Origin of the sequence: Gelidibacter algens (genome assembly GCF_001678675.1) — a bacterium.
GTDB classification, from domain to species: domain Bacteria; phylum Bacteroidota; class Bacteroidia; order Flavobacteriales; family Flavobacteriaceae; genus Gelidibacter; species Gelidibacter algens.
Genome location: NZ_LZRN01000032.1, coordinates 1 through 47,804 on the forward strand (window position 1 = coordinate 1; position 47,804 = coordinate 47,804).

Below are 47,804 nucleotides of genomic sequence, written 5' to 3' on the forward strand. Positions count from 1 at the left end.
CTAATCTTAAGTAATTTAAATTGGATTTTCACTATCCAAGTAAGTATTTATTATGCTCTCTTTATCCGATAAACTCAAACTTTTTGGAAAATAGTATTTATGAGATTTTCTGTCGGTTTTTTTTCTTCAAATTGGGATAATAAAATTTTTGTCGAATCTTTATATGTCAGCAGAAATCCCCTAATTTCTTTATGTAAATTTTTCAACAATATTTTTTTGAGAAAGTATATAATTTACTTGATAAGAATAATCATTAAGAATAGTCTTGAATTTTGAATGCGAAATATTCTTGTAAATAGCTAGTTTATTTATTAACTCCCAAAAATTATTTGTGTAGTTATATCCTAATTCTCCTAATGCTTTTTCGACGTTTTGATCAGTGATCTTCAGCAACCTTTCTTTTAATATTATCCAATTTCTTTCTATTATCTCTAAATAGTTTTCTTTGTCAGATGTGCTCCATTTTGATAATAAAAGTTCATTATCAAAGTATAACTTTATATTGTAGAATTCAAATAGATCATTAAATGTGAAATTTTGTCTAGAGTTGAAATTGTTTAATAATTTCTCAGCTTTAATCAGATTAGGAATTGTAGTCGCATCGTCTTTCGAATAAAAAACTATTCTATTTATATCTCTTTTTGTACTCATATTATTTTATTAATAACTCTTTAAAAAATCTTAACCCCTAGAAGACATAATTGTTATAAAGAGTTTAATTAGTTGAAGAAATAATACCCTATTGACACTGTTCAAAATATGTGTTTATTTCAATTTTCAGGAGTGATTAATCGTTTATAATATAGTATGTTCTCTAAAAGTTCAATGCCAGAATAAGGCGTACCATTAAAAATATTTTGGTGCGTTACGGCCATCCACCAGATTTAGCCAAACTACAGTCCGATAAAGCTTTAGCTCAAAGTGAGAACTTGGCGGCGTCTTTTTGCTGGGAAGTGAATTTGGGGTGTGAAGCTTTAGGACTAGAAAAGTTATGAATAAAAACGTAGTTTTTACCTCAGTTCATTATTAGCAACTGGATTTTAAGAAAATCAGCTTCTTTCCTCAATGCTTTCAACCTTAAACACAACATCTTTTTTAACTAATTCGTTAACATTTAATGTTGGAAGTAAAAAACTATTAAATGGCGTGTTCTCTGTTTTGCTATGTAAAACACCTCGTGTAGTTCCAATAGTCAACATTACTAGATGACCAATAAACCCTTTAGGCACTACTAATTCAGCTTTAGATTCGTTATAGAAACTATCCCAAGCTTCCGGTGTTATGTTGAAGTGGCAACCAACCTCTATAACTAAAAAAGGTGATTTTTCTTGAATTAGATTGGCTGAAAACATTACAGAGATTATCCTGTTATCTAAATTCATCCCAAATCGTAATCCAGCCTTTAAATCTACTAAATCACCTTCTTTATAAGAAGATTCAATAATAGCAAACTGTTCTGTAGTTATTTTTTTTAAAGCAAAACCGATCTTATTTTTTTCCTCAGACATTATGCAACTAATTTAAGACAGTTATCAGGCTCGTTTTCATAAGAAAATGAACTAAACAATTCCTCATAATTTAAAAAACTAGATTCAACGCTTACTAATTCATCAGATTTAATGTACTTTCTATATTGCTCAACTTGAACTTGGATTGTTGTTTGAAATTCAGGCACTTCAATTAAAGTAATATTTAAGATCTGTTCAATTTTAACAATGGTTTCTAATTGAAGGTTTTCAGTTCCTTTCAAGAGTTTATTAACATATTGTGGTGAGCAATTCATTGCTTCCGCTAGTTCTTTTTGAGTTTTTGGAAAAACATTAGCAGCTTTGTTTGCTTTAATAGCAGACATTATTTTTACAGCAATAGCAAAAGAAATATCAAGCCAAGCCTTATTTTCTTTGCGATATTTAGCTCTTTCAATCCAAGTATTATCTTGTTTTGAAGATTCTTTAAGTCTGTTTTTTATGTTGTTAATACTCATTGGTATTTTTTAGGTTTTTTAATTTAATTCCACAAATTCTAAATTCTCGTCATCTTCATCCTGTAGGTAATCCCGTGTGATTTGTAATTTGCTTAATTGAGTTAATCATTTAAGTTCTGTATCTTGCGCCCAATAAATATAATGATTATGGATGTGTTTAAGGGTCAAAATATACTGAACTTTGTAAAAGAATTGCCGGATGATGATTCCTGCAAGGCTTATTTGGCTAAAATAAAATGGCAGGATGGTTTTAAATGTATGAAATGTGGACACACCAAAGGATGTGCAAAAGCGGGATACACCTATCAATGTTATAACTGTCAGCATGTGGAGAGCTCCACGGCAAATACATTGTTCCACAAAGTTAAGTTCGGGCTCCATAAGGCATTCTGCATCGTGTTCGAGATGGCCACCAGCACGAAGAGCGTGTCAAGTGTCCAGATGGGGAAGCGCTTCGATGTCCGACAGGGAACTGCCTGGTATTTTATGCAGAAGGTGAGGATAGCCATGCAGAGCAGCCAGCAATATCCATTGTCGGAAATTGTCCATGTGGATGAATTCACGGTTGGTGGAAAAGAAGAGGGCAAACAGGGCCGGAGCTATGACTCCAAGAAGAAAAAGGCAGTGATAGCGGTGGAGCTAGACAAAAAGCACAAAATCAAAAGGGTCTACGTAAGATCGATCGAGGATTATTCAGCGAGATCCCTGACGCCAATCTTCGAAGAGCATATCAGTACGACCGCCAAAGTGGTAACAGATAAATGGCGAGGGTATGCACCGTTGATGAAAGACTATAATATTGAACAGAAATACAGTGCAGGCGGCAAGAACTTCAAGGAAATGCATATTGTTATAATGCAGCTGAAATCTTGGTTGAGGGCAATTCCAACACATGTAAGCAAATGGCATGTACAGAGATATTTCGATGAGTTCTGTTTTAGGATAAACAGGTCACAGTTCAAAGAAACCATTTTTCACAAAACCATTGAAAGAATGGTCGCCAAAAAACCGATATATCAACAAGTAATAAAACAGCACGTAAGTGTGTAACTCAATTAAAATAAAACACAACTTTTTGAAAATATTGATGATAATTACAATTTAGCTAATAACAAGTGAGAATTGTATTTTCAGACTAATTCTCATTCAATTTTCTAAGATAGTAAGACGGATAAATCCCAGTTTCATGATAAAAGGCCTTTGAGAAAGATTGAGTGGTTCCAAAACCGATTCCTTCTCCAATGGCTTTTATTGTAAATGCTCTTAATTTTGAATCTGACTTCAACTTCTCTACGATATAGAGAATTCTTAATTTATTGACATATTGACTAAAGTTGCTTCCGGTATGGATATTTATGAATTTTGACAAATAAGTTGAGTTGGTATCAAGTCTTTTGGCCAATTCAACCAAAGTAACAGGTTGGAGAAACTGATTTTGGGACTCAAATTTTTCTAAATCCATTGCAATATTATTATAAATATCTAGCGGAATCATATCTGAAACCCGGCGATTCTTGAGTTTCTGAGAATTTATGTCGTTATCATTTTCAATCAGAATTTTAAATTTCTCCAAATATTTCCTCTGTCTAATCCTATACCAAACAACCATTGAAATCAGGACTACAGTTGCTGTCCCAAGTAGTAAATTGATAATTTTTGCAAATTTATTTTTATCCCGTAATGCGTTTATTACTGTTTCTTTCTTTTGAATTAATAAAGGACGGTTATATTTTTTTTCAATCTGTAATTGCAAGTCCTTGGAACGATATAATGTACTGTCCAATTTTAACAATTTATTTATGTAAAGCAGTTGGCTCTGCAAATCAAGATTTTTTTCATAATAATCTATCTTAAACTCGTAAATAGATCTTAACTCTGGAAATGTATAGTTCAATTGTCCAGCTATCGAATCACTAATCCTAAAAAATTGATGGGCATCACTTTCTGACTGGTTATGAATAGCTATTTTACCCTTATAATAATTAGCCATTGCCTGGGAGTAATCGTCCAAATAAGGTATGGCCGTATCAATATTTATCAAGGCTTGATTTTCATTTCCCAATAAATATTCAATTACTCCTAGGTTATACATAAATTCAAAATAGACGATACTATCTTTCTTGACTAAGCTCTCATTCAGACCTTTTACAGAATATAATTTTGCGGAATCAAGTTGTTTTAAACGCATGTAGGTCAATGAAGTATTGTAAAGTATATTTAAGTAATTTGAATAATTGGCTGAGCTTTTGCTTTTGACCAGGTTCAATGAATCAATTTCCTTTAAATAAATTTTTAGTGCTCCCCTATGGTCGCCCGCCCTATTTTTCAATAGTGCTATCATTCTTTTATATCCTGCAGACTGAGATGTGTTGCCTCTTTTTTTTGCAATCGAGTCGCCAATGAGATAGCTATCCAACGCTTCTTGGTACTGACTTAATTCATAGCACCAATATCCTTTTAGGAAATAACCGGCTGCTGGATAAGAAAAATCATTACTGTTTTTAGTAAACAATATAATACTATCAGCATATCGCTTTGCTTTCAAAGGCCCATCCATTAAAACTGAATGTAAATAATAACCTCTTCCGATATTAATTGTATCATTATCCTCTTTTGCTCTCTGCAAGTAAATTTTGGCTATAAATCTTTTTGTGTACAATGAATCAGTAGGTAGTTCATTGAACAATTGACGAAGACCATCAAAACTATTGGTCTGCGATATTTCATTAGGTTTATTTTGTGCTATAATACTGTTGAAAGCTAAGGCAATTAAAAAAAAGATAAATCCATCTCTCCAACAGAAGATTTTAAGATCATATATATTCTTAAGCTCAAACATCTTACAAATTATATTTAATGTTCAAATAATATGTTGAAATTTATAAATTTCAGCAAACAATTCATAAATCTCACCTACAACGTGTTGCAAAAGATAAATTAAGATTAAATCTTTGTTATTAATCTTTGGTTGGTCATCAGACAACATTGACACAATAAATGCCAAATTAATTGTTACTCTCTAATTTACTGAATTGTCAATTTAATTCAGCTATTAGCAATATGATTTGTCAAAATCGTATTTATTTTACCCATTGTGGAATATTTTCAAAACAAAGACTTGGAAATTATGGATTCGACCTCACTATGCGAAAATTTTGAAAGGGAATTTGCTACTATCAAAATAACTTCTTCTAATATTATCGAGAAGTCCACCGTGGTCATTGAATTGTGCCATGGTTTCCTGAAAGATTTGAGAGCTTTATTATTAAGGGAAGGGTTTGAAAATACGTTAGATGAAATTAATTTCTTTAAAAATGTCAAACCCAAGGCAATAACACCTTTGATTTATTTTTCAGAGATTCGCTCATTTGAAATACAATTTCCCAAAGCAAATATCGATTGTCAAAAAAAATACCTCAGACATAAAATCAATAAACTAAACCGATTCTTCAACCGTAATTTGGAGTTTGAACACTATGTAAATGGTAGATATTCACATTTTGACACGCAATATTACACTAGGGATAGTTTGGAAACGAATCATCTGATTTGCAGTGATTTTTATTTCCAGGAAAAAGATTTTTCGACTTCCAGAGATATGCTCTTAAGCAAAATCAAAGCGTATACCCAATTGGCCACTTATCTGGATGGTCGTTTACACAATTTAAAATTCCAGTCTGTTGCTACTGAGATTCCTTTACTCAAAATGGACAAATTGATCTGGCCTTTTACAAACACCGACTGGGTCGAACTTGTCTATGCGCTTTCTTATGCTGGAGTTGCAAAGCAAAACAGGCTAAGTATTACTGACATATCCAAAAATATGCAGGAAGTTTTCGATTTTACACCCAAGGATATTTACAAAACCTATCAGGATATTAAAAATCGAAAGAACAGCAGAACCATGTTTCTTGATGAGCTCAGTATATGCTTGTTATCAGAGATGGGCAAGAGTGAAGAGTAGGTATATTATCTCAATTTTCTCAACGTAAAAAGACCGTACTACGGTCTACCTACGCTCATCCCATTTTACGCTAATTTCCATTTTATTTCTATTCATTTGATGTCATAATCTGAAAAAACAGACATCAATTTGACGCAAAACACATCAAATTTCAAAATGTTAAATTTTAACCGTACTACGGTCGAGATGGGGAATAAAATCCAATAATACCTTTCAAATTTGTAGAACGAAAGTCAAATCAAGTCAGGGGCTATCAAAATGATTGACAGCAATGCGATAGTCCCTTTCTACAAAACCATGTTATTATGCCGACAAGTATTATTACCACCGACGATCTTCGAGATTTCAAAATGGAACTGCTCGATGACATTAAAAACCTCTTAACAAAACAATCCAAGGGGAAATTGAAAAGATATCTCAAATCCACTGAGGTAATGGACCTCCTTCAAGTGAGTCCAGGCACGCTACAAAATCTTCGCATCAATGGCACCCTACCCTATACCAAAGTTGGCGGAATCATTTACTACGATGCTGAGGAAATCCAAGAGATCTTGACCAATAACCGTGTTCAGCACTCTCTAAAATCCTAGGTCATGAACTACATCAAGCTACTCAATGCTGCATTTGAAAAGTTCTTTTGTGATGCCCGCTTAAACCCCAACCACATCAGTCTGTATATGGCCCTTTTTCTGGATTGGAATAGCAGCCGGTTTGCGGATGAGTTCACGGTGAGCCGAAAAGATTTGATGACAGCCTCTAAAATTGGCTCAAAATCAACTTACCACAGATGCATGAAAGATCTGGACTGTTGGGAATATTTGTCCTATGCCCCTTCAAAAAGCCCTTACAAGGGAAGCAAAATTAAGATGTTTATTTTCGGGACGGATGAAGAAACTGTTGTGGAACAATACAGTCCCATATTGAAACAGGTTGCGGAACAGTACAATCCCAAAATTGAACCTTCTATAGGACACTACAGTCCCACAATTGAAAGGTACAGTCCCACAACGGAAAGATACAGTCCCAAAAACGATACCTCCTTGGGACACTACAGTCCCACTAATGAACCAACAATGGGACACTACAGTCCCACCACAGGACTTAAAATGGGATCTAATATAAACAATACCAAACAAGAAAACATTATAAAACAACCAAAGGGCTGGCAGGCAGTTATTAATTTTTTTTTAGTAAAAAAGTTTTACTGCTGATGAAGGAAAAAAATTCTTCGAGTATTATGAATCTAGACATTGGAAAACGAGCGACGGAAAATCCATTCGAGATTGGCGTGCCTTGGCTGCAAATTGGATGGACAGATCGGAGCTGTATTCCCAAGAAAACAAACCAAACGTAAATCAACTGTCCCAAATCACGGACAACTTGCGTACCACTAAATCTAAAAATTATGGAAAACCCCTCTAAAATTATCGAAGATGACATTGAATATTCGCTTGGCGACTTTGATGGCAACAGAGTTCTCTATGACTTTGACAAAATTCTGATTTATTTGAATGCCAAGGGCAAGCTCCTCTTTGGAGACCAATTCAGAATATATGATGAAGACAAAGATATCATTCATAAACTTTGCTATTATTTTATCAAAGACCAAAAAAATTGTCAAAAGCATGATATAGATCCAAGGAAGGGCATTCTTCTTTCGGGACCGGTAGGATGTGGAAAAACTACTTTAATGACATTAGTGCGTTATATTATTCCAACCCAACGACCCTACGAGATCATACCTTGCAGAAACATTGTCTTCAGCTTTAACCATCTTGGTTTTAAAACGGTCGAAGATTACGGAAATACAAAATCATTCTGTTTCGATGATCTTGGGATTGAGCCTATGGGAAGATTCTACGGCAAGGATCTCAATGTGATGGGTGAAGTTCTGCTTTCCCGATATGAGCTTTTCATACAGTCAAAACAACGGATTAAAACCCACGCGACTACAAATCTTGATGCTGACGAATTGGAACAATACTATGGCCATCGTGTTCGCAGCAGAATGCGAAAATTATTTAATATCATTGATTTTGATGAGTCTGCCGGCGACAAGAGAAAGTGATTCACCTTCGGAAAGATCTGAGCAAATCAATCAACTCAGAAAAAAGTTGTGCTGTGATTTCCTTCAAATTCCTAGTTAATTCTAAAAATATTTCTTTCATCGCTTTAGTCTTTTTTTAGGGTTTTTAAAATTGTTTCCGCAGTTAATTGGATATTTTGAAGGTTTGAAAAATAGCCACTCTCATCCCAATTACTCAAAAAACCTAATTCCACAAGCACCGAAAGACAAGAGCCAACCGTTTCTCGTAACACCTGAAAATTTGAGAACTTTACTCCCCGACTCTCAAAACCCAATTGCTTTTTGAATTGCGCTTGAAATTGATAGGCCAACCAGGTGGAATGATCGGAATTCTGTGAAGTCCTGTTGGCTACATAAACCTCAATCCCTCTTGCGTTTGGATTGTTTGAATGATTACAGTGCAAGGAAATAAAGACATCCGTTTTCAAAGCTTTGGCCAGCTGCGTTCTGTGTGGTAAGGAAATAAATGTATCGCTATATCTTGTCAAATAGATATCAAGTGGCATTTCTGAATTTTCGTTTAGCTTCAAAATTTCAAGAGCGATATCTAGTACAACATCTTTTTCTTGAATCCCATTTATTCCGATCGCACCCGAATCTTTTCCACCGTGTCCAACATCAATTACAATTCGTTTTTGGGTTGTCGTTTCTTGTCCAAAAATGAAGCACATTTTTAGAAGCAAAAAGACAAAACTGACGTTTTTGAGTGCTTTTTTCATTTCCAATTTTCTGGTTGTCAATAACTCTGCTCCAAAATCTCATAGAATTTGATGCCAAATAACAGCAACTGAATTCAAACTAAATCAAACATTATTTTTTTCACAAATATTTGATTTTCAATGTTTTATAAACAAATATATGTAAATTTCCAATAACGAAAATGAATCAAAAATCTAAACTTTTCCGTTATGAAAAAATCACTTTATTTAGCAACGTTTGTGTCACTGTTATCCACTTCGCTATTTGCTCAAATCGGGGGCATCGAAGATTCGGTCAGTGACGTTTCTGATACTATCAGAACTATTTTCCCAATCATTTTGGGCGTCATCTTCCTTGTAGGTTTCCTTTTTAACGCCGGGCACTTCTTTGGAGAAAACGCAGATATGAAAAAAGGAATCACAAGGGTTCTCATATTCGTTCTGATTGCCGGTGCAGTCGTGGGAATCTTCACTTATCTCATAGGAATCGTGGTCTAACCCTCTAAGAGGGATTTAAATACCAAGCTGTATGAAGAAATTCGAGGTCTATAAAAACATCAGAAAACGGGCAGTTATTTTTGGACTGCCCATTTCCCTGTTTGCGCTAATGATGGTTGCCATACTTGGTTCGTTATTGGTCATCATCTTCTCATTTAGCTTCGCGCTGATTATAAGCATCTTAATTTTTAATGCAGCCCTTTACATTGGCTTGATTCGGATTACGAACAATCCACAACTATTTCAGTTGGCCAAGGCCTTCCCTAGCATCATCAGTAACAAAAGAAATTCAGGCTTTGATTATGGACAAGATTAACCTTTCAGCATATCAACCCATTGCGGATATTCAGGACAACCTCGTGTTTGCCAATAATGGTAACATAGTCCTATGTTATGAGGGAGATCTACCAGAAATCTATTCCCTTTCTGAAAAAGACTTTGAGGACATGCACGGCGCTTGGTTCCAGGCTTTGAAATCCCTTCCCGTTGGCACTGTGGTCCACAAACAGGATGTCTACCTAAAAAAATCTTATTCGTCTGAAAAACTTCCGAACAGCACTTTTTTGGAAAAGGCTACGCACGAGCATTTTAAAGGTCGTGAACATATTGAGCACAACTGTTATCTCTTCTTCATCTTGACCAAAAATAAAGCCCTCAATAATGAAAAATATGTCAATCCCTTTCGGAAAATTGAAAAAGGCATAGTACAGGAACTGGATGATACCATTAAAAGGTTTGCCAACACCGTAAGCGATTCTGTTTCTTTCATTAACAATAGCCGAAAAATGACATTCCTTCCACTTAGGCCAGAAGAGATTATACGACTTACAAGTGCCTATTTTAATGGCTTTAATGAGGGTTTTGATACCGATATTTTATTGGATAAGAAAAGCGTCACTATTGGCGAAAACCATTTTGATGCCCTGGCCATCAATAGCGAACTGTGCTTTGGCGAAAGTGTACAGAGTAGCAAAACCAATGAGAGATTCACTTCTGACGATTTTGTGTTTCATCAAGGGTTTATTGATGGTTTAGGGCTTACGCTTAATGAGAATCGCATCGTTAACCAAATCCTATATTTGGATGACAAGCAAAAATGGCGCAAGCTGCTCGATAAAAAAATTGAGGAACTGAACAAAAGTTCCAATTTTGGATCACAGAACAAGCTGGTTCTTGGAAAAATACAGCACATCCTTGACCAAATCAATGCAGATGACAGCTCACGTATCATCCGTGGTCATCTCAATATTGTCTATTGGTCAAAAGATCCCAAAGAGCTGGATAGAATAACCTCGAAGATCAAAACAGAGTTCAAAGAGTTGGACATCATTCCATACTATCCCCAAGGCGAAGAACGCAAGAATTATATATTGAACAGTTACTGCTGCTTCTCTTCCAACTTTTCAAATAACGATTTATACGTTACCGATTTGAAACATGCCCTGTGTTTGTTCATCAACAACACCAATTACAAATCGGATGCAACAGGAATCATCTTTAACGACCGTGAATATAATATTCCTATTCTAAAAGATGTTTGGGACGAAGACAAAGAACGCATTAAAGCACGAAACTTTGCCATCTTTGCTCCTACAGGTGAAGGCAAGTCCTTTCTGGCCAATAATATTCTTCGTCAATATTTTGAAAGTGGCGTGCGTCTGGTAATAATCGACCTCGGCGGCTCCTACACCAAATTTGCAAAACTTTATCCTGAACAGTATACCGTACTACGCTATGAGAGCGGAAAGAACTTGGGTATCAATCCATTTTATATAAGCAACATATCTGACTTAGCTCCTGAACGTCTTGAAGATTTATCAATATTTCTTTTTGAATTGTTTGCTTCAGACCTTAAAGTGACCAAGGCACAATCGGTTTCCGTCAAAAAGATCCTGCGTCACTATTATGATAGCACTTCAGTGAACTATTCTTTGGAAGGCTTCTATAATTTTATAGAAAGGAACCAAGAAGATCTTTTGGACACCCTTAAAATCCATCCCGACTATTTTAACGTCACGAGCTTCTTGCATGTCATGTCTGAATACGTTGGAGATGGTCTATATAGTTTTCTTTTTGAGGTAAGTGAAGACCAGACTTATAAAATCGAGGACAAAAGACTGATTGTTTTTGAACTGGATGAAGTCAAGGACAACAAGGAAATCTTGTCTGTAATGTTGAAGCTGATAAAGTCAGCGATCCAAAGAACCATATGGAAAAACCGTGCCGAGAAAGGCATCATCCTTTTTGACGAGTTTGCCAAACAACTGAAGTTTGAAAACGTACTGGAAAGTGTAGAGTTCTACTATCAAGCAATCCGTAAACAAAACGGTGCCATTGGCATTATTCTGCAATCCATCAATCAGCTTCCGAATAATTCCACTTCTGCAAGCATACTTGAAAATACGCAGGTCATTTATAGCCTCAACAATGAAAAGGGCTATGATGAACTGGTTAAAAGACTAAACCTCTCAACCCACGATTTGAACCAATTAAAGTCTATTAAAAACAATCTTTCCGGTCCACGGAAGTATACCGAAATGTTTATCAAAATTGGAAAGGAAAGCAACATTTTCAGGCTGGAAGTTCCGAAGGAAGTTTATGCCGCCTATCTAACCGATGGTCAAGAAAATGCAGAAATAATGAAGCTCTACGAGAAACATCACGATATGAAAAAAGCAATCATCGAATTCACTTCTAAATCCTAATACTATGAAAAACGTAATGAAAATTCAAAACCAGTTTAACGAGATGAAGTCCGTGAGTATAATAAAAATATTAATCCTAGTAATGGCACTTCTGTTTAGCTTGGCTGGTGAAGCCCAGGGAATGCCTACCTATGACAACACCAATTTTATCAGCTTGGTAAAACAACTGATAGAATCTGGAAAGCAGACCGCAAACATTATCAAGACCGTTCAGTTCTTAAAAACCCAAAAGGAGAACATTGAAAAGGTCAACGATGTGGTCAAGCAATTAAAAGCTGTTCGTGAAATTGGAAGGAACAACCAACGTCTGATTAATGTGGTGCAAAATGACCTGAGGGACATTTTAGACAGTCCTTACATTAAACCTGATGAAGTATCAAGGGTGTCACAATCATTCACTGCGATCGTTGAAAACTCGTTGGATACGCTGGATTTTATAGATGAGATTCTGTCGAGCGACTATTTAAAAATGACCGATGCGGAGCGTGCAGCTATTCTAAAAGAGAAAGAACTGGAATCTAGGGAAATGGTGTCCAATATTACAACTAGAATAAAGCGTTACAAGGATATCATTTCATTTAGAAAAATGCAGGACAAAATCAATAACCGCGAAACCGAATATTAAAGATGACCGCAACTTTCATTTTAGGAATAGGATTGGAATATATCGATACGGTTTTCCAAACGATAAAGAACAGTAGTTTCTCGCAATACACCATTGCAGGAATGAAGACGCTTGCTGTTTTATTTTTTCTGGTCAATATTCTCAAAAAATATAATGAAGGTGTTGCCGATAAAGATGGCTACACATGGGGATTAACTCCGAGTGAACTTGCTAAAAACTTTGCAATAGTCCTATTGGTAATATTCTCAACGCAAGTATTAGGATTCTTTGATGGCATCCTGGTCGCAATTGAAGGGCAATATCGTGCCACCGCTCCTGCTCTACTTCCATTGCAAATGCAAGACCTCCCTATAGAAGAAGATGTCAATTTCATAGAAGCCGCACAAGCCGCTATGACACTTCTATATGAAGCCTTAATAACGCCATTATATGGCTTCAAGATATTGGCTTTTATAATAAGCTTTTTTCTTTGGATTTTGGATTTATTTATTTACCCGCTGTTTCTAGCAGAACGTTATTTTCTATTGGGCATTATGCAAGCATTTTTCCCATTGGTAATAAGCTTGGCGGTATTTGAAAAGTTCCGATCACTTGCATACTCGTTTTTCAAGTTATACGCTGCGGTTTATATGCTCGTGCCAGCCTTCTTTCTGGTCAACATATTTATCAATGCAATCTATACCGAAATAAATACAAATTTCTGGATAAACCTTTTTGGAACAGATGTAGGTCAAGGCTTTTTTGCTCCTGTTGTACAGCTTGGATCTGTTGGCTTCATTGTATTTCTGAAATTCAAATTATACAGACGCGCCACGTCCTTCACCCTCAGATTATTTACTAGCTAATTTAAGAAATAATGAAAACACCATATAAGAATATTTATAACGTCTTGAAATTGAATAGATTTATCGTTTTGGCAGTTGTTATCTGTGCCTTACTATCCAGCACCTTGTCAATCTGGATGGCATTTAGCACGAATAGAAAAGCACTGAATAGTGCGTTTGCAATCAATACCGATGGCAGTATCATTCCGCTGAAGCTTGTTACCCAAAAAGAAAATTTCAGGGTTGAAGCTTTATCACATTTAGAGCTTTTCCACAGTTACTTCTATAACATAGATGCTAGCAACTATGAAAGTAATTTAAAAAAAGCACTTTGGCTAGGTAATAGTTCCGTTGACAACCTGTACCGCCAGAAAAAGGCTAATGGAGTTTATAATCGATTATTGCAGTATTCCTTGGTCCAAAAAGTACTTAGCATCGATTCCAAATTAAGCGAAAATAATGGTTCATATAGTTTTACTACAACAACGGTTTTTGAAATCAACAGAGGGTCAATAGTCGACACCTATGAATTGATTTCTACCGGGAATCTTATTATGGTTGACCGAAACTTCCCAAACAATCCGCACGGATTATTGATTACCAATTACTTTGAAAACACTTTAAAAAAACTGAATAATGAAAGTTAAAAAAAATAAAATTGTCTTCGTAGCGGTATTGGCCGTGATTTTCATATTTCTGATTTCCTATTCTGTTATGTTAATGGGTGGTGATGAAAGTGATAGTAAAAACCTCGAGCAAACCTTGATACCCGATCTGGAAGAAAACCAAAAGGAGTACAACTCAAAATTGGATGCCATCAATGATTTGAAGGAAGTTCGCGAAACCAACGCTCCGAGTATTTATAATGAGAAACTGATCGACTCTTTAGGATTTTATGATCCGGATATTCCGAAACGTGAAAAAGAACGCATTGTAGATAGCATTTACGATTCAGGAAGAATCCAATATTCAGAAAAGCGGTATCAAAATATTGGAGAAAAAAGAGCCACTCGAAACAAGGTACAGCAAATTGATTCAGCTGAAATAAAGAGAGAGCAAAAAATTGAAGCCAAGGAACTTGGTTTGGAACATCAACTCTTTTTCGCTGCTTCACCAAGACCTAATGAGATTTCAATAATCGGTAATACAGACGAAACTATTTATGTGGTGGTCGATGGCGACCAAGTAGTACAGGCGAATACTAGATTGAGAATGCGACTAACCAAAGCTGCAACAATCAACAGTAAAATGATGCCAAAGAATACTCTTGTTTTTGGATTCATAAGATTTCAGCCTAATCGTGCTTTGATTGAAATTGAAAATATCAATCATCATCCCACAAAGCTTAAAGCATTCGATTTGCAAGATGGCAGTGAAGGAATTTATGTTGAAAACAATTTTCGCGCTGAGGCAACCAACGAGGTTCTGAGTGATATTATTGATGATATCAACATCCCAACTGTCCCGCAAGTTGGCGGGATAACTAAGGTTCTTAAACGTAGAAATCGCAAAATAAAAGTGACCATATTGAACAACTACAAACTAATTCTAAAACCAAAGCTATGAGAACATTTATTTTAATATCAGCTATACTAATTTGCAGTTTTGCATCTCGACCTTGCACTGCACAAGCTACAGCGCAAACAACTAAAAATATGGACACTATCTATGCCAATGACACCAAAAACGTCGCCCTCTTTTTCCCTGAACCCATTCGACAAGGAATAACAGGTTCAGATAATTTTGTGTTTACTTACAACCGTGAAAAAGAACAGTATTTCGGACTGCTACAAGCAAAGCCGGGAAAAGAAAGTAATCTTCTGGTAGTCAATAGAAATGGTTCGATTTTTTCGTATATTGTAAGGTATAAAAAACAGCTTTCAAAGCTTAATTATTTCATTCCAACATCCAGTAGTATTGGGAATGAAAAACCAAAAGTGAAGGATTCAATTCAGACTGAAACTCCTGAGAAAAGTGTTGATTATGGAGAATATTACTATGAGAAATTCTGTACTTATCTCCTTGACAGAAAACAACACGTCGGGCGGATTAAGAAACAGAAAGAAAACATCATTTTAAGTGTTGAAAATGTTGTTTTTGATAAGTCAGCTCTCTACTTCGTTATCCAAATCGAGAATAATTCTACTTTAGATTATGATTTGAATTTCTTGAAGCTCTCGGTTGAAACAAGACAAAAAGGAAAAAGGAAATCGTTACAGCGGCTGAATCAAGAACCTCTTTTTAAGTATAATTTGCCTAATAAAATTGTAGAAAATGAAATGGTACGATTCGTTTATGTTATGCCCAAGTTTTCATTATCCAATGACCGCAGGGCAATTTTGGAACTGAACGAAAAAGATGGCGAACGTAATATTGAATTGAAAATATCACATAGATATATTAATAATCCAAACTGATACTGTTATGAAAAGAATATTCATTTTTTCAGTCATACTTCTATTTATTTCCTGTTCTCAGAATAAGAACCTTTCACCTGCTGATACCGCAAGAATGGTTCTAAAAAGCTTCTACGAAAAGGATAATAGCACTATGAAAAAGTACACTACTACCGATGGTTATAGCGGGCTTTTGATGATTCAAGATATGGTACCGGAAAATAACAAAGAAGTCACCGTAGAAATCTTAGATGAAAACGTCGATGGCGATACAGCCTGGGTTAAATACAATACTTCCTATGACGAGAAGCCTGGTGTTTTTAAATTGATTAAAGAAAATGCCCAATGGAAGGTTTCTAGTAAAGGACCTAGAGAAAGAGGACCTTTTTAAGAGCGGACTTCTATTTCAAGCTTTGTCAATTATTTTGTAGGTTAATTTGCCAATATTCTAGTGTACAGCCGTGGCGTATTAAAAACCCTTTATTCTCAATAGCCGTAGTTCGTTTTATAAAGCAATTGTAGGACTGAATGAATTGCAATGCAACGGAAATGAATGAAAAATTTCTCTTGCTGCGCGTTGCTGGAAGTGGGTGATTGTAGTGAGTGAGACACGAGCGAACGAAAAGAACCTACTGGAGGCAAATAGCTGCGCGATGGAGAATATAATTAAAATTCGTTAGATTTATTCGAAAATACATTATTTTAAACACTAAAATTAAAATGGCATCGGATTTATAAAGATTGTTTCAGAAGATTCTTTCCATTGTATGGAAATTCTGGTGTATTTATGGACGCTATCATAAAAATTTATTGTGTACAAATCTTTATCCTCCAGCCATTCCTTTTGTTCGATTTTGGGACGAAGTGGACCAACAGAACTATTCTGGGCGCAATTAACCAACATTTTTAAATAACGGTAACACCGCATTTTGTTTGGAAACTCTGTAATAACATTTTGTAATAATAGGAAAGGAATGAAATCTTTTGGCTTGTATTCTATACAAGATCCTATTAATGCTTCCTTAATCTCGATTGCGGTATAATTACGGGGTTTCTTCACTGGGAAATGAATGTTAATTTTATCTTTAAATTTTAAATGTTTTTAATTTAATTAATTTCAAACCCTCCACCTGATATAAAATATTTTGACTATGCTTGGCGTTGCCATCTGGAACTGTTAGAATCTGTTTATTAACTTTATTTATTTCTTGAATTTTTAAATAAGCCCACTCTTTCTGATGTTCAAATTTTTCAGTTTGGGGATTGAATAAATAATAGGCATCATAACACGATTTACTGCAATCGATTGGGATTGAAAAATCTATATATCCGTCCATATTGTAATCGTAAAAGGTAATGTTAATCTCGCCAATTGCTATGCCATCCTCAATGTTCTTTATGGTTTGAAGTAGCTTATTATTTTTAAGAACCTTTAGCTCTGAAATCCCGCCGTAATATCCTAAATTATCTGAATAACTTAGCTTATTGTCCCAAGTAGCTTGGAATGAAAATTCGTTTACACTTAATGTTTCCGATTTTGAGAAGGATAGGGTAGTAATTGGTTCCTTATCCATTAAAAGCCAAGACTCACTTTTCTGTGAAAATAGGAGAGTGAACGTAAAAAGTGCGATTATTAGGAATACTTGTTTTATCATTGGTTAGGAGTTATGGAATAGGAAACCAGTTTAATTCTTTTTCTATGAGTTGGCGGTATTTCGTGTTTATTTGAATCGGGGCTTTTCGGATGTATTCTTCTGCTATTCTTTTTGTAGAATCATCTAAGTTTTTCAGATATTCTACTCGTTTGTCTTTATGAATTGTAATGTTATTTTTTGTTGTCCATTTTTCACCGAGATCTGTCCATATTACCGCATCTATATCGACTTTATCATTAAGCCAAAGTTGAATTGCCTTTGCACCTTCTGTATTTCTAGTTTTTAATAATTTAGTCACTTTTGAATATGAACCAATAGGTGTTTTTTGATTTCCTTCTCTCAACTTCAAGTTTAAAACTGCGTCTTCTAGGTCAGTTAGAGTTGATATACTATATAGGGTCTTCACTTTAGTCCCTTCTGAAGTAATAACAATAGTAAGATGTTGATCACTGGATATACGTGCAAATTCTAAAGGTAAAATAGGTCCATCTTTTTGCCAACCTATTTCTTTATTGTACTGAAGTGTTTTAGGGTTCCAGACTAAGGAGCCCCAGCCTAAGATTGCGATTTTCATAATAAATTTATTGGGTACATAAGTGGTTAAATTTTGCCTTAAAGTTTTCTCTTAAATCTTTTGTTGAAATCTTCTTATCAAATTCTGCCCCTTCAATTATAGCTTTTTTATGGTATGAAATAACCTTTTTTAAATCCTTCTGGAACTGGTCGCGGTAGATTATTTTTTCGCCATTTTCACACGCATAAGATGAAATTTTTGAAAAATCTTTCCGTATAACCCAACCGTTCTTAGTCTGGGTTTCGTGGAGCAATCCGCATCTTACATCTTTGAAGAAATCCTTTCCGCAAATAAGCTTCTCTTTAAAAGGCCTTCGCTTAGAAAAAAATAGAAATAAAAATAATCGACATTATTCAAGTAATTATTTTGAGAATTGCGAACGACGTTTTTTTTATGATGCCACTTGTACTTAATCAATCCATTTTTAGTTTCATTGCTATAAACCCAACCATTAATAAAGCTTTCAATAGTCTCAATAAGTGAGCATTGGAGGTTGACTACAGCAAAACCTTCCCCTTCATACTTTTCCATATCCAGAATTGACTGTATAGGTTCTAAATATCTTGTTCGGATGCGTTCTTCAAAAAAATGGAAGGCATTGCCCCAATTTTCGTTTTCTTCGGGTTTTAAAGTACAAGCTAACTCTTTCCAGTCTTTATCCGTTAATGTTCCTGCTACTATCATTGTTTGATTTTTTTTATAATTTGCTCTATTAAAGCATCAGCCAAATATGGTGTAAAGCAGTTCCAAATTTCTTCACTAGCCTCCCATTTAGAAGCATATTTGTGTATTAAAGGAATGCTATGATGGAGACCTTTATTATTACTTAGATTTCTAAAACTGTTTTTCCAAATTAAACTATGTTCGTATTTGGAAAGCATTTCTTCTGTCCAATTAATTGCTGGATTACCACTTAGTGTTTCCCAATCCCATTTATCTATATATTTGTCAATTAGCTTTATGGACCAAGGAAGTTCTGTGTTGTAAGATAAATTTTCCCAACAGAAATAATTTGAATATTTATTAATAAAGTTTTCACTCCAAGGCAAAAAATCCCTAGTACTTAATATTGTCCAGTTAAACTTATCCTTAAATTCTTCAATAAACTCCTCTGACCACGGCAGATTGGGATTATCACTTAGGCCGCCAGAAAATCCATATTCATCACCTTCCCAATCGAATTTATCGGCATTATCTCTAATAAAGTCAATAGGTAGTTTTAAGTACGTTTTATGAGATAAAGAATAAAAAGATAACCTATCTTTCCATCTATAAACCATTTCAAGCGACCAGCTAATAGCGCTATTACTTGATAAAACTTCCCAGTTCCATCTTTCATAAAAATGTTCAATGAGTTCTTCAGACCACGGTAATGATTTGATGCTGCTAAGATTTCTCCAGTTAAGTTGTTCTTTAAATTTATCAATAAGATTAAGTGACCAAGGTATAGCTTCATTAAAGCATAAACCGTTAAAATATTGTTTTTCAAAATTGTGCTCAACTCCATTTGACCATTTCCATTTAGTTTTGAAAGTGTCAATTAACTCTTCAGACCAAGGCAAAGATGTATTTGAACTTAAAAAACCCCACGCCCATTTTTCTTCAAATTCTTGAATTATCTCTATAGACCACGGGATGCCTTTATTACAGCTTAGATCAACCCAGTCCCATTCATCAACAAATTCACTAATTAATTCTATGCTCCAAGGAAGGTGTGGATTTTTGCTTAGAGTTTTATCTAATTGTGATTTAGGACTTGACTTCCATATTAACAGGTCCTTATAACGCTTTATAAAGGTTGTTGACCAATCAACATCTTTATAGCTGCTAATTACATCCCAATTCACATAACCTCTATTTATTTCAATATAGTCAGTATCAATCTTTATTTCTTTTGATGGTGGTTTTGTTTTAATCTGATAAGTTTTTGTAGGCTCCAAAAAAGGATATTTTTGAAATAGCTCCCTACTATTAGGATACCATCTCCATAATAGATCAATAATCAATTGAGGATTCTCTCTTGCGATGTCTATAATTAGTTTTTTATAGTAGACTTCAAGATTTTCTGAATTATGCTCAAAATCCAACACATTTTGGCTAACCAATATATCCCAAATTGCCAACGGTCGCCTTAAATATAACCCTTGTAAACTTTTTACCCGGCTTAGGGCCACATAAGCCTGACCGCTGGCAAAGGTGCCGTTGTGGAAATCAATAATGAGTTTTTCAAAGGTGAGTCCCTGACTTTTATGGATGGTTATTGCCCAAGCTAATTTTAAGGGAAACTGTGTAAAAATCCCTTCTATTTTTTGTTCTATTTTACCCTTATGGCGGTCATAAGTATAGCTTAGGTTTTCCCAACTAACCTGTTGGACTGTCTCAATTCTATTGTTTTCCAGTTCAATTTTTATTTCATCATCTTTTAGGCTGTGTATTTTAGCAATAGTACCATTGTACCATCGTTTTTCTGAATCATTCCTAACACATACTACTTGGGCACCCACCTTTAATTCTAAAGTTTTGTCAGTGGGAAATTTACTTTCTTCAAATGAATTGATAATTTGTGCTTCGTAAAAAAAACTTTGTGCAGAAAGTTTATTTAGTTTATTTCTATTGTGAAGATTTGCAGCATCGTTTCTTGTAGTTAGTGTTATTACAAATTCTTCATTAATTAAATTCTGGTTTGCCTCAACTTGCTTATTAAAATCATCAATCTCTTCAGGAGTAATGGAAGCATCGCGAACTTTTTGTAAAAATTGGGTAAACTCTCTATCCTTTTGCCTGAATATTTTAGATAGTTCCACCACTGGAAGTTCTATTTCATTAAAAATATGCGCACTGAAAAAATATGGAGAATCATAGAGTTCGGCCATAATTTCCTTTTCTTTCTTTCCGGCAACTACTGGTTCGAGTTGAAATATGTCCCCAATGAATATCACTTGTTTTCCACCAAAAGGGATGGAAGGATTGTTTGTGTTTTTCCGCAAGGAAAAATCGATAGCATCAATCACGTCTGCACGCACCATTGAAACTTCATCAATGATAAGTGTATCCATTTTATTTAGCAATTCGCTTTTGACAGAATCTTTAGAATAAATAGTTATGTCAGCATCGCGGTGGAGCATTGGTCTAAAGGGAAAACCGAATAAAGAATGAATTGTTACGCCATTGGCGTTTATTGCGGCTATTCCTGTAGGTGCAACAACCACAAATTCTTTTTTACAAGTTTTTACAATATGTTTCAAAAAGGAAGATTTCCCCGTTCCTGCTTTACCAGTTAAGAAAAAAGATTGGTTTGTATTTTCTATTAGATGGAGTGCTTGGTTAAAATCTGTTGTGGTGAATTTCATATTTTATATTTTACAAAAATCATAGTTTCCTTTTTGTTTCATTCTTAATGTTGTTTTGAAAGCGGGATACTGTTTGTTATTTTATCCAATCCGATTTTTCACCAATTCCCGTAATAATGAGTGTTTGAATTGCTCTTGAAAACACTACGTAGTAAAGTGATTTTTCTTGTTTCAAATATGCTCTTTTTTGAATATCCGAATAAGTGTCAAAATCTGGATGCTTAAACGGCACAAGGTCTTTACTAAAGCCTCTTACCAATAAATGCTTAAACTCGTGTCCTTTCAAATTATGAAACGTTGACACTACCACAGCTTCGCTTGGTCTTTTACTTGCTTTAATATCTGTATACTTCTGTTGAAATTCGTTTAGAAGAGTTTTGGTATCATCAACGAGTTTATTGGTTCTACCGGCAATGCAAATATCACTAGGACTTACATTGTCGTTTATTAATAGCTTTTGAATTTCTCCAATGATATAGGCATCTTCTTCTTCTGGATTAGAAAATGTTTGATATAAAGGGTCTGCACCGTGCATTAAACTTACGTAGCCTGCATTTGTCTCAGCTTCTCCATCAAAATCATCATATACTTCATCAAAGAGAACACTTACAGCTTTCTTTTTTATTTCTTCTGTCGTACGATAATTGACTTTTAACTTCCTAGACCGTCTTCCTCTTATGTGTATTCCCGATTTAGAAAAGTTAATTCTCCTACCATAAATGTTTTGAAATGGATCACCTACTAAAAATAAATCGTTTGCTTTTTCTATCACCAATAACCTTAAGAGGGTCAGTTCAAGATTAGAAAAATCTTGAATTTCATCACAGATAATATAGGAATATGGTTTATCCACTTCTTCTCTGTAATGAGCTATAAGTAAATTACAGAGTTCAAATTTAGTGTAATTGGCTTCTTTGGCTTTTTTAAACTCCTCACATAATTCCCATATCTGAGTTTTATCTTGACGACCTATTCTAACAGAACGACCTATTCTAGATGTTTTATAATATTCACTTAATGTACCAACTGAATTCGATAAAATAACATCGTTATATTCTTCTTGCAAAAATCTTTCATCAAATGTAGATGGGTTATATTCAATAATCTCTTTCCATAGTTCCAATTCTTGGGAACTATTTATCATTCCCGATGAAGATTCAATTACGTTAGAACTTTTGGCAACATCCAATATCAATTTATCAATGTTATTAATTACGATTTCGCTTTCTGGAATGTTGAATTTTTCAGTTACTGAACTTAAGTACTGCGTTAAACTTTTTGTGTAAGTTGTAAATAATATTGGCTTATCAAAAGTCTCCAATTTTTGACTTAAAAACTTAGCTCTGTGCAATGCGCATACGGTTTTACCTGTTCCTGCACTTCCAGTGACCTTTAATGGCCCTTTAAATTCTCCATAAGCTATTGATCGTTGAGATGGGTGAAGAAAGAGTTTCCATTTTTCGAAATCTCCTGAAAGTATATTTTCTAAATCACTATCATCAGTAAGCACATAAACATTCTTCTGAGCATTAGGACTTAGCTCTTCCGTATCTTGAACTTTACCAGCTTCTATCTCTTGTAATATATCTTCAATTGAAATACCTTCAGATAAATAATAGAGGTATTCATATACATCTGTTGGAATGTTTGAAGCATAGCTTTCTAAGTGTTCAACACGTTCAATACTTCTTACGAGTTGTAATAAGTCACTAGGTACTCCAATTTGAGTTAGCTCAGAATCTGTATAGGTTTCAAATAATACTGGTGTGCTTTCAGTCTTATCTTTCGTAACTACTTTACGTTCTTCCGCAGCAGGCTTATCATACATTTGAAAAGACTGAGTACTTGAATTCCATTCAAATACTTTGTTTTGAGCCCAGTCCATTGCTTCGTCGTGATTATCTACCCATAGTAAATGATAACCGTTTCCCTCTTCTGGCGCTTGAATGATAGCACGATATTTCTGGTCAATCCTTACAGTTCTCAAAGACTGATCTCTAAACGTGCTTATCTTTTCATAATTGATTGCACTAGACTTAGGGTCTTCTTTGAATTTTTTCATAAACTCCCTAGTCTTCTTTTGAATTTTTCTAGGAAGTACCGAAAAAGCATCGAAAAAAGAATCGTGTATAAATAGTTTTATTGCGTGATTCATATTAATCTTCTAATTTAAAATTATCCGGACTATATACTTTGTATCCGTTATTAATAAATGTTTGTTTTGATTCTTCATCAAATGGATTGATAACAATTTTCTTAGAGTGTGCACCCAGCTCTGCCGAAGCAATGATGATATCGCTTTCAATGAGATCAAAGTCATACTCGGTATTAAACTCAATATTTTCCTTAAAAAATAGCCTAACAATAACGTGAAGTTCTTCATCAAAATTTGATAGAATTTCATTACTTACCTCATTTTTAGGGGCGACATCTTGGGGTTTGATTTCAGCATCCAAAGATTCAACAGTTATGTTGTGAAATTGTGTTAGATTATAAATTTTCCAAAATTTTATCCAGTTTTCTTTATCCCAAAACGTTACAACCTTAAATCCGCCAAAAGCTTTTAATAAAAAATCTTGAGGGCGAATAAACACTCCAAATGTGGCTTCTTCCTTAAATTTTATGCCATCGGCATAAACATAATTAGTAAGTCCTTGGGGTGCTTTTTCAATTTCAGAAACACTTCTATGATTTAATATAGCTTCAGTATTATCAGGACTATAAAACGTACCCATCATTTTGGACTGTGAATTAAATAGCGCTAAACTTGACCAAATCTTTAAATCAATATTGGTGAGTGGATTAATAATTAAATGGAAGAATCTTGTTATATTATTGTTGAGAAATATGTCCGAAACATCATAGCCTCTGAAAGAAGGATGCTTTAAGAAAAACTTGTCTTTAATAACTTTCTCATCTTGCTTTAATCCTAGAATATCTTTTTCGTTAAACATATTTTCAGAAAAATCTCCCCAAGTAAATATCCATTGATTATACCTTCCGGAATCTATAATGTTATTTCTAATTGCTAAGTCAGATGGAAATCTCGAGTGATTTTCACTAGCGTGAAATTCATAACCGTCTAGGTAAATGGCAATAGATTTTAATTTTTCAATATCATCTAAAGACCATTCTTTGTCATTTATTGAGATACGAACACAAGTCATTACAAAATCTGGACGTGTCTTTAACGTTACTCCTTGAAGGACTCTCCCTAAATTTTGAGGATATATTTTATAAACAATTTCACAATTTCTATAGATTAATTTCAGTCTATAAATTTTAAGTCCTTTTTCATTATCTGGTTTAAAAGATGAGCCTGTATATCGGTCTGATAATGTTTCTAATAAAGTAACGAACTTCAGTTCTAAATCAGACTCTTCATTGTTTGCAAATGTGCTTACGTTTTGTAGGCTCTCAATGCTATTCCATTCATCTGCTTTTTCGATAATATCTGAAAATAATTCCTGAGCTTCAGACCTGCTTAAAATTGTTCTTTCATATTGGTTTCCATATGTATATATACATCGATAACAACCATCTTTACCCTCTTGTTTACAAGAACAAAAAGCAATTCTTTCATAAGCTTTTTTAAGAATCTCAGTAAATACCTCGGTGTCGAATAATTTGGATAGATAACCTGTGCCTCCTGGTATAGTTTCATAGAAAACCAAATACTTGTCTTTTCTATTAGAAGCTTTATTAAAAATCTCGTTTTCTCTTATCAAGATATGGTCTGGTCTTCCTTTAAAATATTCTTTGAGTCCTAGTTGTAAACCAGCTTTAAATAGAGCGATTCTTTCCTCAGACCTAAATTCTTGAATAGGCAACAAAATAGATAATGCTTCTGTATTGAACTTTCTATACAAATAGATTTCATTAAATACGTCATCGATGGCATCGTCATATACAGCTTCTCTATTCGAACAATATGGAAAGTGGTATGCTCTTCGCCTATCGCTTAACTCCCTAGCTGTTAAAGGTCTTTCCGTTGACTTGCCGCAGGTTTTACAAACCACAAAACCTACTTGAGGATGTTTTTCACCGTTTATTTCAATTTCTCTTGTGCCAAAGAAACCTTCTTCTCTAATTCCTGTATTGATTTCTAAATACTCAACATCTTGAAAAAATTCTATTCCAAAAGGAACTCTTTTTAAAACGTGAGCTCCCTGAGAGGAAGATTGGTTAATTTTTATATGAACTGATTTTTGATAAAATTTTCGTTCTCTATCATCTGAGGAATCTGTTATTTTAGAATCCTCTTTGTCATTAACAGACAAAACCCCTTGAAGTTTAACTAGTACTTTACGATTATTCAAACTAGACCAAGAACCGTGACCACAAACAGGACATTGAGTTTGATGTTCTTCTTCAACATCAATCTCTTTCTTTACGTGGTCACAATTACTACAAAAACGATGTTCTTCATAATCTTCTTGAGATTTTATTTCTAAGCCTTCCGACTTTAATTTATAGCCTTGAGAATAAAAAGTATTTGCAGGCGCAAGTTCCGTTAAAGCAGAAGAGCTCGGCCTTACTATTTCACTAAAATCTTCATATTTATATTCAGTCTTGCCATCAACTTGCTTTTTCCTTTTTATTTGAGCATTAAGAGTTACACCAGTTTCAGGAAAAGCATAGTTTGGAAGTACACCAACATTTGTAAGATACTCTATTACATTCCGCCTATGGATGTTATAAATTGCACTTGACAAAGCTCGTTTTTCATTCTTTAAAATAATTGTTTCATTACCAGTTTCTGGCAGGCTTCTCAATCTTTTATTTACATCCTTCACTTTTTTTGCGTAATACTCTAGCTCAGCAAGTAAATCTTTATGAATTACAGTTAATCGGTTTACTAATCTCCCTGAACTTAAATCTTCGAATATTGATGACAAACTATTAGAATTTTCTCCTAACTGGTCCTTATATTGGTCAACAAATGCCTCGTATAAAAGAGTTTTATTTGATTCGATATAAGCTGCAATTTTTTGAAACAGGAAATTAGGATCACCAGGTCTGAGTGATTTAACATTTAACATTCTCACCAAAGGTGGAATTTTATTTTCTTCAGGATCTAAGGTTGCCCAATTATCAAAACAAAAAGCCATAAAATGTCTTTTCAAAATATCTTTTGCCTCTAAATAGCAAGCTGGTGTTTTAATTTCACCACTCATCATATCTTGAGGGTCTTGAAAGTAATAGAGATCGTGTTCATCCCTTCCAGCAAGATTTAAAATCATAGATGTTCCACTAGACCTTCCTGCACGTCCAATGCGCTGTAAATAGTTTGCTGTTTCTGGTGGAAGTGACGAATTAAATGTCACATTTAAGTCTCCAATGTCAATTCCCATTTCTAGCGTTGACGTTGCCACTAATACATTAGTGCTATTTTGCTTAGGTTGTTTTTTAAAATCGTACTCTAATTTTTCTCTTTCGTTTCTATCTATAAGGCCTGTATGGTCTTTTGCAAAAATTCTTAATGAGCGACCTCTGTTGTAGACCATTCTATAGTAATCTAACTGAGATTTTTCAATAACTTCATAATGGCCATTACACCTATATTGAAGGCATTTCATATCCTTAACCAAATCGGCGCCACTAAAACCTGTATTTACTTTATGACCACACTTTACACAACCAAAAAAGGTCACATCGGAACTTACGTAAATACTATCTTCTGCTAAACCATAATTTGTAACACCAGCTGCTACTCGCGTATCTAAGATTCTGTTTGAATCTAAATAAGCTAAAAGCTGAGCATAGAAATCATTAATTAATTCTTTTTCTTCTGATACAATGGTTTGAAAGCATTTCTTAAAATAGGCACTAAACCAGTTGTCCTTCGATGCTGCTTGCACCACATCAAAAGCTCTTGTATTTGGACCACTTGCTAGTGCTAGAAACTTTGGAAGCCTAGATGAAGGTCCAAAATTCTTCATTAAAAAGAATTGTTGATTAACATTTCCTCTATGCCCAATCAAATAAGAATTTGTACGCTCTGTCCTGTACTTTTTTAAGTAGCGGTGATCTACACCACCTTTTGTTCTCAACCTGTGTAAAAAGCCATTTAAAAACTTAAGGAAAGGCTCTTTATCAATAGCACTACCTAATTCATTTTCATCTAACCAATACTTCATCTGGTCATATACTTCTCCCATCAATCCACTATCAAAGTGAGTTGCTGAAGCTCCTGTTTTTTCTAGGGTACGACCAATGATTGCTCGATAAGAAAACTCAGCCCATATTTCCCAAGACATTCTATTCGAGAATTCTTGGTCAAAAACAGCACTAAATTTTCCACTTTTATTTTGATAATCTGTTATTTCTAATCTTGCTTCGCAATCTGGCGGAAAGAATTTGTAATAATACGCTTCAAGATTCCCTTTGCCTTCATCATCTGAATTTGCTCTCCAATAATTAATAAAACGTTCATAAACTTCAGACAGCTTTATAGGTTCTTTTGAACCTTTTAATATGGTTTGAATGGCGTGCCTCATTCCAAAACGAAAATTTCTATTTTCTATAAATCCAGCTTGATGTGCTGCATCTTGGACACCATTAGTAAATGCTAATAGTTTTCGTTGACGGTCATTAGTAGGGTCTGTGGCCGTTGCTAAAACTTGTGCCGTAGCGATAGATTCTAATGTCGGCACCCCTGTACCAATTAGAGCTAAAGTGTTTCTTGAATTACAATGAGGGCAAATTTTATCTACTCTATTGCCATCTACAATCCGAGTACCTAATATTTTAAAATACTCTGGACTCTCATAATTATCATAAATACTAAGAGAATTCGGGTGTAAATAGCCATCAATCTCATCACCGGAATGACTGTAGTCTGACGCATATATTTCTGTATATCCTTTATCTTGTAGACTACTAATAAAGTAAAGGTTCTTATTTTGATTATTTGCTATTAAATGTTGACGTGTTCTTTTTAAATCTTCTTCAAAATGTACATTTTGTTCTTTTTTAATTCCTATCCAACCACTACCTCCACATTCACGACAAAAGTATGGTGGTAATGATTTTGCCTTGTCATTTGGATTACTGTCACTTTCCCATTCAAAAACAGGGCTAGGTTGAAGTTTGCGTACAATTTTAGAAAGACTGCGTAACCAATAGGTTATTTGTAAATAAAGAAATGGAAATTGCTTTTTACCCGATTGTTCCTTAGCATAGGTTATCAATGACAGTAAAGAGCCAAATAATAATCTTACATTATCTGGGTCTAAGTCTACATCAATTTTATCCTTCCATCTTATAAGTAGTGGCTTAATTTCAACCACTTTAGATTTTGATATCTTAAGTAGTTCAAAAAACCATTCGTTTTTCTTTAAAGCTTCTCCTAACTGGCTTGGGTTTAAATCCTCGTAAGTCCAAAATTTTAGCTGTCTTGCCAAATAAGTCTCATAGGTGTCATTCTCTAAGAATGCACATTGTGCTATATTTTTAAGATTCACATTAGGGGCTTCAAGAGCATCTGCAAAAAACTCATCAGGTTCTTGCCGTTGTTCTTCTATTACTGAATCTATTGTTACTTTAACACCAAAAACTTTAGAAAAGAACTCAACTAATTCTTGTTTCCCTTCATCTCCTCCTGCTAATGTTGCAGAAGTTCCAACAGGGACAATTTGATCTTTTGGTAGTTTAAGTTTTAATTTTAAGCGACGTATTAAGTTTGCTACATCTGAACCTTTTGCACCATCATAAGTGTGAAGCTCATCTAGGACTATGAATTTTAATAAGCTTGTATTCTTAAAATTATGGTGCCATAAATTGTGAAATCTTGATTGCAATAAAGCAAAATCAAGCATTTTAAAGTTTGTCAATAAAATATCTGGCGGCGATTTTACGAGGGTATCTCTATCTTCTATGATATGATCTTCACCCATTCTTGTGTTACGCACACCATTTTTATCTTTTCCCTCACCAATAAATAAACCTGCACGGATTTTTCCTTGTAAAACGTGCTTACCATCAGCATCTTCAAAATTATTTATTTCTTCAGCAATTCTTCTTGCCTGATCTGTAGCCAATGCATTCATTGGATATAGAATTATTGCTTTTATCCCTGGCGTATCTCTATGCTGATAGCAATAATCCAATAATGGGAATAAGAAACTTTCTGTTTTACCAGACCCTGTTCCAGTTGTTAGAATTACAGGTTCAGGATTATGCCCATTTCTGGTAGACAATTTAGCAAATGAAGCGAATTGATGGTGGTAGGGGTCAAAGGGTGGTTTTACAAATAAGGATTTTTCAAAAATTTCCTTATCACTTTCCGAAGTGATTTTATCAAACGGTAGTCTAAGTTGCATATAGGGCCCTTTAAACATACCTCTCCTTTCATTCAAAAGAAAGGCCTCAAAAGATTGGTCTAATGCTGCATCTTCAAAATTGAAAGTAGATCTTAAGTAATCTACTACCGCACGTTTTATTTCATTTGCTTGTAATAATGGTAGCATAGTCTTTTACTGTTCTTTTTTTAGTTGTAATGAAATTATATAATCTGATGGCGAAGCATAAAACAAATCATTGTTATCAAAATCAACATCTTCATTAAAATAGTCTTTTAAAATATGTACTTGTCCATCAATGACCAGAGCTATCTCAAAGTCCTTTCCTCTCTTAATTGCTTCCTTTTTTTCCGACCTACTTAAATGAAAGTAAGTACCATTAAATGACTTAACCTCTAAGTATTTCCAGTTTGGGTTATCATTCAATTTGTAACGTATATCGTAATGTTTATTATCTGATTTATCTGATGTATTGGAAAAACTAGAAACCCATTCCACCTTTGCAACGTCCTCACTTTTCATTAGTGAGTTAAATACAATTTGCTCCGCTTTCTTTCCAGATAATTTGTTTCGCTTTCCAACTTTATCATTGTGATTCCAACTACCATTTTTACTACTTTTACCATTGGAAAAAGTATGGTTTAGTTTTGTTGAAGAACTGTATATAATTTCTCCAGTTACTTCTTCTTCAGGATCACTATTGTCATCCTTTTCATTACTTTCTATAGCAGCCGTTAAATAAGAAATAATTTTATCGTCATTACCCTTAAAGTAGAAAAGACTTCTAATTTCACTTTCTTCAATATCTACCTCGTTAATCTTACTTTCCTTAAGCAGTGATTTATATTCAGGTAGAATTTTTATCAAAGATACTTCTGCACTTTCCTTTATTTGAATTCCAAACTCCTTGCTCACTACTTGTTTAAGCACATCTAGATAGTTTAGCTCTAATTCAAATCTGTTATTTAGCAGCGAGTTTTCAATAACTTGTCCATATATGAGGTTTTCATACTTTTCTTGAAAGTTAATAAGGTGCTTTTGCAGTTCTTTATTTTGATTTAAGTGCTTCCAAAGGGATGTATTGAAATCTTCTTTTAAGTCGTTTCTTTTATTTTCAAACTGTGCTTTATGATAATTTATAATTCCATTAAAATCATCCTCAAACAAGTGAGTAATTGGGATTTCTAATTCACTAGTTATTGCTTTCAAAAAATCGATGGATAGTTGGTCATTAAAATCAGTATAATCGATATTCTTAAATTTCTTCGAAATGGTATAGCCAAAATCATTAAGTAATAACTCCGCTAATTCATCTGAATCCTTTACTGTAGCAGGAAACTCCTTATCTCCATATTCATAAACTCTAGACCAAAAACAAATTTCATCCTTAGAGATTCCAAGCAACTCTAAAGCCTTGTTGTAATGTTCAGTTAAAGAATTGACCTCAATTGTAAAAATGGTGTCTTTGAGACTATTTTTGTCTTTAAAGATTGTTCTGTAATTATCTTTGTGCTCATTCACTTTAAACAACACACATAGAATTTCAGCAAAAGCTTCACATATTTTTGGTGTGTCTTTTACAATTTCTAAAGTGGTGTTTTGTTCTACACATAAATAAAAGCCTTGACTTGTTGGGTTGGGTAAGAATTCACCTGAAAGAAGGTTCTTAGATTCCCCATTTTCAATAGCATACCTTAATGAAGAAACGAGTCTTATATCAACTTTCTTCAACTCATCTGCTTCATTTTTTTGAATAGAGTCCTTAATTGAACTTAACCTGTATGTTAGGATATATGGCTTAATTTTTTCTAACCACTTTTGAAACTTATCATTGACAACACTTTCACGTACAGAATCTTGGTAAATCTGTAAATCAACATCTTTGAATGTTTTTACCCCAAAATATTTCGAGATTTGACTTTCCCCAGACCTTTTCGGAAAATCAAAAACCCAAAAATCTTCAGCAATTTTTGAAGGCAAAGTTGAATTGTCACTGTAGTATACTTTCTCAACAGATATGTACTCTTTCTTATTACGCTTCTTTGCTAATAGTTTATAATCTTTAACCTTGTTGGCATAGTCAAAATCCTTTTTAAGTTTAAAAAAAACTGAACGCAAGATTGTAAATTTTACGTGCGTATTTTTCTTCGGGATTTATACGTTCTAATTCTTGTAATATGCTATACACTTCGTCAACCTCTAAATCGTTAAATAAACGACTCACTTTAAGCTGATGCAATACATCTATTATTTTATTTTCACTAATACTTAACGCTTTGAAAACCTGATGTTCAAAGTTTATGGAATTATAGCCTAGTTCTTTAGCAAAATCTAGGTCTGCAATAAATTTGGTGTTTAAACCATTTAAGTAATTTTCTGCTACTTGATAATAAATATAAGAGGGATTGTCATTTACTGGTGTCACCTTATTATGAAAAGAGTAACTAAAGGTATCTACATTGTCAAAACTCAATTGTCTTGATATATAACCGTCTGAAATTATCCAAGCAACTAAAAATTTACTTATTGAAAAGTTAAGGGTGATTAACTAATCGATTCAAAGTTTAGTTAATCTCCGTTACCTTATACTCTTTATGAGAGTATTTTCTGGCCAACTTGTCTGATTAAAAAACTAAATTTTAGTAAATGTAATTTTCATCATCTCTATGCAGCTGTTCTGTAATCTGCTTGGTTTTTGTAATTCTATTTACACCTAGCCATAAAAAGAAATTGTCTAAGTAGCTTATACCATTATCTTCTAGCTCCCAATAATCATTGTCTAAAACATAGTTTGCATCATCAAAAATATCTTTAAAGATGATGGCTGTTGTTTTACCAGTATCATATCCTTCACCCAAAAAGAGGTCTTTGCCGTAACTTACTTCCAAGTTTTTATTTAATAAAGGCACATCCAAGTTAATACTGTTTCTCCTATCTGGGTTTACTTGATAAATTGAAAATAAAGACTTTACCATTTCAGTAACTATCTTTAATTTGCCATCATCATTTTCTTCGGTAGCTTTTATTTTATTTTCTGAAGTAGTAACGATATGCCTAATAACATCAGTTATATCGTTTGAACCGATATTAACGATATCTGAAATCAACCTTTTAAGAGGTCGAGAACGGTGTTCATTCTCAATCCGTTTTTCCTTAATTTCTTCTTCAAAGACTTTAATCAATTCAGTATATAAGCCATCTGACATAAATGAAATTTCAACAGCTTTAGGAATAAAATATTTTTCAATATCCTTCCTATTCATCATAAATGCCTGATTATGCTCAGAAATAGGATTACCTGCATTATCAATAAGTAATGGCACTTTATTTTTTGAAGAATGAATTTTTCTGAAAGACCAACTTGTCAATAATTTTATAAGTTGTGCACGTTCTGGTATACTAGTTATTAATTTTGTAACCGAGGCTAAAATTTCTTGCCATCCTTCTTCAGAATATTCAGAACCATAATTTAAATCTGCCTCTATATCTTCCGGAATAATTAGGTCGGCAAATAAGGATTCAACCTTGTTTCGCATCACCCAATTAGAAAATTCATCGCCGTAAAATACAGCATCTTCGTAAGTGCAATAACTACCGTCAACACAAGGAAATATCTTTAAAGTGTTTTTAAAACCTGCTATGGTTTTATAAAAATCTTTAAGTATTTCATTTTCATTAGCTCGGTCTACAGTCAGGAATTTATAAGATGACCAATCACTTGTTTCTTTTCTAATACTGTTTTCTGCAATATCACCAATGCTTTTAGCAATTTCTGATAGTAAATTGATGTTATCTTTTGAATTATTTATGTGATTTCTAGTTGGGTCAAGATCGAGCGTTGCGTGTATTAAAAAAGGTAAGTGTGTTCGTTCTTGGGTAGGGAAATAGGTAAAAAACTTCGAGTTTACATCGCTTAAATCATCTTTCCAAGCAATTTTGTATCTGTAATATTGTTCTTTCCCTTTTACCGTTTTATATAAAACATCACCAGAATCTTTAATATTCCAAGTGGCATCATTAATAGTTATTTTGGCTCCAGAATCGTTTGTAAATCTAGAAAGGCTTTTATCTAAAACCCCTTGACTATCTTTTACCTCTATAGTTTTTATATGATTTAAAAAAAGTAATATCTCTGGTGCTAACAAACTTAACTGACCTTCAATACCGTTTATAACTTCTTCGTTATCTGAAATATACTTTAACTCAATAGTTGTTTGATAAGCTGAAGGTTCTTTGTTGGTATATAATCTAGGAATTGCTAGAATGGCAAAAGGCACTTCACCTTCGCTTAAATACTCTTTATTGTCTGCTATTAATTTGCGTTGGCCCTCTTCTGAGAGCGCATTAAATTCAGCTTTGGCAATCTCTTGAGAAAAAACAACAGTATCGGTTTTAGTTTTAATCTTTACCTCTGTTACCCAATTAAGAATAGAACGGAAGCCCAATCCTTTGTTTCCAATAAACTCTCGTTTTTTGCTTGAGGTATGTGCAATCATTAAAGATGCAATTCCTTCTTCAGCAGTAAACGGATTTCCGTTGTTTGATATAGATAAAGTATGGTTCTCTCTGTCTAGCTCAATAACTACCGTATCTGTCTTTGCATCATCTGCATTTTGTAACAGTTCTAATATCTGTCTACCATTATAGGATTCTGTTGTCCCTTTCTCTAACCTGTAATCACTGGTAATGCGTTTTACTTGTTTATAAGTATCACGATTCTCCTCAATTAATTTGAGTACATCTTCAGCAAATATGGTTTGTGCTTTAATCAACATTGTTTTATTTCCTATTCTTTTTTATCGTTAAATAGCTCTTCAAAATGTGCCCAAGCCGTTTTATAATCTTCTACGCGGTCACATTTAGCAAATGGCGCATAATAGGTTATTTTTTTTCCTTGGTATAATTCGCTTTTAGTAATTGTATGCTCGTAGGTTTCGCCTGCTTTCATTGCTGCAATAGCATTCCAATCACCTCTATCTAAACCAACACCTACTAAACCTTTAGAAACTGTAAAAACAATATTTCCTTTAGTATCATACCAAGTATCGTCTTCGTTTTGCTGTAGTACGGGAAACTGAACATTATACATTAAAACCAATTCTTCTAAGGATAACCCTAATGCCATAGCAGTAATGACATCTATTTCCACCAAAGCTTGTCTGCGTTCAAACCAATTGCGCAATGGTATTTCCCATTTCCATTCTTCAGTAAGTGAATCAAATGGCTTTAAACGTTGATCAGCCTTACTCCACGAGTCTTGATTAAAATCATCATTCCAATTGCGCTCCCATAAATCTGCGTAGTAATTATTTATGCAGTTTAAAGTAAGCGTTCTAGAAATCAATTGTGATTTATAATTTTCTGGAACCCCCAAAGGAAAAGATTGGATTCTGCTATCTGATAGATTAGCTGAGCCAATAGTTTTTACAAAGAAATCATAAATCAAAGAAGATGTAAGGGCAGAGGCCTCTAACAAGTGTTTTTCCTCTTTAAAAATTATAGATATTACTCCGTGTATATGAGCAGTTTTTGGTGGAAAAAGAGCTGATGCAAGTGATCTCTCTGTATTAATATCAACCATTTTTCTAAAGCCCAACTTATAGTAATCAAGCCAATTATCAGTTTTCTGTAAACCATTTTCATCTTTTCCAACTATAAATGCACGTATACAGGTTTCATAACCTAATTGAACATTTGCCGGAACATAATTTGTTCTTGCTACAGTAAATTCATCAATTAAAGTGTGATCAATAATATCATAATGGGAATTTTGTGTGCAAATTTCTCTTGGGGTTTTGTATAAAGGATTACCGACAAAAAAATGAGGTCCGCTATAAACCATTTCAAAACTATCTAATTTAGGGTGTTTTGTTATTCTAATAATGTGTCCTGCATTTAAATCGTTTGTTTCATCCCAACAGACTGTAACTTTATTTTTAAAATCTAATACAGTATGATTGGAATTTCCGATTTTCTGAAGAATACTTATAATTTCACTTGCGTGAACGCTGACTAATTTGGCGCTTTGCCAATTAGTATTATTCCCAAACGTTTTTGAAAGAATTCTTAACTCCTTTTCGGTAAAATTAATGACTCTCGATTTATGCGGTTTCGTGTTCCAATTAAAGCTGTTGTCATTTTCATCTTTTATTTTCATTCCCTGAACAACGCCAGACCCATTATGGGACAATGAACTTCCTATAGTACTTGGATGAAATAAATTGTTTATAGCTTTAAAGTTTGGCTTTTCTTTTAGTTCTTCATACACACAAATGGAATAAAATCTAGTATGTGAAACCTCCGAAAACAGCATTAATTCATTTCTAAAGTTGAAATAATACTTAAGTCTCGCATTTCCAACTTTCCTAAATGGTTTTCCTTTAGAGTCATTAAAGATGTCAATTGGATGGATCAAGCCCATAAAACCATTCATTGACATTAATGAAAATCCATTTTCAAGTACACATTTATATAAGTTCGTTTGCTGTCCTTTTAATAATGGATAGTTTTGGTGACCATTCATAAAAGTTGCAGCAGATTCTACAGCTATATATTCATTAAAATAGGCTTCTTTTTGTATTTCAACTCTCAAGAACTCTTCTTGAAGCTTTCTAATTTTAGGTGCAGAAATCTTTCTAATCTCCAATTCAGGAAAAGACTCACCCATAATCCCTTTTTCTTCAAATTGAAGCTTCAACCAAGGCGGATTCCCTACAATAACATCAAAACCACCACGTTCTTTAAATACTTCTATAAATTCAATTTCATTGTGGAAAAAGCGGTGTTGTTGTGCTAATGCTTCTACGTATTTTATGCGCTCATCATCGTCAAACAAATTTCCTGCTCTGGCTTTTTTACGTATTTGTTCTTTTATGTTTTGCTCAGTGCCATCAAGCGTAAGTTCATTACTGTCTATTTGTAGTATCGATTCAATTTCATTGTACCACTCGGTTCTGCTGGGTAATAAGCGTACATCACGCACATCCCAAAACCAAAGGCTACACCAATAATCCAACACTAATTTTAACTTGTAATAAGGTGCAGAACGGTCTTTACGAGATTCGGCTAGTCGCTCTTTTTCGTCATAGCCTTTTGCCTTAATTTGAGGGTTAGGTTGTCCATATACTTGGTACACAGAAGAAGTATCTGCAATTACTCCCTTTTGCTGTTTGTAATGTTCTTCCAGTAAATAATCTATGACACTACTTATCTTTTGCAGTCGTGTAATTTCAACACTGGTTAATGGTTGTTTAAATTCGTTTCGCCAGTCTTTAAAAGCAGTTAGCTCAACATCCGTTAATTCTTCCTTCAATAATTTAATGCCATAACTTGGCACCATATTATCATCTGCTAATAAGAAGTGGTAAATCTGATTTTGCTTTCGCGAAAGCGTTCCATCTTTCTTCCATAATACACGCTTAGGCGCTTTGTCCCACCAAGGTTTTGGCAATGGCTTTTTGGCAATGGCGCCAGATGCGGTTTTAGGATATTGCAGTGAGCAGTCCTTCTCGTTATATACTTTTAGCCAAGCGCCAACAACTGCATTACCAGCACCAAGACGGTGTGCAAAAAATGGGGTTTCCATATTTTTGTGCATACAATTAAGCCACAATGATAGTTTACCGAGCTCAACCGCAGTTGGGTTTAAATCGACACCATACACATTATTTGCTGCGATATAGGCTTTTACTTTCTGTAATTCGTCCTTATAAACTCCTGGCGTAATACGTTTGCGGCCAGCCGCTTGTTCTTCATTTTCCTTTAACTCTAAATATGCAACAGCTAGTTGGTTAATTACCTCGTTATGGAATGCAGCTGCTCCCATTGCAGGTTCTAATATTTTAAGTTTTAAAATCTCATCTGCACAGTTTGTTCCTGTTAAAGCTCCATCAACTATAGCTTGTTGTTCTTTGAGTTTTTCAATAATGCCTTTCAGGGTATATTTTACGGTACACTGCGTTAAAACTTCGGGCGTGTAATACGATGCCGAATTTTTACGGTCTCTACCATTTAATCGATATACAAATTGTCCTTTTGGTATAACCACATCTTGTTCGAGATGCTCACAATCTTTTAAAATTTCAGCTTCTTTAAAATCATCTCGTCTTGATTTTGGCACTAAAAATGTGCCGTCACTTCCGTTTTTATCTTTAGCACTTTTAACCTCAATTAAATCTTCTCTTGCAAAGAAACCTGAATAGGATAGTAAACTTTCATAGACGCTACCCAATTGGTTAATTCCAAGATTAGAGTACGATATTCTGCCACGACCTTTATTTTTTGTTCTTTCGGAAAGCGATAAGCGAACCACAATTTCTTGCAGTACTTTATTGCTAAATTGAATTCCCTGAAGATGTATGAGCGCATCATTATCAAACAAAGGGGAATCTAGAGGTCGCATTTGGAATCCATTTTTCAAATTGGAACCTGTATGCAGGAAATCAAAAAGTTTCCATAAGCTTTCGGAAAAGAAATACCCGTTTCTAGAAGATTCTGTTGTCAATGCTACCATTTCTAAATCACGAAGCATTTCAAGACTGTAGCCTTTTTGATAGGTACTGTCTTTCATAGGTAAAATCTCTAAATCCTCTCTAGATTCTGCATAGAAAAGAAAGAGTAAACGGTACACAAAATTTAGACATTCGTCCTTTAGCTCTCTAGCGAAATTATCGCTGTTACGCAGTTCTACTATCTTACGTTTGTCATCTTGTGTAGCCGCATTCATTAATCGGTATTCAATAGCTTCATTCGCCAATGCCTCTACAGCATAGATAACCGCACTTTTTAAAGTAACTGTTACGCCATAACTTGCTTTATGGGCATCTTCCTCTAAACCAGTTAAAATACTTTCGGTTTCAGAAATAAATTGCTTTTTTGCTAGTAAAGCATAAAATAAAGCGAGTAAATTTCTATTGGATGCTGTTTTTGTGACTGTAAATAATTCTTCTAAATCGAAGAGTAAATAGCTATCAAACTTCCATTTCTCGTACTGAATTAAAAATATCTTTGGACCAGCAAGCATAATCAAATAGACTGGACGTTCTTCTTCGGGAAGTAAAAACAGTTCGGATAACGCTTCTTTAATTACTTCTGGTCTTATATCAAAACCATCCCAAGAATTCGGTAGCACTTTTTCCCAATCGTCTTTAATATAACTCTGCTCATATAACCCATCTGCATCAACATCGCCCACTTGTATCATAGGCTGCATTTCCATTATGTAGAGATAAGGCTTGTCATTTTTATTGAAACGGTAGCGAACAGGAATAATTTTATTATCGTCCATTACCACAGGTTCATCATAGGCTCTTACGCCATTAATGTAACCTAATGCTTCTAATAATTCTGTATGAAATTGGTGCGTGCGAAGCACTTTATCCTTCGTTCTTCTTAGATTTAGATAATCATTCTTAAACTTATAATACTTTTCACTAATTGGGGCAATCTTGCTTGTAAACTCTTTTATATGCTCAGTCCCATAGCCAGACTTATCAAACACTTTCTTCGGAAAATCTTCATCAAAGAAATGTTGAGAAAAGTAATCGCCTATATTTTCTAAAAATTCTATCATTCTTAATTACCCGTTATAAAAAACCGCTAATACTCTTAGGAAGGGTTCATTTTCTAATTGGAAGTATTCATTGTAAAATGCATCCATTTGATTTTTTACATAATTTACTTCACTCTGCCTCTTCTTTTTATAAAAAGAGCCTCCTCCATTTTTTTCATCTCCAAACTTAATTTCCATTTGTCGCTCGGATGCGCTTAGCCAATCATTCAGTTTCTTTTGATAGCGTTCTAATTTATCTTCCATTTTATCCTCCAGATCACCTTGAATTTTTAAATCATAAAAAAGTTTAGCACTTTTCACTGCTGCCGGAAGTAGTTTTTTAATATTATCAAGTTGTTCAGCAGTTGTTTCAAGTTCAGGCAATGTGTCCTTAAGGCGGTATTGATTTATAAACTCTTCAAATTCTTCCAAATTTCCCACGCTTGACTCTCCAAATGATTTGCCTATTACGAAGGTTTTGGAAAAAATAGGTTTTCCCTGTTGATTAGATGTTATTCCTTGAAAAACAAACCAAGCTGTATTTTTAGGAAGTGGCTCTCTTAGTCTAGCCACTAAAGCTTTACCGCGATCTATTTGTCCAAGCAACTTGTATTGCATCCATTTTGCAATAGGATTAAGGTCGTATAATAGTTGAAAGTTTGGCCATTCATTTTGTTTCTTTCTCGCTTGAATTATTGCATTTTCAACGATATCAACATTTGTAGTAAGATTGAATGTTTGATTTGGTTTTGGAAAAGCTTCTTTAGGCATATCGTACAAAACACCTTTAGATGAAAGCTCTTCAAATTGTTCAATTTCTAAAACTTTGTCGTTACTATCTATATTAATTAAAGGGATGAGCCTATCGTCTTTCGATTTTAATTCATCAATAAGCGAAGCATAATAGCTAAAATCATCTTCATAAAACGAAGCAAAACCTTCGTCGATTTTCATTTGAGCTTTAGTAGCAGATGAATCTTCAGTCAATGCACTTAACCAATCATCGTCCACCGTATTTTCTTCATTAGAATCCAAAAGTGACGGGTCATTATTGGCAATCGCTTTTTCTACTAATTTTGATTCTTGCTGTTGGTCATAAAAGCCCATAACACTCCCAGCATCTCCCAAACTTTTATGTACTTCTTCTTCCTTTTCTTTTAAACGCTCTACAATTCTAATATCTCCTTGAACATCTTCACTTTGAGATTCAGCAATAAGGTAATAGATGAATGGTGTTTTGGTTTGACCAAAACGGTCTATTCGCCCATTCCTTTGATCTAAAGTTATAATTGACCAAGGAATATCGTAATTAAACATTTGATTACAGAAGTAGTGAAGATTCACACCTTGACTTCCAGCATCAGAAGCAAGAAAAAGCCTAATTGTACTATCTTCTTTAGAAAAATCTTCTAAGATATCTTGCTGTTGTGTGTCCGTGAGGCTTCCGTTAAATTGAACTACCGCGTTATCGTTTAGCTTGAAGTCTTCTTTCAGATTCTTTTCTAATTCATTTAATGTAGCTCTGCGCTCTGCAAAAATGATTATGCGCTCATCACTCTTTTTCCCTTTCCAACCCATCTGGTCTAGTTTAAAGAGAAACTGGTTATACTTAGAATCACTTTTTTGAGCCACAATTTTTTCGAGAACGTCTTTCAGCTCTTCTAGATGTTCTATTACACCATCTTCATCAATCGCTTTATCTATTCTTTTAATTACGGTTTCTAAACACGCTTTAGGCGATGACATATATGCCTTGAATAAACCTATGGAAAAAAGCAATGCTCCGAACGTAGAATTTCCATCACTCTCTTCCTGTGCAACAGCTTTAAATTCTTGAATAATTCGTAAAGCTTCTTCTTCATCAGGATTTAAAGGGCAATCTATTTTACTTGTTATCCTGTCTCTAAAGGCATCACCAACTTCATCCTCAATATCCTTTTTAAACCTACGAACATATAATGGCTGAATATCTTCTTTTGTAAATTCGCCATCATAAGGTATTGCCGTAGGATCTAACATACTTATTAAATTTGCAAAATTCTCACGTTTACCGTTGTGAGGTGTCGCAGATGTCAAAACCATTGCTTGCGTTCTCTCTGATAAAAATTTAGCTAATCCACCTCTCTGAGATGCAACATTGGCAACCGTATGGCATTCATCTATTGCAACGATATCCCATTTTACTTTTTCTAAATAGTGCCTGAATTTTGCATTGTTTTTCAACGTATCGATAGATACTATAACCTTGTCATAGTAATCGAATGGATTTTTGTTTGATGGTATTTCTGTTTTAATTCTTGCTATTCCCTGACTATCTAATCTAACTAATGGAATTGCAAAACGAGCCCATATTTCCTGCTGAAATTGAGCAAGAATAGATTTTGGTGTAACTACTAAAACCTTCTTTCCCTTTCCACGTCTGATTAATTCCGCTAAAAAAATGCCAACTTGAACTGTTTTACCAAGCCCAACAGCATCTGCAATTAGGATTTTTGGTTGTGGCAATGAAAGTGCCTTTATAGTAGATTCAAATTGATAATTAGCACCTCTTATTGCCGCTTTATGAGCTATTTCAATATGTTCAGAATAATGCGAAGAGTTTCTGAATATTGTCTCAAGAAACAACTTTGTTTGCCTATAATGGGTAGAGTCGTCAGCCTGAAGTTCGGTTTCTTCTGGTTGTATTACTCGATAGTTTTCTAATCGTAAATCAAATTGAAAACTTTGACCGTATACTAATTCAGAAATTCCTTCGACATCAATGATGTCGCGTTCTCTGTTGGTAACTATAAAATCTTCTCCTCTTAAGTTAATCCTTATTCCAGGGGTAACATTAAGGCTTTGGTTGGTTAAAGTATCGTTGCTCAAATTATTATATCTAATCTTTATACATTATCGATTGCAAGCCTTAAAGCTTCTTTTGTAAACTTCTCACTTTTAACAGTTTTCAAAATTTTATCTGCTAACCACATCGTAAGTAAATCCTTTTTTGGCTGCTTAAAAATTTTTGCTAAAACATCTATATGTTCTCTTTTAAATGAACGCTCACTGCGTTCCATTTTACTTAACATTGCTTGGTCTATTTCCAATTGAGCTGCTAATTGCCGCAACAATACATCATTAGACTCTCTAAGTGCTCGTATGTGTTCGCCTATCATAATCAGGTAGTTTTCATTAAAAGACTTGACAAATTTTGGACAATTTAAGGATTATGTTGGAGAAAATTTCTACTTTGTAGGCTTAAGTTTTTAACATTTGAGTATTTTATAAATATATGAGAAGTGTTCCAACCATAAGATTGAATAAAGTGTTGAGAGAGTTAAATTTATCGTTAGATAAGGCTATATCTTTCTTAGACGGGAAAGGTCTTGAAATTGAAGCCAGACCTACAACTATAATAGATGATTCAGTATACAATTTATTATTAGACGAATTTTCTAAACCAAAAAATAGCATAATCAACGAACCTAAGTCTATTATTCAGATTGCAAGCCCACCTATCAATCACGATGCTTTAGAACTGAACAAAAATATACGTATTCCAGATTTTGATTTTGATGAGCAAGAAGAATTAGAAGAAGAAAATCAAACTGAATATGAAAGAAACAAAAGAGTTTGGCATAAATATATAACTGCACAAGAAAAAATTATTGACTACCGAAGTCTCCCTGTAGCTATTAACCCTAATCAAAAGTATACGTTGGAGGGCAACACTTTAAAGATAGAGGTAGATCAAGATATTTTCAAAAAAATCTTTAAGGATGAAGTTGAGACTATTTTTAAAATAGATACTTATGATTTTGATAGCGATCATATACTACAAGACTTAGAAATAACGGAGCAAATTAATATCGAAGACTTAAAAAATTTAAAGGAAAGTGCTTCGTCAAAGTATATCGAGTTCAATGAACATCCAATTATTGAAGGTGTTATCAGAGAGCGAAACAGCAAGTCAAAAGGTTTAGAAAAAATCATAGGAAGAATATCAAGAAACTTTCTTTTCAATAAAGAAGGACTTATACTTCTTACACAAGCAGAGAAAGAAAAAGTAGACATTTTGAAAAATGTTTCTTTTGAAAAAAATGCTGGAGCTGTTTTTCCTTTATTCCCCAATATTAAATTTTTACTTAGTCTTATCTATAAAGAAAATTCTATTCAGGAAACTGGTAATAGATTCACCATATTTAACGGAAAGATTCATAATAATATCGAAGCCTATTTAGAGAAGGAAATTGGGTTAAAGCGGAAGCGTTTTCTTTTAATTTTTCAGTTTCCGAAAAATTCAGGACTTGAAAAAAAAATAAAAGATTTAGAAAAATTCAAAGGTATCGATTTACCAACACCAGAAAATGATGCGATTAGCTTTAGGATAGAGGTTAATAGTAGCAATTTAAATGATACTGAAACGCGAAACTCCATTAGTTTAGAAGAACAGTTATCACATTTTAAAAGAGAATACCGAAGGATAGATCAAATTATAAGAAAGTATTTCCCTAAAAAATCATATCGAACGAATTGGAATGTAAAATATAGTTACGATGGGAAGCAACTCAGAAAATTTTACTCAAAAAATAGCGATATAGAACTAAAATTTTGGGATAGAATTTATCCTGACATACACGGTGAAGAATTTCAAATAAGTAGTGACAAGTCAACGCTTTCTTTTGATTTTCAGGATTTTGAAGGCTTAGAAAGCAAAAAACAAAGCTTAAGGGCTTACAATTATTTTTACCTTGAAGATTATGGAACGGATCACAAGTTTAAGTTCAACATAAAATTTGAAACAGGTCTTCACGATCTTCAGAAGAAACTAAAGATTAATGCAGAATCATTATCAACAAGACTAATGTTGAATGGTCAAGAGCTACGGTTTCATAAACATTATAAACCAGGCAACAAAGGATTTGTACGGGACTATTTAACAAATGTAATCCGTGAGTATATTGAAGACGAAAAATACGATGTTTACATTGATGATACGTTTAAAGAAAAGTATCTCTGCGTTGAAAATTTTGAATTAAAAGTAGAGCAAGAAGAAGAAAAACTTTCGAAACTGAAAAGAGAAAGTTTTTATTATGGTGATAAAAAGAATAAAAAGCCACTAGGTAGATTACAAAAGGTAGATTATCCTAGCCTTGAATTCTTTGTGGAAGACGAGAACATTGAAGATCTAAATAAATCATTATTAAAACAGGAGATAAAAGCTGTCTTTCCAGATTTAAAAGGCGAAAGAGATAAAATTTTAAGACTTACAGACACAGTAAATAAATTAGAATCTGAGGTTACTCTTCCAAATAATAATAGCAGAAATTTTCTTTTTGACTCGTCAATGGCTAAGCCTATTCACGATGTAGATTCTCTTCTGGATGAACAAGGAAATCAATGGAGACTTTTTGAGGAACAAATGTTATCTCAACATTTAAATACATCACAAAAGCAAGCGATACTAAAAAGTTTACACGCTCAGGATTTAATGCTTATACAAGGACCACCCGGAACAGGCAAATCCACTGCCATTGCAGAAATTATATGGCACCATATTCTAGAAAACCCCAAACAAAAAATACTTCTTACCTCTGAAACAAATCTTGCAGTGGATAACGCAATGGATAGAATTAAAACTGGTTCAAATAATATTGTGAAACCTATACGGTTTGGAAACGAAGATAGACTGGCCTCAGAAGGATTATTTTATTCCTATGAAACTGTGGTATCATTCGGTAGTGATTTAAGTTTTAAAGAACCTAACATAGTGGAGCATTGGGTTGAAAACGTGGCTAAAAGAGTTGGTAATGATGAAAATATAAATAACGCATTAAATGATTGGAGGTCTTACCTTAATGGCAAAGACAAAGAAGTGAGATCTATTTTCACGCAACAATATTTAGAAAATGTAAACTTGATTGGAGCAACTGGAAGCTCAATGGGTAAACTTAATTCTGAAGGACGCTATACTTCGTTTTTTCATTCGTACTTAAAGGTTTTCAATAAAGGAGATTACTTTCCAAAAATTGATTATAAGAAATGTAATGGCATTGATATTGTTTTTGATACAATCATTATGGATGAGGCCAGTAAAGCCACACCACCTGAACTAGCATTACCAATTATATATGGTAAAAAAGCAATTATAGTTGGAGACCATAGGCAATTGCCTCCAATGGTTGATGGAGAAGAAATAAAAGACACCTTGTACTCAATAGGCGAAAAGGAATTGGCAAGCACTCTGGAAAGAGATGAGTTTAAAAAATCTCAGTTCGAAAATTTATTTCAGAACCCAAATTTAGATTTAAGCTTAAAAGGTACTTTTAATACTCAGTATAGAATGCACCCGGCTATAAATGATGCTGTGTCTCAGTTTTACATAGATGATGGCGGCTTACATTGTGGATTGCCTCTTGACGAGAAAGATCACCAAAGTTTTTTAGAACCATCTTCTAGGTATCACGGTCTCAACTATAAAAATATTTTAACGCCAGAAACACACACGATGTGGATTGATGTAAATGGACCTGAAATAAAAGAAGGTACATCTAGATCTAACATTGGCGAAGTTGAGGCTATTGACTCCATACTATATTGCATCAAAAACAGCGACGGATATCCAGAATATACTAAATGGCTTTCTACACAACCTAAAGAGGAAAGTGAAATAGGCATTATTAGTTTTTATGGGAAGCAAATCAATCATTTGAATAAAATGATTGAAAAAAATCATAAAGACATATCTACTAGGCTAAGTACAGTTGATAAATTTCAGGGAATGGAGCGGAATATTATCATTGTTTCAATGGTGAGAAGTGATAAGATAGCAGCTACTACTGATCAATCACCAGATTTCTCTCTTTATGAAAGCAAAGGGTATCCTGAGCAATCTAGCTTGGGTTTTGCAGAATCTCCTAATAGGCTTAATGTAGGTCTTTCTCGCGCAAGAAGATTACTCATTATCGTTGGAAATAAGGATCACTTTTGTAAAAAAGAAATATACCAGAATGTTTTCAACACTATAAGTGATTCTACAAACGGAAAAATAATTTCTTCCAATATTTTCAAAAAGACCATTACGACAGATGAGCAATAAGATCCTTTCCATATTTAAAACAAACTGGGTAGTTAAATCTATTCCATTTGAAATCCAGTACCGTAAGGCAAGTTCAACTACTGAAACTGATAAAATACTCTGTACTATAATTAGAGAAAATTGCGGCAATATCTCGTATAATGAATTTGCAATATTATTGGGCTTTAATATATCAACCATAGAAGGTGTAATAAAATATGGTGACCCCGCTGAGAATAAAATTTTTGACTTTTATTTAAAACGTCTCGAAGATTTCCATTTAACAGAATCACGAAATAATATTATTAAGCTAACAAATGCAGGTTTAGACTCATTAGAAACAGGTCTTAAATACAAATACTTCGCTGCGCGAATTACTGTATTAGAAAATATAACAGCTAATGACAGTGATGATAGATTTTTTTCTTTTAAAGATGCATTTGGTTTGACTAAATCTCTGACAGCAGTAACTGAATTGAATTCAATTGTTGTTATCGAACGTGACTTTTTATTGGAAAAGATAGATTTTCAACTTTTTCAAAGTGATGAATTTGAAGGAGAAGCTTTAAATTTTAAAATGCTAGAATCTAAGGAAGCATTTAATGAATTCGATATAAACACATTTTTAGTGGTAGATGAAAATCAGACGATGTCGATACAGTTTGAGCATTCTGATAATGAGTCTACTTCAATAGACAATTTGGTCAAACAAGATCAAAATTCCGATCTATACAGAGCACTTATAAGAAAAGGGGAATTCTATTATTTCTTGAGCCTTAATAAGACGATAGATTCAGAAATCTTAATTTTATATTTAGACCTATGGGATTGGTCACAACTTGTCGAAAACCCAAATGTAAATTGGAGCGATAAGCAAGTTTTTGAAATCGTCAGCCAAAATGCGGATAAAGGAATATGGAGAGTAATTAGCTCTAACGTAGCTCTGGAAATTCTTGTTGAGCACTTAAAACAATATCTCTATTTCTGGGATTGGTCAATATTATCAAATAGATTTAGTGAAGCTGTAATAAGAGCAAGCATTACAGAATATCCTTGGGATTTTGAGATCCTATCTGGAAAGGACTCAGACTTAGTTATCGATTTACTTCAAAATAAAGAATTAAATGATGAGAATTGGGACTGGTCATATTTATCTGTGGAACTACCAGAGAGTTTTATTAGAAAAAACATAGAACAATTTCCGTGGGACTATTTTACCATTACTCAGAATAGATTTAGCATTTTTAAGGATATCTTTAATGAAGCTTTTAAAAGCGACTCCTATGATGCCCTAAAGTTTTTGTGGGATTGGAAATATATCTCATCGGAAATTAATCTAAACACAGTTTACAAGCATCTAGATATATTTGCACCATATATCAGTTGGGAAATCATTCTAAAACGATTTTTCACTAATGAAAGTATCATAGAAACATTTTTAGCTGACAAATCTTTTCAAGAAAAGTTAAAAAATCTACTGCCAAAAAACATTAGCGTTACTACCCAAGAATATTATTTCACAAAAGAATTAG

The 47,804-nt window shown here is 33.9% G+C and carries 32 protein-coding genes and 1 pseudogene; 16 read left to right on the top strand and 17 right to left on the bottom strand.

All coding sequences use genetic code 11. The features are described from left to right. Positions 1-189 precede the first annotated feature (189 nt). The 3 genes from A9996_RS13790 to A9996_RS13800 all read right to left on the bottom strand — a co-directional run bounded on the left by A9996_RS13790 (position 190) and on the right by A9996_RS13800 (position 1,984). Complete coding sequence (locus A9996_RS13790; RefSeq protein WP_066436185.1) at positions 190-651, bottom strand: hypothetical protein; 462 nt, start codon at positions 649-651, stop codon at positions 190-192. A 398-nt stretch (positions 652-1,049) separates the two neighbouring features. Beyond that, positions 1,050-1,508 (bottom strand): hypothetical protein, encoded by a 459-nt coding sequence (locus A9996_RS13795; RefSeq protein ID WP_066436189.1) that lies wholly within the window; start codon positions 1,506-1,508, stop codon positions 1,050-1,052. Next, complete coding sequence (locus tag A9996_RS13800) at positions 1,508-1,984, bottom strand: helix-turn-helix domain-containing protein (RefSeq protein WP_066436192.1); 477 nt, start codon at positions 1,982-1,984, stop codon at positions 1,508-1,510. The genes A9996_RS13795 and A9996_RS13800 overlap by 1 nt, the downstream gene beginning before the upstream one ends. Before the next feature lie 147 nt (positions 1,985-2,131). On the opposite strand from A9996_RS13800, the gene A9996_RS13805 reads away from it, so the two are divergent. Next, a complete protein-coding gene (locus A9996_RS13805) occupies positions 2,132-3,034 on the top strand; it encodes an IS1595-like element ISGal1 family transposase (protein ID WP_066430526.1) in 903 nt (300 codons plus the stop codon). An 85-nt stretch (positions 3,035-3,119) separates the two neighbouring features. Here A9996_RS13805 and A9996_RS13810 read toward each other — a convergent pair whose 3' ends face one another. Next, on the bottom strand, positions 3,120-4,823 hold the full coding sequence (locus tag A9996_RS13810; protein ID WP_066436195.1) for a helix-turn-helix domain-containing protein: 1,704 nt from the start codon (positions 4,821-4,823) through the stop codon (positions 3,120-3,122). 288 nt (positions 4,824-5,111) lie between these two features. Here A9996_RS13810 and A9996_RS13815 point away from each other — a divergent pair, with 288 nt between their 5' ends. From A9996_RS13815 to A9996_RS13830, 4 genes and pseudogenes are all read left to right on the top strand, one after another. Next, the gene (locus A9996_RS13815) at positions 5,112-5,948 is read left to right on the top strand and encodes an RteC domain-containing protein (protein WP_066436266.1); all 837 of its coding nucleotides are present in this window, start codon (positions 5,112-5,114) and stop codon (positions 5,946-5,948) included. A 305-nt stretch (positions 5,949-6,253) separates the two neighbouring features. Then, positions 6,254-6,538, top strand: coding sequence for a helix-turn-helix domain-containing protein (locus A9996_RS13820; RefSeq protein ID WP_066436197.1), 285 nt, complete (start codon positions 6,254-6,256; stop codon positions 6,536-6,538). 3 nt (positions 6,539-6,541) lie between these two features. After that, positions 6,542-7,370: pseudogene (locus tag A9996_RS13825) on the top strand (hypothetical protein). Next, positions 7,354-8,016 carry a P-loop NTPase family protein gene (locus A9996_RS13830; protein WP_066436199.1) on the top strand — a complete coding sequence of 221 codons (663 nt, stop codon included), beginning with the start codon at positions 7,354-7,356 and terminating at the stop codon, positions 8,014-8,016. Before A9996_RS13825 ends, A9996_RS13830 begins: the two are co-directional and overlap by 17 nt. A gap of 104 nt (positions 8,017-8,120) precedes the next feature. On the opposite strand, the gene A9996_RS13835 is transcribed toward A9996_RS13830, so the two are convergent. After that, positions 8,121-8,753, bottom strand: a complete 633-nt coding sequence (locus tag A9996_RS13835) for an N-acetylmuramoyl-L-alanine amidase family protein (RefSeq protein WP_066436201.1) — start codon at positions 8,751-8,753, stop codon at positions 8,121-8,123. Between the two features lie 189 nt (positions 8,754-8,942). Here A9996_RS13835 and A9996_RS13840 point away from each other — a divergent pair, with 189 nt between their 5' ends. Genes A9996_RS13840 through A9996_RS13880 form a run of 9 tightly spaced genes read left to right on the top strand, consistent with a single transcriptional unit; the run spans position 8,943 to position 16,171 of the window. Then, on the top strand, positions 8,943-9,230 hold the full coding sequence (locus A9996_RS13840; protein WP_066433187.1) for a hypothetical protein: 288 nt from the start codon (positions 8,943-8,945) through the stop codon (positions 9,228-9,230). Positions 9,231-9,261: 31 nt separating this feature from the next. Beyond that, positions 9,262-9,546: a hypothetical protein gene (locus tag A9996_RS13845; protein ID WP_066436204.1), complete on the top strand. Its 285-nt coding sequence runs from the start codon at positions 9,262-9,264 to the stop codon at positions 9,544-9,546. After that, positions 9,533-11,935, top strand: coding sequence for a TraG family conjugative transposon ATPase (locus A9996_RS13850; protein ID WP_066436207.1), 2,403 nt, complete (start codon positions 9,533-9,535; stop codon positions 11,933-11,935). The genes A9996_RS13845 and A9996_RS13850 overlap by 14 nt, the downstream gene beginning before the upstream one ends. Before the next feature lie 43 nt (positions 11,936-11,978). Next, positions 11,979-12,560: a conjugal transfer protein gene (locus A9996_RS13855; RefSeq protein ID WP_066436268.1), complete on the top strand. Its 582-nt coding sequence runs from the start codon at positions 11,979-11,981 to the stop codon at positions 12,558-12,560. A gap of 2 nt (positions 12,561-12,562) precedes the next feature. Continuing rightward, positions 12,563-13,405 (top strand): hypothetical protein, encoded by an 843-nt coding sequence (locus A9996_RS13860; RefSeq protein ID WP_066436209.1) that lies wholly within the window; start codon positions 12,563-12,565, stop codon positions 13,403-13,405. An 11-nt stretch (positions 13,406-13,416) separates the two neighbouring features. Continuing rightward, complete coding sequence (locus A9996_RS13865) at positions 13,417-14,031, top strand: conjugal transfer protein TraK (RefSeq protein WP_066436212.1); 615 nt, start codon at positions 13,417-13,419, stop codon at positions 14,029-14,031. Then, on the top strand, positions 14,021-14,950 hold the full coding sequence (traM, locus tag A9996_RS13870; protein ID WP_066436215.1) for a conjugative transposon protein TraM: 930 nt from the start codon (positions 14,021-14,023) through the stop codon (positions 14,948-14,950). Before A9996_RS13865 ends, traM begins: the two co-directional genes overlap by 11 nt. After that, positions 14,947-15,801: a DUF4138 domain-containing protein gene (locus A9996_RS13875; RefSeq protein ID WP_066436218.1), complete on the top strand. Its 855-nt coding sequence runs from the start codon at positions 14,947-14,949 to the stop codon at positions 15,799-15,801. Before traM ends, A9996_RS13875 begins: the two co-directional genes overlap by 4 nt. A gap of 7 nt (positions 15,802-15,808) precedes the next feature. Further along, positions 15,809-16,171 carry a nuclear transport factor 2 family protein gene (locus A9996_RS13880; RefSeq protein ID WP_066436221.1) on the top strand — a complete coding sequence of 121 codons (363 nt, stop codon included), beginning with the start codon at positions 15,809-15,811 and terminating at the stop codon, positions 16,169-16,171. 694 nt (positions 16,172-16,865) lie between these two features. Here the strand turns inward: A9996_RS13880 and A9996_RS13890 are convergent. From A9996_RS13890 to A9996_RS13950, 12 genes are all read right to left on the bottom strand, one after another. Further along, positions 16,866-17,435, bottom strand: a complete 570-nt coding sequence (locus A9996_RS13890; protein WP_146608980.1) for an XAC2610-related protein — start codon at positions 17,433-17,435, stop codon at positions 16,866-16,868. 10 nt (positions 17,436-17,445) lie between these two features. Continuing rightward, the gene (locus A9996_RS13895) at positions 17,446-18,009 is read right to left on the bottom strand and encodes a hypothetical protein (RefSeq protein WP_066436235.1); all 564 of its coding nucleotides are present in this window, start codon (positions 18,007-18,009) and stop codon (positions 17,446-17,448) included. Positions 18,010-18,270: 261 nt separating this feature from the next. Next, positions 18,271-18,693 carry a hypothetical protein gene (locus A9996_RS13905; protein ID WP_066436239.1) on the bottom strand — a complete coding sequence of 141 codons (423 nt, stop codon included), beginning with the start codon at positions 18,691-18,693 and terminating at the stop codon, positions 18,271-18,273. After that, on the bottom strand, positions 18,690-21,359 hold the full coding sequence (locus A9996_RS13910; RefSeq protein ID WP_066436242.1) for an ATP-dependent DNA helicase: 2,670 nt from the start codon (positions 21,357-21,359) through the stop codon (positions 18,690-18,692). The genes A9996_RS13905 and A9996_RS13910 overlap by 4 nt, the downstream gene beginning before the upstream one ends. 76 nt (positions 21,360-21,435) lie before the next feature. Beyond that, positions 21,436-23,514, bottom strand: coding sequence for a UvrD-helicase domain-containing protein (locus A9996_RS13915; RefSeq protein WP_083993965.1), 2,079 nt, complete (start codon positions 23,512-23,514; stop codon positions 21,436-21,438). A gap of 1 nt (position 23,515) precedes the next feature. After that, entirely contained in the window at positions 23,516-29,830 is a 6,315-nt protein-coding gene (locus tag A9996_RS13920; RefSeq protein WP_066436245.1) for a DEAD/DEAH box helicase, read from the bottom strand. Positions 29,831-29,836: 6 nt separating this feature from the next. Continuing rightward, complete coding sequence (locus tag A9996_RS13925; RefSeq protein ID WP_066436247.1) at positions 29,837-31,780, bottom strand: protein NO VEIN domain-containing protein; 1,944 nt, start codon at positions 31,778-31,780, stop codon at positions 29,837-29,839. Then, positions 31,761-32,135 carry a hypothetical protein gene (locus A9996_RS13930; protein WP_066436251.1) on the bottom strand — a complete coding sequence of 125 codons (375 nt, stop codon included), beginning with the start codon at positions 32,133-32,135 and terminating at the stop codon, positions 31,761-31,763. Before A9996_RS13930 ends, A9996_RS13925 begins: the two co-directional genes overlap by 20 nt. A gap of 166 nt (positions 32,136-32,301) precedes the next feature. Further along, on the bottom strand, positions 32,302-34,437 hold the full coding sequence (locus tag A9996_RS13935; RefSeq protein ID WP_066436254.1) for a sacsin N-terminal ATP-binding-like domain-containing protein: 2,136 nt from the start codon (positions 34,435-34,437) through the stop codon (positions 32,302-32,304). 11 nt (positions 34,438-34,448) lie between these two features. Further along, on the bottom strand, positions 34,449-39,233 hold the full coding sequence (locus A9996_RS13940; protein WP_066436255.1) for an Eco57I restriction-modification methylase domain-containing protein: 4,785 nt from the start codon (positions 39,231-39,233) through the stop codon (positions 34,449-34,451). Between the two features lie 6 nt (positions 39,234-39,239). Next, the gene (locus A9996_RS13945) at positions 39,240-42,080 is read right to left on the bottom strand and encodes a DEAD/DEAH box helicase (protein ID WP_066436258.1); all 2,841 of its coding nucleotides are present in this window, start codon (positions 42,078-42,080) and stop codon (positions 39,240-39,242) included. A gap of 17 nt (positions 42,081-42,097) precedes the next feature. Then, complete coding sequence (locus tag A9996_RS13950; RefSeq protein ID WP_083993966.1) at positions 42,098-42,370, bottom strand: helix-turn-helix domain-containing protein; 273 nt, start codon at positions 42,368-42,370, stop codon at positions 42,098-42,100. 116 nt (positions 42,371-42,486) lie between these two features. On the opposite strand from A9996_RS13950, the gene A9996_RS20975 reads away from it, so the two are divergent. After that, a complete protein-coding gene (locus A9996_RS20975; RefSeq protein WP_066436264.1) occupies positions 42,487-46,293 on the top strand; it encodes a DEAD/DEAH box helicase in 3,807 nt (1,268 codons plus the stop codon). After that, the coding region (locus tag A9996_RS13960; RefSeq protein ID WP_157487223.1) for a hypothetical protein at positions 46,283-47,804 on the top strand (1,522 nt) is incomplete at its 3' end. The genes A9996_RS20975 and A9996_RS13960, both read left to right, overlap by 11 nt.

Coding starts and splice junctions, on each gene's coding strand:
- A9996_RS13790 (WP_066436185.1), bottom strand. CDS start 651: ATGAGTACAAAAAGAGATATAAATAGAATAGTTTTTTATTCGAAAGAC.
- A9996_RS13795 (WP_066436189.1), bottom strand. CDS start 1,508: ATGTCTGAGGAAAAAAATAAGATCGGTTTTGCTTTAAAAAAAATAACT.
- A9996_RS13800 (WP_066436192.1), bottom strand. CDS start 1,984: ATGAGTATTAACAACATAAAAAACAGACTTAAAGAATCTTCAAAACAA.
- A9996_RS13805 (WP_066430526.1), top strand. CDS start 2,132: ATGGATGTGTTTAAGGGTCAAAATATACTGAACTTTGTAAAAGAATTG.
- A9996_RS13810 (WP_066436195.1), bottom strand. CDS start 4,823: ATGTTTGAGCTTAAGAATATATATGATCTTAAAATCTTCTGTTGGAGA.
- A9996_RS13815 (WP_066436266.1), top strand. CDS start 5,112: ATGGATTCGACCTCACTATGCGAAAATTTTGAAAGGGAATTTGCTACT.
- A9996_RS13820 (WP_066436197.1), top strand. CDS start 6,254: ATGCCGACAAGTATTATTACCACCGACGATCTTCGAGATTTCAAAATG.
- A9996_RS13830 (WP_066436199.1), top strand. CDS start 7,354: ATGGAAAACCCCTCTAAAATTATCGAAGATGACATTGAATATTCGCTT.
- A9996_RS13835 (WP_066436201.1), bottom strand. CDS start 8,753: ATGAAAAAAGCACTCAAAAACGTCAGTTTTGTCTTTTTGCTTCTAAAA.
- A9996_RS13840 (WP_066433187.1), top strand. CDS start 8,943: ATGAAAAAATCACTTTATTTAGCAACGTTTGTGTCACTGTTATCCACT.
- A9996_RS13845 (WP_066436204.1), top strand. CDS start 9,262: ATGAAGAAATTCGAGGTCTATAAAAACATCAGAAAACGGGCAGTTATT.
- A9996_RS13850 (WP_066436207.1), top strand. CDS start 9,533: ATGGACAAGATTAACCTTTCAGCATATCAACCCATTGCGGATATTCAG.
- A9996_RS13855 (WP_066436268.1), top strand. CDS start 11,979: ATGAAGTCCGTGAGTATAATAAAAATATTAATCCTAGTAATGGCACTT.
- A9996_RS13860 (WP_066436209.1), top strand. CDS start 12,563: ATGACCGCAACTTTCATTTTAGGAATAGGATTGGAATATATCGATACG.
- A9996_RS13865 (WP_066436212.1), top strand. CDS start 13,417: ATGAAAACACCATATAAGAATATTTATAACGTCTTGAAATTGAATAGA.
- traM (WP_066436215.1), top strand. CDS start 14,021: ATGAAAGTTAAAAAAAATAAAATTGTCTTCGTAGCGGTATTGGCCGTG.
- A9996_RS13875 (WP_066436218.1), top strand. CDS start 14,947: ATGAGAACATTTATTTTAATATCAGCTATACTAATTTGCAGTTTTGCA.
- A9996_RS13880 (WP_066436221.1), top strand. CDS start 15,809: ATGAAAAGAATATTCATTTTTTCAGTCATACTTCTATTTATTTCCTGT.
- A9996_RS13890 (WP_146608980.1), bottom strand. CDS start 17,435: ATGATAAAACAAGTATTCCTAATAATCGCACTTTTTACGTTCACTCTC.
- A9996_RS13895 (WP_066436235.1), bottom strand. CDS start 18,009: ATGAAAATCGCAATCTTAGGCTGGGGCTCCTTAGTCTGGAACCCTAAA.
- A9996_RS13905 (WP_066436239.1), bottom strand. CDS start 18,693: ATGATAGTAGCAGGAACATTAACGGATAAAGACTGGAAAGAGTTAGCT.
- A9996_RS13910 (WP_066436242.1), bottom strand. CDS start 21,359: ATGAAATTCACCACAACAGATTTTAACCAAGCACTCCATCTAATAGAA.
- A9996_RS13915 (WP_083993965.1), bottom strand. CDS start 23,514: ATGAATCACGCAATAAAACTATTTATACACGATTCTTTTTTCGATGCT.
- A9996_RS13920 (WP_066436245.1), bottom strand. CDS start 29,830: ATGCTACCATTATTACAAGCAAATGAAATAAAACGTGCGGTAGTAGAT.
- A9996_RS13935 (WP_066436254.1), bottom strand. CDS start 34,437: ATGTTGATTAAAGCACAAACCATATTTGCTGAAGATGTACTCAAATTA.
- A9996_RS13940 (WP_066436255.1), bottom strand. CDS start 39,233: ATGATAGAATTTTTAGAAAATATAGGCGATTACTTTTCTCAACATTTC.
- A9996_RS13950 (WP_083993966.1), bottom strand. CDS start 42,370: ATGATAGGCGAACACATACGAGCACTTAGAGAGTCTAATGATGTATTG.
- A9996_RS20975 (WP_066436264.1), top strand. CDS start 42,487: ATGAGAAGTGTTCCAACCATAAGATTGAATAAAGTGTTGAGAGAGTTA.